Origin of the sequence: Streptomyces sp. BoleA5, assembly GCF_000373665.1 — a bacterium.
In the GTDB taxonomy this organism is placed as follows: Bacteria; Actinomycetota; Actinomycetes; order Streptomycetales; family Streptomycetaceae; genus Actinacidiphila.
The window spans coordinates 1-51,724 of the sequence record NZ_KB892108.1 but is presented as its reverse complement, the minus strand read 5'-3'; the positions used below and the strand labels follow the sequence as shown (position 1 = coordinate 51,724).

General features: G+C 72.1%; 70 protein-coding genes, 1 tRNA gene and 1 pseudogene (1 of these 72 cut by a window edge). 45 read left to right on the top strand and 27 right to left on the bottom strand.

The features are described from left to right. Positions 1–1,280, bottom strand: partial view of a serine/threonine-protein kinase gene (locus B085_RS0122025; protein WP_026251310.1) — the 5' portion only. It extends 346 nt beyond the left edge of the window; only the first 1,280 of its 1,626 coding nucleotides appear in the window; it begins with the start codon at positions 1,278–1,280; the stop codon falls past the left edge of the window. A 186-nt stretch (positions 1,281–1,466) separates the two neighbouring features. Between B085_RS0122025 and B085_RS0122020 the strand changes: the two genes are divergently transcribed. Both B085_RS0122020 and B085_RS0122015 read left to right on the top strand, forming a co-directional pair. After that, entirely contained in the window at positions 1,467–2,426 is a 960-nt protein-coding gene (locus tag B085_RS0122020) for a lytic polysaccharide monooxygenase (protein ID WP_051102135.1), read from the top strand. A 47-nt stretch (positions 2,427–2,473) separates the two neighbouring features. Continuing rightward, the gene (locus B085_RS0122015; RefSeq protein WP_026251309.1) at positions 2,474–3,145 is read left to right on the top strand and encodes an HAD family hydrolase; all 672 of its coding nucleotides are present in this window, start codon (positions 2,474–2,476) and stop codon (positions 3,143–3,145) included. A gap of 10 nt (positions 3,146–3,155) precedes the next feature. Here the strand turns inward: B085_RS0122015 and B085_RS0122010 are convergent, their stop codons facing one another. Both B085_RS0122010 and B085_RS0122005 read right to left on the bottom strand, forming a co-directional pair. Then, positions 3,156–4,166, bottom strand: a complete 1,011-nt coding sequence (locus tag B085_RS0122010; protein WP_018560753.1) for a questin oxidase family protein — start codon at positions 4,164–4,166, stop codon at positions 3,156–3,158. 103 nt (positions 4,167–4,269) lie between these two features. Further along, positions 4,270–4,692 (bottom strand): nuclear transport factor 2 family protein, encoded by a 423-nt coding sequence (locus B085_RS0122005; protein WP_018560752.1) that lies wholly within the window; start codon positions 4,690–4,692, stop codon positions 4,270–4,272. 131 nt (positions 4,693–4,823) lie between these two features. On the opposite strand from B085_RS0122005, the gene B085_RS0122000 reads away from it, so the two are divergent. Next, a complete protein-coding gene (locus B085_RS0122000; protein ID WP_018560751.1) occupies positions 4,824–5,393 on the top strand; it encodes a PadR family transcriptional regulator in 570 nt (189 codons plus the stop codon). An 18-nt stretch (positions 5,394–5,411) separates the two neighbouring features. Here the strand turns inward: B085_RS0122000 and B085_RS0121995 are convergent, their stop codons facing one another. After that, a complete protein-coding gene (locus tag B085_RS0121995) occupies positions 5,412–5,666 on the bottom strand; it encodes a hypothetical protein (RefSeq protein WP_018560750.1) in 255 nt (84 codons plus the stop codon). On the opposite strand from B085_RS0121995, the gene B085_RS45815 reads away from it, so the two are divergent. Further along, complete coding sequence (locus B085_RS45815; protein WP_018560749.1) at positions 5,655–5,927, top strand: hypothetical protein; 273 nt, start codon at positions 5,655–5,657, stop codon at positions 5,925–5,927. The two genes, B085_RS0121995 and B085_RS45815, sit on opposite strands and share 12 nt — an antisense overlap. Before the next feature lie 15 nt (positions 5,928–5,942). Here B085_RS45815 and B085_RS0121985 read toward each other — a convergent pair whose 3' ends face one another. Beyond that, positions 5,943–6,905: a LysR family transcriptional regulator gene (locus tag B085_RS0121985; protein ID WP_078620009.1), complete on the bottom strand. Its 963-nt coding sequence runs from the start codon at positions 6,903–6,905 to the stop codon at positions 5,943–5,945. A gap of 106 nt (positions 6,906–7,011) precedes the next feature. On the opposite strand from B085_RS0121985, the gene B085_RS0121980 reads away from it, so the two are divergent. After that, positions 7,012–7,707, top strand: a complete 696-nt coding sequence (locus tag B085_RS0121980; protein WP_018560747.1) for a type 1 glutamine amidotransferase domain-containing protein — start codon at positions 7,012–7,014, stop codon at positions 7,705–7,707. 39 nt (positions 7,708–7,746) lie between these two features. After that, positions 7,747–8,268, top strand: a complete 522-nt coding sequence (locus tag B085_RS0121975; RefSeq protein WP_018560746.1) for an HD domain-containing protein — start codon at positions 7,747–7,749, stop codon at positions 8,266–8,268. Here B085_RS0121975 and B085_RS43355 read toward each other — a convergent pair. The 3 genes from B085_RS43355 to B085_RS46255 form a co-directional block, all read right to left on the bottom strand. Then, a complete protein-coding gene (locus tag B085_RS43355) occupies positions 8,219–10,330 on the bottom strand; it encodes an FUSC family protein (protein WP_158689801.1) in 2,112 nt (703 codons plus the stop codon). The genes B085_RS0121975 and B085_RS43355 overlap by 50 nt on opposite strands. A gap of 190 nt (positions 10,331–10,520) precedes the next feature. Further along, positions 10,521–11,807, bottom strand: coding sequence for a PP2C family protein-serine/threonine phosphatase (locus tag B085_RS0121965; protein ID WP_018560744.1), 1,287 nt, complete (start codon positions 11,805–11,807; stop codon positions 10,521–10,523). 73 nt (positions 11,808–11,880) lie between these two features. Then, positions 11,881–12,543 (bottom strand): peptidoglycan-binding domain-containing protein, encoded by a 663-nt coding sequence (locus tag B085_RS46255; RefSeq protein ID WP_018560743.1) that lies wholly within the window; start codon positions 12,541–12,543, stop codon positions 11,881–11,883. A 272-nt stretch (positions 12,544–12,815) separates the two neighbouring features. On the opposite strand from B085_RS46255, the gene B085_RS0121955 reads away from it, so the two are divergent. The 3 genes from B085_RS0121955 to B085_RS0121945 all read left to right on the top strand — a co-directional run bounded on the left by B085_RS0121955 (position 12,816) and on the right by B085_RS0121945 (position 16,016). After that, positions 12,816–13,787 carry an aldo/keto reductase gene (locus B085_RS0121955; protein ID WP_018560742.1) on the top strand — a complete coding sequence of 324 codons (972 nt, stop codon included), beginning with the start codon at positions 12,816–12,818 and terminating at the stop codon, positions 13,785–13,787. Positions 13,788–13,870: 83 nt separating this feature from the next. After that, a complete protein-coding gene (locus B085_RS43350; RefSeq protein WP_037732201.1) occupies positions 13,871–15,370 on the top strand; it encodes an MFS transporter in 1,500 nt (499 codons plus the stop codon). Positions 15,371–15,464: 94 nt separating this feature from the next. After that, positions 15,465–16,016, top strand: a complete 552-nt coding sequence (locus B085_RS0121945; RefSeq protein ID WP_078620014.1) for a dihydrofolate reductase family protein — start codon at positions 15,465–15,467, stop codon at positions 16,014–16,016. An 18-nt stretch (positions 16,017–16,034) separates the two neighbouring features. Here the strand turns inward: B085_RS0121945 and B085_RS0121940 are convergent, their stop codons facing one another. The 3 genes from B085_RS0121940 to B085_RS43345 all read right to left on the bottom strand — a co-directional run bounded on the left by B085_RS0121940 (position 16,035) and on the right by B085_RS43345 (position 18,902). Continuing rightward, positions 16,035–16,550: a mycothiol transferase gene (locus tag B085_RS0121940; protein WP_018560739.1), complete on the bottom strand. Its 516-nt coding sequence runs from the start codon at positions 16,548–16,550 to the stop codon at positions 16,035–16,037. A gap of 94 nt (positions 16,551–16,644) precedes the next feature. Beyond that, entirely contained in the window at positions 16,645–17,376 is a 732-nt protein-coding gene (locus B085_RS0121935; protein ID WP_018560738.1) for a class I SAM-dependent methyltransferase, read from the bottom strand. 41 nt (positions 17,377–17,417) lie between these two features. Next, the gene (locus B085_RS43345; RefSeq protein WP_051102134.1) at positions 17,418–18,902 is read right to left on the bottom strand and encodes a S1 family peptidase; all 1,485 of its coding nucleotides are present in this window, start codon (positions 18,900–18,902) and stop codon (positions 17,418–17,420) included. 214 nt (positions 18,903–19,116) lie between these two features. Between B085_RS43345 and B085_RS0121925 the strand changes: the two genes are divergently transcribed. Further along, on the top strand, positions 19,117–19,560 hold the full coding sequence (locus B085_RS0121925; protein ID WP_018560736.1) for an SRPBCC family protein: 444 nt from the start codon (positions 19,117–19,119) through the stop codon (positions 19,558–19,560). Positions 19,561–19,692: 132 nt separating this feature from the next. On the opposite strand, the gene B085_RS0121920 is transcribed toward B085_RS0121925, so the two are convergent. From B085_RS0121920 to B085_RS0121890, 7 genes are all read right to left on the bottom strand, one after another. Beyond that, on the bottom strand, positions 19,693–20,814 hold the full coding sequence (locus B085_RS0121920; protein ID WP_018560735.1) for a hypothetical protein: 1,122 nt from the start codon (positions 20,812–20,814) through the stop codon (positions 19,693–19,695). Between the two features lie 117 nt (positions 20,815–20,931). Then, positions 20,932–21,162 (bottom strand): hypothetical protein, encoded by a 231-nt coding sequence (locus tag B085_RS0121915; protein WP_026251304.1) that lies wholly within the window; start codon positions 21,160–21,162, stop codon positions 20,932–20,934. Beyond that, positions 21,149–21,418, bottom strand: coding sequence for a DUF6400 family protein (locus tag B085_RS0121910; protein WP_018560733.1), 270 nt, complete (start codon positions 21,416–21,418; stop codon positions 21,149–21,151). Before B085_RS0121910 ends, B085_RS0121915 begins: the two co-directional genes overlap by 14 nt. Before the next feature lie 159 nt (positions 21,419–21,577). Next, positions 21,578–22,255 carry a VanZ family protein gene (locus tag B085_RS45805; RefSeq protein ID WP_018560732.1) on the bottom strand — a complete coding sequence of 226 codons (678 nt, stop codon included), beginning with the start codon at positions 22,253–22,255 and terminating at the stop codon, positions 21,578–21,580. A 195-nt stretch (positions 22,256–22,450) separates the two neighbouring features. Continuing rightward, positions 22,451–22,831: a nuclear transport factor 2 family protein gene (locus B085_RS50960; RefSeq protein ID WP_018560731.1), complete on the bottom strand. Its 381-nt coding sequence runs from the start codon at positions 22,829–22,831 to the stop codon at positions 22,451–22,453. Between the two features lie 60 nt (positions 22,832–22,891). Continuing rightward, on the bottom strand, positions 22,892–23,170 hold the full coding sequence (locus B085_RS0121895; protein ID WP_018560730.1) for a DUF6510 family protein: 279 nt from the start codon (positions 23,168–23,170) through the stop codon (positions 22,892–22,894). A gap of 225 nt (positions 23,171–23,395) precedes the next feature. Continuing rightward, positions 23,396–24,154 (bottom strand): class I SAM-dependent methyltransferase, encoded by a 759-nt coding sequence (locus tag B085_RS0121890; protein WP_018560729.1) that lies wholly within the window; start codon positions 24,152–24,154, stop codon positions 23,396–23,398. A 457-nt stretch (positions 24,155–24,611) separates the two neighbouring features. Here B085_RS0121890 and B085_RS0121885 point away from each other — a divergent pair, with 457 nt between their 5' ends. The 3 genes from B085_RS0121885 to B085_RS0121875 all read left to right on the top strand — a co-directional run bounded on the left by B085_RS0121885 (position 24,612) and on the right by B085_RS0121875 (position 26,113). Continuing rightward, complete coding sequence (locus B085_RS0121885) at positions 24,612–25,298, top strand: DUF1062 domain-containing protein (RefSeq protein WP_018560728.1); 687 nt, start codon at positions 24,612–24,614, stop codon at positions 25,296–25,298. Between the two features lie 9 nt (positions 25,299–25,307). Next, on the top strand, positions 25,308–25,775 hold the full coding sequence (locus B085_RS0121880; protein ID WP_018560727.1) for an SAM-dependent methyltransferase: 468 nt from the start codon (positions 25,308–25,310) through the stop codon (positions 25,773–25,775). Between the two features lie 263 nt (positions 25,776–26,038). Continuing rightward, positions 26,039–26,113, top strand: a tRNA-Trp gene (locus tag B085_RS0121875). Between the two features lie 569 nt (positions 26,114–26,682). Here B085_RS0121875 and B085_RS0121870 read toward each other — a convergent pair. Further along, positions 26,683–27,216, bottom strand: coding sequence for a hypothetical protein (locus B085_RS0121870; RefSeq protein WP_018560726.1), 534 nt, complete (start codon positions 27,214–27,216; stop codon positions 26,683–26,685). Between the two features lie 87 nt (positions 27,217–27,303). Further along, entirely contained in the window at positions 27,304–27,759 is a 456-nt protein-coding gene (locus B085_RS0121865) for a helix-turn-helix domain-containing protein (protein ID WP_234018636.1), read from the bottom strand. Positions 27,760–28,009: 250 nt separating this feature from the next. On the opposite strand from B085_RS0121865, the gene B085_RS49460 reads away from it, so the two are divergent. The 19 genes from B085_RS49460 (at position 28,010) to B085_RS0121770 (ending at position 36,848) form a co-directional block, all read left to right on the top strand. Then, positions 28,010–28,228: a helix-turn-helix domain-containing protein gene (locus tag B085_RS49460; RefSeq protein ID WP_018560724.1), complete on the top strand. Its 219-nt coding sequence runs from the start codon at positions 28,010–28,012 to the stop codon at positions 28,226–28,228. Beyond that, a complete protein-coding gene (locus tag B085_RS0121855) occupies positions 28,225–28,512 on the top strand; it encodes a hypothetical protein (RefSeq protein ID WP_018560723.1) in 288 nt (95 codons plus the stop codon). Before B085_RS49460 ends, B085_RS0121855 begins: the two co-directional genes overlap by 4 nt. A gap of 170 nt (positions 28,513–28,682) precedes the next feature. Beyond that, on the top strand, positions 28,683–28,913 hold the full coding sequence (locus tag B085_RS0121850; RefSeq protein ID WP_018560722.1) for a hypothetical protein: 231 nt from the start codon (positions 28,683–28,685) through the stop codon (positions 28,911–28,913). Then, entirely contained in the window at positions 28,910–29,659 is a 750-nt protein-coding gene (locus tag B085_RS0121845; protein ID WP_158689800.1) for a hypothetical protein, read from the top strand. The genes B085_RS0121850 and B085_RS0121845 overlap by 4 nt, the downstream gene beginning before the upstream one ends. Then, entirely contained in the window at positions 29,656–29,985 is a 330-nt protein-coding gene (locus B085_RS0121840; RefSeq protein WP_018560720.1) for a hypothetical protein, read from the top strand. Before B085_RS0121845 ends, B085_RS0121840 begins: the two co-directional genes overlap by 4 nt. Further along, positions 29,982–31,049, top strand: coding sequence for a YqaJ viral recombinase family protein (locus tag B085_RS0121835; protein WP_018560719.1), 1,068 nt, complete (start codon positions 29,982–29,984; stop codon positions 31,047–31,049). Before B085_RS0121840 ends, B085_RS0121835 begins: the two co-directional genes overlap by 4 nt. Before the next feature lie 3 nt (positions 31,050–31,052). Then, complete coding sequence (locus tag B085_RS0121830; protein WP_018560718.1) at positions 31,053–32,024, top strand: recombinase RecT; 972 nt, start codon at positions 31,053–31,055, stop codon at positions 32,022–32,024. Next, positions 32,024–32,758: an exonuclease domain-containing protein gene (locus B085_RS0121825; protein WP_018560717.1), complete on the top strand. Its 735-nt coding sequence runs from the start codon at positions 32,024–32,026 to the stop codon at positions 32,756–32,758. Before B085_RS0121830 ends, B085_RS0121825 begins: the two co-directional genes overlap by 1 nt. Continuing rightward, positions 32,755–33,012, top strand: a complete 258-nt coding sequence (locus tag B085_RS0121820; protein ID WP_018560716.1) for a hypothetical protein — start codon at positions 32,755–32,757, stop codon at positions 33,010–33,012. Before B085_RS0121825 ends, B085_RS0121820 begins: the two co-directional genes overlap by 4 nt. A gap of 14 nt (positions 33,013–33,026) precedes the next feature. After that, positions 33,027–33,704: a hypothetical protein gene (locus B085_RS0121815; RefSeq protein ID WP_158689799.1), complete on the top strand. Its 678-nt coding sequence runs from the start codon at positions 33,027–33,029 to the stop codon at positions 33,702–33,704. After that, entirely contained in the window at positions 33,701–34,258 is a 558-nt protein-coding gene (locus tag B085_RS43330; protein ID WP_018560714.1) for a RusA family crossover junction endodeoxyribonuclease, read from the top strand. The genes B085_RS0121815 and B085_RS43330 overlap by 4 nt, the downstream gene beginning before the upstream one ends. Next, positions 34,255–34,749, top strand: coding sequence for a hypothetical protein (locus tag B085_RS45795; protein ID WP_018560713.1), 495 nt, complete (start codon positions 34,255–34,257; stop codon positions 34,747–34,749). Before B085_RS43330 ends, B085_RS45795 begins: the two co-directional genes overlap by 4 nt. Before the next feature lie 5 nt (positions 34,750–34,754). Beyond that, positions 34,755–34,976: a helix-turn-helix domain-containing protein gene (locus B085_RS0121800; protein ID WP_018560712.1), complete on the top strand. Its 222-nt coding sequence runs from the start codon at positions 34,755–34,757 to the stop codon at positions 34,974–34,976. Then, a complete protein-coding gene (locus B085_RS0121795) occupies positions 34,963–35,271 on the top strand; it encodes a hypothetical protein (protein WP_018560711.1) in 309 nt (102 codons plus the stop codon). Before B085_RS0121800 ends, B085_RS0121795 begins: the two co-directional genes overlap by 14 nt. Continuing rightward, a complete protein-coding gene (locus B085_RS43315; protein WP_018560710.1) occupies positions 35,271–35,552 on the top strand; it encodes a WhiB family transcriptional regulator in 282 nt (93 codons plus the stop codon). Before B085_RS0121795 ends, B085_RS43315 begins: the two co-directional genes overlap by 1 nt. Positions 35,553–35,570: 18 nt before the next feature. Further along, positions 35,571–35,831 carry a hypothetical protein gene (locus tag B085_RS43310; RefSeq protein WP_018560709.1) on the top strand — a complete coding sequence of 87 codons (261 nt, stop codon included), beginning with the start codon at positions 35,571–35,573 and terminating at the stop codon, positions 35,829–35,831. A gap of 13 nt (positions 35,832–35,844) precedes the next feature. Beyond that, complete coding sequence (locus tag B085_RS49455) at positions 35,845–36,024, top strand: helix-turn-helix domain-containing protein (protein ID WP_158689798.1); 180 nt, start codon at positions 35,845–35,847, stop codon at positions 36,022–36,024. Positions 36,025–36,077: 53 nt separating this feature from the next. Beyond that, a complete protein-coding gene (locus tag B085_RS0121775; RefSeq protein ID WP_018560707.1) occupies positions 36,078–36,314 on the top strand; it encodes a hypothetical protein in 237 nt (78 codons plus the stop codon). A gap of 75 nt (positions 36,315–36,389) precedes the next feature. After that, a complete protein-coding gene (locus tag B085_RS0121770) occupies positions 36,390–36,848 on the top strand; it encodes a hypothetical protein (protein WP_018560706.1) in 459 nt (152 codons plus the stop codon). A 32-nt stretch (positions 36,849–36,880) separates the two neighbouring features. On the opposite strand, the gene B085_RS0121765 is transcribed toward B085_RS0121770, so the two are convergent. After that, complete coding sequence (locus B085_RS0121765) at positions 36,881–37,066, bottom strand: type II toxin-antitoxin system Phd/YefM family antitoxin (protein ID WP_018560705.1); 186 nt, start codon at positions 37,064–37,066, stop codon at positions 36,881–36,883. A gap of 57 nt (positions 37,067–37,123) precedes the next feature. On the opposite strand from B085_RS0121765, the gene B085_RS49450 reads away from it, so the two are divergent. From B085_RS49450 to B085_RS45790, 5 genes are all read left to right on the top strand, one after another. Then, positions 37,124–37,627, top strand: coding sequence for an endonuclease domain-containing protein (locus tag B085_RS49450; protein WP_158689797.1), 504 nt, complete (start codon positions 37,124–37,126; stop codon positions 37,625–37,627). 569 nt (positions 37,628–38,196) lie between these two features. Continuing rightward, the gene (locus B085_RS0121755; RefSeq protein WP_018560703.1) at positions 38,197–38,481 is read left to right on the top strand and encodes a hypothetical protein; all 285 of its coding nucleotides are present in this window, start codon (positions 38,197–38,199) and stop codon (positions 38,479–38,481) included. Between the two features lie 2 nt (positions 38,482–38,483). Further along, a complete protein-coding gene (locus tag B085_RS0121750) occupies positions 38,484–39,212 on the top strand; it encodes an ATP-binding protein (RefSeq protein ID WP_018560702.1) in 729 nt (242 codons plus the stop codon). Next, positions 39,209–39,439 carry a hypothetical protein gene (locus tag B085_RS43300; protein ID WP_051102133.1) on the top strand — a complete coding sequence of 77 codons (231 nt, stop codon included), beginning with the start codon at positions 39,209–39,211 and terminating at the stop codon, positions 39,437–39,439. Before B085_RS0121750 ends, B085_RS43300 begins: the two co-directional genes overlap by 4 nt. Then, the gene (locus B085_RS45790; RefSeq protein ID WP_018560701.1) at positions 39,409–39,651 is read left to right on the top strand and encodes a hypothetical protein; all 243 of its coding nucleotides are present in this window, start codon (positions 39,409–39,411) and stop codon (positions 39,649–39,651) included. The genes B085_RS43300 and B085_RS45790 overlap by 31 nt, the downstream gene beginning before the upstream one ends. A 277-nt stretch (positions 39,652–39,928) precedes the next feature. Here B085_RS45790 and B085_RS51495 read toward each other — a convergent pair whose 3' ends face one another. Then, a complete protein-coding gene (locus tag B085_RS51495) occupies positions 39,929–40,063 on the bottom strand; it encodes a hypothetical protein (protein WP_267881095.1) in 135 nt (44 codons plus the stop codon). 101 nt (positions 40,064–40,164) lie between these two features. On the opposite strand from B085_RS51495, the gene B085_RS0121730 reads away from it, so the two are divergent. From B085_RS0121730 to B085_RS0121710, 5 genes are all read left to right on the top strand, one after another. Continuing rightward, positions 40,165–40,422 carry a hypothetical protein gene (locus B085_RS0121730; RefSeq protein WP_018560698.1) on the top strand — a complete coding sequence of 86 codons (258 nt, stop codon included), beginning with the start codon at positions 40,165–40,167 and terminating at the stop codon, positions 40,420–40,422. Further along, positions 40,419–40,907 carry a hypothetical protein gene (locus B085_RS0121725; RefSeq protein WP_018560697.1) on the top strand — a complete coding sequence of 163 codons (489 nt, stop codon included), beginning with the start codon at positions 40,419–40,421 and terminating at the stop codon, positions 40,905–40,907. The genes B085_RS0121730 and B085_RS0121725 overlap by 4 nt, the downstream gene beginning before the upstream one ends. Beyond that, positions 40,904–41,263: a hypothetical protein gene (locus tag B085_RS0121720; protein WP_018560696.1), complete on the top strand. Its 360-nt coding sequence runs from the start codon at positions 40,904–40,906 to the stop codon at positions 41,261–41,263. The genes B085_RS0121725 and B085_RS0121720 overlap by 4 nt, the downstream gene beginning before the upstream one ends. Before the next feature lie 79 nt (positions 41,264–41,342). Next, positions 41,343–41,603 carry a hypothetical protein gene (locus B085_RS0121715; protein ID WP_018560695.1) on the top strand — a complete coding sequence of 87 codons (261 nt, stop codon included), beginning with the start codon at positions 41,343–41,345 and terminating at the stop codon, positions 41,601–41,603. A gap of 189 nt (positions 41,604–41,792) precedes the next feature. Then, entirely contained in the window at positions 41,793–42,746 is a 954-nt protein-coding gene (locus B085_RS0121710) for a hypothetical protein (protein WP_018560694.1), read from the top strand. An 88-nt stretch (positions 42,747–42,834) separates the two neighbouring features. Here B085_RS0121710 and B085_RS49445 read toward each other — a convergent pair whose 3' ends face one another. The 3 genes from B085_RS49445 to B085_RS43285 form a co-directional block, all read right to left on the bottom strand. After that, positions 42,835–43,779, bottom strand: coding sequence for a hypothetical protein (locus B085_RS49445; RefSeq protein ID WP_158689796.1), 945 nt, complete (start codon positions 43,777–43,779; stop codon positions 42,835–42,837). 101 nt (positions 43,780–43,880) lie between these two features. Continuing rightward, entirely contained in the window at positions 43,881–44,174 is a 294-nt protein-coding gene (locus tag B085_RS50955) for a hypothetical protein (protein WP_202470552.1), read from the bottom strand. Between the two features lie 146 nt (positions 44,175–44,320). Then, positions 44,321–45,070, bottom strand: a complete 750-nt coding sequence (locus B085_RS43285) for a Ku protein (protein WP_018560690.1) — start codon at positions 45,068–45,070, stop codon at positions 44,321–44,323. A 127-nt stretch (positions 45,071–45,197) separates the two neighbouring features. Between B085_RS43285 and B085_RS0121690 the strand changes: the two genes are divergently transcribed. After that, complete coding sequence (locus B085_RS0121690; protein WP_018560689.1) at positions 45,198–45,392, top strand: hypothetical protein; 195 nt, start codon at positions 45,198–45,200, stop codon at positions 45,390–45,392. Between the two features lie 12 nt (positions 45,393–45,404). On the opposite strand, the gene B085_RS48215 is transcribed toward B085_RS0121690, so the two are convergent. Beyond that, positions 45,405–45,872: a DUF6233 domain-containing protein gene (locus B085_RS48215; RefSeq protein WP_158689795.1), complete on the bottom strand. Its 468-nt coding sequence runs from the start codon at positions 45,870–45,872 to the stop codon at positions 45,405–45,407. 638 nt (positions 45,873–46,510) lie between these two features. Between B085_RS48215 and B085_RS0121680 the strand changes: the two genes are divergently transcribed. Then, on the top strand, positions 46,511–50,758 hold the full coding sequence (locus B085_RS0121680) for an AAA family ATPase (protein WP_018560687.1): 4,248 nt from the start codon (positions 46,511–46,513) through the stop codon (positions 50,756–50,758). A 108-nt stretch (positions 50,759–50,866) separates the two neighbouring features. After that, the gene (locus B085_RS0121675) at positions 50,867–51,229 is read left to right on the top strand and encodes a CU044_2847 family protein (protein ID WP_026251302.1); all 363 of its coding nucleotides are present in this window, start codon (positions 50,867–50,869) and stop codon (positions 51,227–51,229) included. A 217-nt stretch (positions 51,230–51,446) separates the two neighbouring features. Here B085_RS0121675 and B085_RS0121670 read toward each other — a convergent pair. Beyond that, a pseudogene (locus B085_RS0121670) lies at positions 51,447–51,724 on the bottom strand (ISAs1 family transposase); the annotation flags it as partial.

Here is a 51,724-nt window from a genome sequence, read left to right as displayed (position 1 = left end):
GAGGGCGACGCCGGCGGCGTGGTCGTCACGGACGCGGAAGCCGTGGCCGAGACCGTCGTGGTCGGTGTCGGCGCGGTCGGCGCTGTCGGCGTGGTGACGGCGGTGGGCCCGGTGGCTGCCGGGCCGCTCTCCGTCTGCGAGGGCGACGCACTCGTCGGACCGGGCGAGGGACTGCCCGGTGGAGCCGCCGTCCCCGGCGTGGCGGAGGTGCCGCGCGGAGTCGCTCTCGTCGTTTCCCCTGTCCAGTTGGCGGTCGTCTGCCGTGGGGCCTCGCCCGAGGCCACCGCGGCGAAGGTCAGCAGTCCGGCGACGATCAGTCCGCCCACCGCGGCGAGCATGCCCTGACGTGTCAGGCGCCGCGCGCCGCCGCGGACCAGGGTGGTGGCCAGGTCGGCCGTCCCCGGCGCCGGTCCCGCGGAAGGGAACAGCAGCGGCAACAGCGCCGCGAGCGCGGCGAGCCTGCGCTGCCCTCGCTCCTCCCAGTCGCTTCCGTAGGCCGCTCCCGCGATCACCTCCAGTTCCGCGACGAACGCCTCGGCGTCGGTGGGACGCTCCTGCGGGTCCTTCGCCATTCCGCGGAGGATCAGGCCGCGTACCGCCTCCGGAGCCCGCTCCACCGGCACCGGGGCCTCGATGTGCTGTACGGCCAGTTCGGCGAAGTTGTCGCCCCGGAAGGGCCTGCTGCCGGTGAGGCACTCGTAGAACGTCGCCGTCGCCGCGTACACGTCCGTCGCGGGCGACGTCGCACGCCCGTCCCACTGCTCGGGGGCCATGTAGGCGGGCGTTCCCGCCACGGACCCGTCGGACCCGCTGCGCAAGGCGATACCGAAGTCGACCAGCTTCGACGATCCGTCCGCCGCGACCAGCACGTTCTCCGGTTTGTAGTCGCGGTGCACCACACCGGTGCGGTGGGCGGCGCCGAGGCCGAGCAACGACCCCTTGAGCACCACCAGGGCTGCCTCGGGTCCGGTCGCTCCTTCCTGTCGGAGAAGCGTCCTCAGCGGTAAGCCGTCGACCAGCTCCATGACGATCGCGGCACCCTGGGGACCCTCCACGTACTCGTACAGACTGACGACATACGGTGTATCGAGACCTCCCAGCAACTGTGCCTCGGCGCGGAACTCCTGGAGGAACTCCGGATCGGCCCGGAGTTCGTCGCTCAGGTACTTGATCGCGACGGGCGCTGACGTGGCGTCATGGGACGCGAGCACCACACGCCCGCTGGCGCCCGAGCCCAGCTCTCTGGTCTCGGTGTACCCGGGAGCCCTCCAGCCGCTCATTGAGTTGTCCCCCCTGAACGTGGCGCGGTGCCGGCGACCGCGTCGACTTCTCCTCAACAGACACGATTCCTCCGCGACCGGTTCCCGGGGAACCCCCCACCCGGCTGAACACCCCCCGCCGACCGTCCGTACTACGGGGGGACGTGCGTTCCGATCAACCGAACGGCAACAGGGGAGGCGGCCTGTATGGCCCCATCGCGCCACGTGCTCAGCTCCGTCGTCGCAGGCACGGCCGTCGTGCTGCCGCTGGCCCTGGCGGGGCCGGCCGCGGCCCACGGCGCTCCGGTGTCCCCGGTCAGCCGTGCCGCGGCGTGCGCGTCCGGAAGCGGACAGTACGTGGGGACGGCCGCCTGCCGTGCCGCCGCCGCCGCCAACGGCGGGAGCCGGCCCTTCGCGGACTGGGACAACCTCCGGGTCGCCGGGGTCGCCGGCCGCGACCGCCGGGTGATCCCGGACGGCAGGCTCTGCAGCGGCGGGCTGGCCGCCTTCCGCGGTCTCGACCTACCGCGCACCGACTGGCCGGCCACCCGCCTGACGCCGGGCTCGGCCTTCACCATGGCGTACGGCACGACCATCCCGCACCAGGGCACGTTCCTGCTGTATCTCACCAAGGAGGGCTACGATCCGACCCGGCCGCTGACCTGGTCGGCGCTGGCGAGCGACCCCTTCGTGAAGGTCACCGACCCGCCCGTGTCCGGCGGCGCCTACCGCATCGGCGGGCGGCTGCCCTCGGACCGCACCGGGCGGCACGTCCTCTTCACGATCTGGCAGAACTCCTCGACGCCCGACACCTATTACTCCTGCTCGGACGTCGTCTTCCCGGCCGCGGCCAAGGCGCCGGCCAAGCCCGCCGAGCCGGCGAAGCCCGCCAGGCCCTCGGCGACGGCGGCCTCCGCGAGCCCCGCGGCCACGGCCTCCCGGGACGCGGCGTCCCCCTCCGCCGCCCGGACCTCCGAATCCGCCGCGGCCGCCCCGGCCTCCCCCCGGGACGCGGTCCACAGGCCGGCCACCCGGCCCGTGGCCGCCGAGAGCGAGGGACCGGGACGCACACTGCTGGCCCTCGGCAGCGCCACCCTGCTGGGCGGCATGGCCGCGATCGCCCTGCTGTTCCGGCTGCGCCGCTCGCCGGGCACCCGGCGCCGGTAGGCCGGGCCCCCCGGGGCCGCTCGGCCGGGGCGTGGGATCCTTGCCTGGTGTCCTCGCCCGATCATGCCGGTGCCGTGTTCTTCGACGTCGACGGCACCCTCGTCCCGGGTACGAGTTCGTCCCTCCATCTGGCCGGCTTCCTCGGCCACCGGGAGGAGCTGGCCCGGGCTGAAGAGGCCTACGCAGTTGGTGAACTGAACAACCGTCAGGTATCCGAGCTGGATGCCGCGGGCTGGGCGGGGGTTCCCGTCGAGCGGGTCTCCGGCTGGCTCGACGGGCTTCCCCTGGTGCCGGGCATCGCCGAGACCGTCGCCTGGTGCCGGCGGAACGGGCTGGTGCCCATCCTGGCGACCCTCGCCTGGTCACCCGTCGGCGGTCATCTGGCCGGGCGGTTCGGCTTCCACGCGTTCGGGGGGCCGCGCCTCGAGACGGCCGACGGCCGGTTCACGGGCCGGGTCGCCCGGCACTTCGACGAGTACGACAAACGGGATGTCGCCCTCGCGCAGGCAAGGCAGTTGGGGCTGGATCCCCGAGAGTGCGGGGCCGTCGGGGACAGCCGTTCCGACCTCCCGCTGTTCGCATCCGTCGGGTTGAGTGTGGCGTTCAACGCCTCGGCGGCAGCACGCGCCGCGGCAACCGTCACGGTGGACGGCGCCGACCTGCGAAGCGCGCTTCCCGCCCTGGCCCGCATGGTCTACGCCAGCGGTCGACGGCCCTGAGGGCGCCCGCCTACCGCAGAGGTTCGCTGAGCTCGACGGAGCGCAGAGCGGCCGCCAGGGCCTGTTCGTCCCCGACGTCCAGGGCTGTGTCGGTCAGTTTGAGGACGTGCTCGTCGCCGTGTGCCAGGGCCCGTTCGAAGACCTCCTCGGGGGTGAACGTGCCCGGCGGGGCGTACGCGACGGGCGCGTCCGGCGCGTACATCGCGGTCACCGCCGCGGAGGCCGTCCAGGCGGCCCGCAGGCTCGGCACCCACAGGGCGCGGGGGAGGGCGGGCAGGGTGCGCAGGACGGCATTGGGGGCCGTGGCGGCGTGGACCAGCATCGTCTCCTCACCGTGGCCGTGGGTGGCGTACCGGTGGGTGGCCGCCCGCACCAGTTCGGTCAGGCGGGTACGGGCCTCGTCCGGGTCCGTGACGGAGGCCGCCCACACCGGCAGACCCGTGACGCGGCCGAGGCGCGCCGGGAAGCCGCCGTCCCGTACGGCGATGGGCGCCACCGCGTCGAGAGCCGCGGCCGCGCCGCCCGCGCCGGGCAGCGGGGCGAGCTCCGTGACGGGGTGGTGGCGGGCGGCCCAGTACCCGAGGCCGTGGGCGAGTTCCGCCAGACGGGGCGCGGTGGTCTCACCGGCCAGCAGGGTGCGTACGGCGTGGCCCACCCGGATCACCGGGTGCGTCGAGCCGCCGTACATGCCGGGCAGCAGCCGCGGCCACCACTGCGTGAGCACCTCTCGCCAGGGGCGCTCGGCGATCTCGCGCCCGAAGTAGTCGATCCAGTCGGCGGCGCGCCGCGGATCGCCGAGTGCGGAGCGCCAGCCGGCGGCCGTGACCGGCTCGACGCCGGAGGGGAACTCCTCGAGCTTGCGCGCGTACAGGTCGAGCCAGCGGTGGACGGAAGCGGCCTGCCCGCGAGCGGTGAGGGCCTCGACGGCCATCGGCGCGTGGTTGGTGAGCCGCCCGAGTCGTTCGGGCCCCGATCCGTGCAGCCGCTGGAGCGCCTCGTCCAGGGTCCCTGTCGTATCCATGGCCAGGACAGTAGGCGTCTCGCCAGGGCGGCGTAACCGGCCGCAGACGTAGGACCCCGGCCCTGGTCCGCCGCCCGGCACGCTCCTGCCCGGTGCCGTGGCCCTACGGTGCCGGGACGAGGCCGTCGGCGACGAGGCCGGCCAGGACGGCCTCGCCGAGCGCCTGCACCGCTGACTGAGGGCGCACCATCACGGTGAACTCCTTGATCAGGCCCGCCTCGTCGACCTGCAGCAGGTCGATGCCGTGGATGCTCCTGCCGTCCACGGTGGCGCGGAACACCAGCACGGTCGACGGCGCACCGGTGCCGTCCGCGGCGGTCTCGACCGTGCCGTCCAGGCTCCCCACGTAGTGGAAGTCCTCGAAGGTGCGCAGCAGGACGCCGAAGAGCCCCATCACCATGGGCTTGCCCTCGAACGGGGTGAACTTCACGGGGCTGTAGAGGCGGACGTCGTCGTGGAACAGCTCCTCCAGCGCGCTGAGATCGCTGCGCTCGACGGCGGACCGGAAGCGTTCGGCGGCGGTCATGGCTCCTCCTGGTCGTCCGGCACCGGACACCGGCACTCAGAAAATTGATTAGTCAGTTTCTTGAGTACCATGAGGAGCGTCCACACGGAAGAGCACGCACGCCGGAACAGGCGGACGGAAGGGGAGCCGGGATGGCCCTGCGGCACGCGGTCCTGGCCGCACTCCTGGACGGGGAGCTCAGCGGCTACGAGCTGACGAAGGCGTTCGACATCGGTGTGGCCAACTTCTGGCACGCCCTGCCGCAGCAGCTCTACGCCGAACTGGCCAGGCTGGAGAAGGAGGGGCTGATCGCGGGCCGGGAGGTCGTCCAGGACGGCCGGCCCAACAAGCGCCTCTTCCGCGTCACCGAGGGCGGGTTCGGCGAGCTGGAGCGCTTCGCGGCGGCGGTCGGCAAACCCTCCTTCATCCGCGACGACCTTCTGGTGGCGGTGCAGGCCGCCGACGTCGTCGACGCCGGGCAGCTGATCGCCCGGCTCGGCGAGCGGGCCGCCTTCGCCGACGCCAAGATCGAGCTGTTCGAACGGCTTCTCGCGCGGATGCGCGGAGACCGCAGCGAGGAGGAGTTCCTCGGCCGCGGCCGCCGCGTCGGCCCGTACCTCACCTGTCTGCGGGGCCTCGCCTTCGAGGAGGGCAACCGGGACTGGTGCCGGCGGGCCGCCGAGGTCCTGCGGCGGCGGGCCCGCGTCGCGGAGGAGCGCTGACGGCCCGCCACGCCCGGCTCAGGCCGCCCGCAGCGCGGCCGTCAGCCAGGCGACCGCCGGGGACAGCGCGGGGGGTGCCTCCTGACCGCCGACCCGCGCCAGCAGGTGCCAGTAGCGCTCGTAGCGGGAGTCGTGGGAGATCTCCAGCCGTTCGGCCAGCCACGCCCGGAACTCCGGGCCGTCCGTACGGCCGGACAACTCGGCGTAGGCGGCGACGAGTTCCTCCACGACCGGCCGGGTCGGCGGCGAGCCCGGGTCGATGTGCGCCGTCATCGCGCCGCCCGCCCGCTCGCGCAGCAACTCTGGGAGCTGACCCACCGTCTCTGCCTCGACGGGCCGGCCTGGCCCGGGCCCGGCGCCCTCGACCTCACCGTGTACGGAACGGCCCTCTGCCTGCCGGCTCTCCACTTCGCCGGGACGGGCGCGGTCCTGCTGCGCCGCGGCTTCACGGGTGCCGCGGGAGTGCAGACGGTCTTCCTGACGGGGTGGCTGGTGTCGGCCTCGGTGCTCGCCCTGAGGCTGCTCCCGTCGTGACCACCGCGCCGCGCCTCACCAGGCCCTGGCCTCGCGCAGCAGCAGGTCGCGGACGAGGCCGAGGTGCGGGTGGTGGCCGGCGCCCGGGCGCTGGACGAGGTGGGCGGTGTTGAAGGGCGGGTCCTCGGGTTCCAGCAGCGCCACGAGCGTTCCCTCGGCGAGAGCGGCGGCGCACAGGTAGCGGGGGAGGACGGTGAAGCCCGCGCCCGCGGCGACGGCGGCCAGCACGCCCCGCAGGTCGGGGACGGTCACGGCGGCCTGACCGGTGAGCCGGCGGCCGAACACATGGCGCCAGTAGCGGCGGGCGATCGGCAGGTCCTCGGCGTACGAGACGAGCGGGACGCCGCTCAGCACGCCGGGGCCGCCGGACGCCACGTCCAGCCGGGCGGCCCGCGACGGGGCGGCCACCAGCACGAACTCCTCGTCCATCAGGGGGACGGCGGTGAGCAGCCGGCCGCGCGGGCGGTGCGTGGAGATCACCAGGTCGTGCTGTCCGGCCCGCAGCGACTCCAGCAGGTCGTCGGTGAGCCCGGTACCGATCCGCAGCCGTACGCCGCGCTCGACGAGCGGGGCCAGGGCCGGCAGCACACGCTCGCACAGCAGCTCCGCCGGGCCTCCGAGGCGGACCGGCTCGGCCGGGACGTCCGGGTCGCCGTGCCCGCGCTCGGCGACGGCGGCGAGCGCGTCGAGCGGTTCGGCCACCCGGCCCGCGAGCTCGTCGGCGAAGGGCGTGGCGGCGACCCCGCGGGGCAGCCGCTCGAAGAGCTCCCGGTCGAGCTGCGCCTCGAGCGCACGGATCTGGGTGGTCACCGTCGGCTGGGAGAGTCCCAGCAGGCGCGCGGCCGCGGTGAACGAGCCGGCGCGGTGCACCGCCAGGAACGTGCGCAACAGGGTCAGGTCCAGCGGCCCGCCTCCGGCGCCGCCGCCCCCGTGCCCCGGGCGCCTTCCCGCAGACCCATCGGAATCCGTATGGCTCATGATGGCGATCCTATTGGAAACCGATGGGTGACCCGTCCTACCGTCGTGCTGTCCGGCCCGCCCCGACGCGGGCCGGCGGCAACCGAGCACCCCAAGGAGACCTCACATGGCGAAGATCCTGTTCGTCCTGACCGGCGCCTCGTCCTGGACGCTGTCCGACGGCACCGAGCACCCGACCGGCTTCTGGGCGGAGGAGGCCGTGACCCCGCACCGCGTCCTCACCGCAGCGGGGCACGAGGTCGTCGTCGCCACCCCGGGCGGCGTCGTACCGGCCGTGGACCGCGGGAGCCTCGACCCCGCGTTCAACGGCGGTGAGGAGGGCGCCCGGGCGGTCGCCGAGGAACTGGAGGCGATGACGGCCCTGCGGCACCCGGTCAAGCTGGAGGAGGCGGATCTCGGCGACTACGCCGCGGTGTTCTACCCCGGGGGGCACGGCCCCATGGAGGACCTCGCCGTCGACCCGGTCTCCGGACGCCTGCTGACCGACGCCCTTGACTCGGGCAAGCCGCTCGGCGTCGTCTGCCACGGCCCCGCGGCCCTGCTCGCCGCCGAACGAGCCGACGGCGGCTGGCCGTTCGCCGGCTACCGGCTGACCGGCTTCACCAACGCCGAGGAGACCCAGGCCGGGCTGGCGGACCGCGCCCCCTGGCTCCTGCAGGACCGGCTGGTCGCCCTCGGGGCGGACTTCCAGGAGGGCGAGCCCTGGACGCCCCACGTGGTGGCCGACCGCAACCTGATTACCGGTCAGAACCCCGCGTCGTCCGGCCCGCTGGCCGAGCGCCTGCTCGCCGCGCTCGACTGAGGCTGGACCGGCCCGCCCGGTGCCCGGAGGATGGGGGCCATGACGGTGAACAGCGTGGCCGCCGCCGAGGCCCTGGCCCGCCTGGCGCACGAGGGGCAGACCGACCGCATCGGCGTGCCCTACATCGAGCACGTCCGGGCGGTCGCGGCGGGGCTCGCCGCCTTCGGCCCGGAACTGCAGATGGCCGGGCTCCTGCACGACGTCATCGAGGACACCCCGTGGACCGCCGGACGGCTGCGCGCCGCCGGCGTCCCGGAGCGTGTCGTCGGCATCGTCGAGCAGGTCACCAACCAGCCGGGCGTGCCCTACGAGGACAAGCTGCGGCGGATCGCCGCCTCCCGCGACGCGGCCCTGGTCAAGATCGCCGACAACGCCCACAACAGCCATCCGGACCGGGCCGCGCGCCTCGACGAGGCGCAGCGGCTGCGGCTGGCCGCCAAGTACCGCCGCGCACGGGCCGTTCTGTGGCCCGCGGTGCCCCGCGAGGACGTCGCGGTCATCCTCGCGGTCGTCAACTCCGCGCTGCTACCGGATCTTCCGCCGGCCGGCGGACCGCGGTGACCACCCGCTGCAGGCCGGCCAGCCAGATCGCGGCGTCGACGGCGTAGTACAGCAGCGGGTCCGGTGCCCGGCCGCCCGACGCCGCGCAGACGTCCGCGATGACGGTGCGGTCCGTGGGCACGCTGCGCCGCGGGGACTCGTCGGGCGGCGGACGCATGGTCCCCGAACGCAGGTCGTACGTCAGCGGCAGCGTCGTCAGCCGCAGATGGTGCGCCGCGTCCCGCAGGTGCGCGGCGCTCAGCGGCCAGGCCGCCAGCGCACCCGGAGGGCAGTGGTCCACCAGGGTCTGCCCCATGGTCAGGACCCGGTTCCCGGCCAGCATGATCGCCTGGAAGTCCGTCGGCAGGACGGGCCCGGCCCCGGGGGCGTCGCGTTCGGTCGCGAACTGCGCGTAGCTCGCCTCCGCGATCATCTGGGCGAGCCGGGCCCTCGGCAGCGCGTCGCCCATCGTCCCCGTGCCGGTGATGCAGTCGGTGATCTGGGTGACCGCCCGGGTGCCCTGGTCCAGCAGCCGCGAACAGGCCCGCCCCAGCTCGCCCGTGCCTCCCCGGGGCCAGGCCAGCAGCCCGACGAGGGTGCCGGTCAGCACGCCCGTCACCACGTCCGCGATCCGGAACGCGGCGAGTTCCGGACCCGCGGGGGCGATCTGGGTGAAGGCGGTGGCCACCGCGACCGTGAAGAAGGCCTGGCCCCAGCCGAGTCCGAGCAGCGGTCCCGCGGTGAAGGCCAGGAAGAACACCGGTGGCATCGCGACGGCGTACACCAGGGGGTGGTCGCCCACGAACGCCAGCAGCAGCGCCGCCACCCCGGCCCCGACCAGTGTGCCCCGCACCGCGGGGACCACGGTCGTACGGGTGCCGGCGGCACTGGTGCGCATCACGGTCAGCGTGGTCAGCAGCGCCCAGAAGCCGTGCGACAGTTCGAGCCCGCCCGCGATCAGCCGCGCCGCGGCCAGCGCCAGCGCCATGCGCACGGCGTTCTGGAAGTAGACCGAACGCGGGGTGAGATGGGCCCGCATCCGGTGCCCGTACAGCGTGATCGGCGACTGCCCCGCGTACCAGAACGGTCCCGGTCCCTCGGCGGGCCGCGTCGCCTCGGACCGCACCGGCGCGCCGAGCGCGATCCGCACGGACGTGACCAGGAAGGCCGCGGTGTACGCGATGTCGAGCGCGATCGCCCCGTTCCGCACCGTCGTCGCGGAGGCCGCCCCGGACACCGGCCAGCGGGCCCGGTGCTCCTCGAAGGCCTCGGCGGTGGCCGCGCACGGGGCGACCAGGGGCGCCGGCGCCTCGCCCCTCAGGGCCCGGGCGGCGCCGTGGCAGGCGGTGGCCGAGGCGAGCAGCATCCGCGACCGGGCGGCGTCCGGGGCCGGCGGGCGCTCCGCCGCGTCGTCCGCCAACTGCCCGGTCTGCGCCAGCAGGTGCCGCAGGTACGCGGCACTCTGGCACAGCGCCCGGTCGCGCGCCCCCGCGGACACCGGGCGCTCGTCCTTCGGTACATGGCTCATGCGCAGCTGCTGCGCCGTCTCCAGCAGGCCCTCCGACCGCTCCCGCACCACCGGAGGTTCCAGCGCCAGCGCCTGCAGTGTGTCCGCCGCGGCCTCGCACGCGTGGGCGAGCCGGTCCTGGTAGCGGCCCGGCGAAGGATCCGGCCACAACCACAGCTCGGCCGCCGCCATCAGCAGCACGCCGACCACCAGACCGCACAGGCGCAGCCCCAGGGTCTCCGGCTGGTACGGCGGGAAGCACGGCAGGATGTAGAACAACTGCAGGCCGTTCGCGAGCCCGACCAGTTTCGGCCCGCCCACCCCCGCGTACGTCACCGCGAAGCCGACCCCGAGCATCCCCAGCGCCGCCGTCCAGTCGCTCACGGCCAGCGCCGTGCCCAGGGCCACCAGCAGCGCGGCCACCGGCAGCGCGGCCAGCAGCGTCCGGGCACGCTCGCGCGGCGTACCCGGCACGTACGACAGGGCGCCGGAGGCGACCGTGCCGAAGAGGGCGTAGATCGCGACGACCGGGTCGCCGAAGCCGTAGCGCGCCACATGGAAACTCAGGCACGCCACAAGCGTCACCCGAGCGGAACGGCGCACCGCGCGAAGACCCGGATCACGGGCCCGCACCCACTCCAGCCCACCGCGACCGGGCACCCGCGGCCTCCTCGCTGCTCAGGTCCACGACACGCCGGACCCCTTCAGATCACCGTAGGCCGGGCGGCACCACCCGGCCACCGCGCCGCCCGGACCGGCCCGCGCCTCACAGGCGCACGGTGACGAGCGCGATGTCGTCCGCCGCGCCGCCGGTGACGCCGAGCCGGTTCAGCAGGGTGTCCGCGAGCGACTCCGCGCCGAGCCCGGGCTTCTCGGCGAGCGCCGAGGTCAACCGGGCCAGGCCCGTGTAGATGTCCTCCTGGCGGCGCTCGATCAGCCCGTCGGTGTAGAGCACCAGCGTGTCCCCCGGCCGGTACGACAGCGCCGCCTGCGGTCGGGGGGCGTGGGCGGGACGGGCCCCCAGGGGCGGGTCGGTCGCCCGGTTCAGCAGTTCGCAGCGGCCGTCGCCGTGCAGCAGCACAGGCGGCGGATGCCCGGCGCTGCTGTAGGTGATCGTGTGCCGCTCCTTGTCGATCAGCGCGCTGAAGGCGGTGGTGGCCATGGCGCCCTCCACGCAGCGGGCGTACTGGCCGACGACCTCCAGGGCCTTCGCGGGCCCGTCCACGGTGCGCATCGCCGCGCTCAGCGCGCTGCGCAGCATCCCCATGACGCTGGCGGCCTCCAGACCGTGGCCCACGACGTCGCCGACCGCGACCGCGTAGCAGCCCGCCGAGAGGTTGACCACGTCGTACCAGTCGCCGCACACGTTCAGTGAGCCCGCCGCCGGCAGGTAGCGCACCGCGATGTCCTCGTGCTGGACCAGGTCCGGGGAGTGCAGCATGGCCTCCTGCAGCGTCAGGGCGACCTTCCGTTCGCGGGCGTGGGCCTCGCGCAGCTGGTCGTTGAGGCGCTGCAGTTCCCGGGCCCGCGCGTACAGCTCGGCCTCCATCGCCCGCTCCCGTGCGCTCAGCTCGGAGCCCTGCAGCCCGTGCCGGTGCCGGCGGGCCTGGATGAAAGCCGTCACGTCCTCGACCCGGTGGATGATCCACGCCACCGTGCCGTCCGGCCCGAGGACGGGAGTGTTGATCGGGCTCCACCAGCGCTCCTCGAACCTCCCGGGCTCGGCCACCAGCGGGATGTCGTACCTCTGCGCCGCCATCGTGTCGGGCTCGCGGGAACTCAGCACCCGGCGCAGGGACGCGCTGAGGTTGAGCACCCCGTCGGCCAACGGGTCGGCGGGGTTGTCCGGGAACGCGTCGAAGATGTACTGCCCGATCAGGTCGTCCCGGGTGCGCCGGGTCGCCTCCAGGTACGCCCGGTTGACGCTCACGATGACGAGCGCCGCGTCCAGTACCAGGTACGGGCTGGGCGTCGCCGCGAAGAGCGCCGCGTAGTCGATCCGCGGTGCCGGCACGGCGCGCTGCTCGTCGTCCCCCCGCTCGGGCAGGGCCACCCCACCAATCTATAAGGCGTCCGGTCTCCTCACCTGTCGCGCGGCGCGCCGCCCCCGGCCGGGCCGCCGGCGCTCAGCCCGCGGCGAGCGAGGTGCGGGACTCCAGGTCGCGGCGCGTGGCGTCGCCGTACTCGCCGCTCTCGTCGCCGCGGACGCCGTACCAGACCTGGAAGCGGGCGACGGCCGCCGCGAGGCGCCCGTCGAAGCGGCCGTCGACCGCGCCGCCCGCGTACACGTCCGGGATGCGCAGGAGCCGGGCCTGCAGTTCGCTGACGGCCGGTCCGGTGTCGCCCCGGCGGAGCACCCCGCCGATCAGGCCCACGCCGGGTGAGCCGGGAGCCGTGGCCGTGGGCGCGCCGGGACCGGCGGGGGCGGCGGCTTGCGGCGGGCGGGGGTGGAGGACGCCGGGGGCGAACAGGGCGAGCGCGAGCGCGAATCCGGCGGCGCCGCCGGTACCGGTCAGCACGGCGACGCGCAGGGCGCGCGTGCTACGCGGGGAGCGCCGCGGCGGCTGTCCCTTCCGCGCCCCGGCCCGGGGCTTCGTACGCGCTGGTGCGGGCCGTGCGGCGGGCGGTGCGGTGCGTGGCAGCGGCTGGGTGTCGGGGCCGCCCTCCCGGGGCGGGGTGGAACCGGCGGAAGCGCGGGCCGGGCGGAAGAGGTCGAGGGAGTCCTCCCATGGCTCGTCCGGCCCCCCGGACGCCTCCCGCGCGGGGATGATGCGGGTCGGCTCGATCATGCGGCGCCGTGACGGTCCTCCGCCGGACGGGTTCGGCACAGCGGTCCCCCTGTTCTCCCCCCGTCATCCGTTACGGGCCGACCACGCTAGGACCCGCCGGTGGGCGAAGGCTCGGAATCGCCGAATTCGTCGCGGGCCGGGACGTGTTGGGGTATGCGCGCTCGCTGCCCGCCGTGACCGTGCGGGACCCTGACGTCCCTGCGCGGGCCGGTCGCCTATCGTCGTGGCTGCGGAGACGGCTCCGCGGACGACGGCACGAGTGGAGGACGACTGTGCGCTACCGGGACCTGGGACGCAGCGGGCTGCGGGTGTCGGAGATCGGCTACGGAGCCTGGGGGATCGGCGAGTCCGCGTGGGTGGGCGCGACGGAGGACGAGTCCCTGCGCGCCCTGAACCGGGCCGTCGACCTCGGGGTGAACCTCATCGACACCGCCCGCGGCTACGGCGAGAGCGAGCGCATCGTCGGACAGGTCGTCCGCGAACGCGCCCGCGCCGGCGAGGAGGTCCTCGTGGCCACCAAAGTGCCGCCGAGGAACCGGCTGTGGCCCGCGCCCGACGGTGTCGACCCCGCCGAGGCGTTCCCCGGCGACCACATCCGCGAGAGCCTCGACACCAGCCTGCGGGCAAGCAGCCTCGACCACTTCGACGTACTCCAGTTCCACGTCTGGAGCGACGAGTGGGTCGGCCGCGGGGACTGGGCTGAGACCGTCGCCGACCTCAAGAAGCAGGGCAAGATCAGGCTGTTCGGCGTGTCCGTCAACGACCACGAGCCGGACAACGCCCTCGCCCTGGTCCGCAGCGGGCTCGTGGACACGGTGCAGGTGATCTACAACGTCTTCGACCAGGCCCCCGCCGACGCGCTGCTGCCCGCCTGCCAGGAGCACGGCGTCGGCGTCATCGTCCGGGTCGCCCTCGACGAAGGCGGCCTCACCGGCCGGATCACCGCCGGGACCACCTTCCCCGAAGGCGACTTCCGCAACCGCTACTTCCGCGACGACCGTCCCGCGCAGGTGGAGCGGCACGTGGACGCCGTCGTCGCCGACCTCGGCATCGACCGGGACGACATGGCCGAGACCGCCCTGCGGTTCGTGCTGAGCGCCCCCGCGGTCTCCACCGTCATCCCCGGCATGCGGTCGGTGCGCAACGTCGAGCGGAACACCGCGCTCAGCGACGGACGCCCCCTGACGCCGGAACAACTCGCCGTTCTGGCCCGGCACCGCTGGGAGCGCAACTTCTACGGCTGACCGGCCTGACGGCCCGCAGCATGAACGCACCCCTCGGGGGAAGGCGCGCTTCCGGACAGAACGGATCGTTCACGGAGGTGACCATGTCAGCGTCGACGGCTCACGCCGACCCGCCGGGAGCATTGCGGACCGACGTCCCGGCCCGCCTGGACCGGTTGCCGTGGAGCCGCTGGCACTGGCGCATCGTGATCGGTCTCGGCACGGTGTGGATCCTCGACGGCCTCGAGGTGACCATCGTCGGCAACATGGCGGGCCGGCTCGCCGAGCAGGGCAGCGGTATCGACATCAGCACCGCCCAGGTCACCACGCTGGCGGCCGCCGTGTACGTCGCGGGGGCGTGCCTGGGCGCGCTGTTCTTCGGCAGGCTGACCGACCGGCTCGGCCGCAAGAAGCTGTTCATGGTGACCCTGGCCGTCTACCTCGCGGCCACGGCCGTCACCGCGGTGTCGTGGACCGCCTGGTTCTTCATCCTGTGCCGCTTCTTCACCGGGTTCGGCATCGGCGGCGAGTACGCGGCCATCAACTCGGCGATCGACGAACTGATCCCGGCCCGGGTGCGCGGCCGGATCGACCTGATCATCAACGGCAGCTTCTGGATCGGCGCCGCCGTGGGCGCGTTCGCGTCCATCGCCCTGCTGGACACCTCGCTGTTCGCCACCGGCGTCGGCTGGCGGCTCGCCTTCGGCATCGGCGTCGTCCTGGGGCTGGTCATCCTGCTGGTGCGCCGCCATGTGCCGGAGAGTCCACGCTGGTTGTTCACCCACGGCCGGGCCGAGGAGGCCGAACGCCTGGTCGCGGACGTGGAGCGCACGGTCGCCGAGGAGAGCGGCAAGCCTCTGCCGGAGCCGGGCGAGAGCATCCTCATCCGCCCCCGCGGCGAACTGGGCTTCCTGACCATCGCCCGCACCGTCACCCGCTCGTACCCGCGCCGCACCCTGCTCGGCCTCGCGCTCTTCTCCGGCCAGGCCTTCCTCTACAACTCCGTCACCTTCGGCTACGCCGTCATCCTCACCACCTTCTTCGACGTGCCGAACGGCGACACCGGCTACTACTTCGCCGTCATCGCGGTCGGCAACTTCCTCGGCCCGCTGCTGCTGGGCCACCTCTTCGACTCCGTGGGCCGCAAGCCGATGATCACCGGCAGTTACGTGGGCTCCGGCCTGCTCCTGTTCGGCACCGCCTACCTGTTCCAGCAGGGCGCCCTGAGCGCGGTGACGATGACGGCCTGCTGGACCGCGGTGCTGTTCTTCGCCTCCGCGGGCGCCAGCGCCGCCTATCTGACGGTCAGCGAGATCTTCCCGCTGGAGACCCGGGCGCTGTGCATCGCCTTCTTCTACGCCGTCGGCACCGCCATCGGCGGCATCACCGGCCCCTTGCTCTTCAACGGCCTGGTGAGCAGCGGCGAGCCCGGCGACACCACCCTCGCCTTCTGCCTCGGCGCGACCCTGATGACGCTGGCGGGGCTGGTCGAGGCGGCCATCGGTGTCCGCGCCGAGCGGCGCAGCCTGGAGTCCCTGGCAGCCCCGCTCAGCGCCGTCGAGGAACCGGCGGGGACCTCCGGCACCGCCGGCGCGCGCCCCTGACCGGCTTCGCCGGCGGGCCCGGGGTGGGCTTCGTCCGACGGGTCGTGGACAACCCGGGCGACCCCGGGTGAGGATCGCCGTGCGAAAGATCGTCATGCAGATGTCGGTGTCCCTCGACGGCTACTTCGAGGGACACCGACCGCGAGATCGACTGGCTCCTCGTGGACGAGGACCGCACCTCCACATGAACGAGCGGCTGAAGGTGATGGGCGGCTTCCTCACCGGCCGCGTCAGCCGTGAACTCATGGCCGCTTACTGGCCGACGGCCGACGCCGACCCGCAGAGCGGTCCCGCCGTCGCCGAGTTCGCCGGGATCTGGCGCGACATGCCGAAGTACGTGTACTCGCGGACGCTGGAGCGGGCCGACTGGAACACCGCGATCGTGCGCGACGTCGTCGCCGAGGAGGTCCGGGAGCTCAAGGCGCGGCCCGGCGGCGACCTGGCGCTCGGCGGGGCCGGCCTCGCCGCCTCCTTCCTGCGGCTGGGCCTGGTCGACGAGTTCCGGATCTACGTCCACCCCGTCCTGCTGGGCCGGGGCAGGACGCCCTTCCCGTACGCCGACACCCTCACCGCCCTCCGGCGCACCGGGACCCGCACCTTCGGCCACGGGGTCGTACTGCTCCAGTACGAGCGCGCCGAGGCCTGACCGGGCGCGTGACCGTCGTCAGAGCGCGCCGCGCTCGACGCAGCCGCGCAGGAACGCGGCCTGCCCGGCGTGCTGCAGATCGTCCGAGACGACGCTGACCAGCCGCACCGCCAGCGTCACCGGCGGATCCCAGCTGGTGTCGACGACGCGTGGGAAGTCCGTCTCGTGCAGCGTCGACAGATAGCCCAGGGTGCGCTCGCACACGGCGTCGTGATAGCCGGTCAGCAGTTCGACCGACTTGACGCGCAGCGCGGCGACGTCCTTGGGGCGGTGGCCGTACCCGGTGTCGTACGGCGCGAAGGGCAGGCCGAAGCGGTCGGCCCAGCCGTCGGCGGTCCACAGCTGCCCGGTGCCCGCGACGGCGGCCACGTGGTCGTCCTGAATGCGCGTCAGGTGCCAGATCAGCCAGGCGATCGAGTTGGCCCCCTCGTCGGGCCGCGCGTGCAGGCCTTCCGGGGCGATGCCCTCGACGGCCTCGTGCACGGCCTCCTGGATCCTGCCGAAGGCGTCGGCGAGGAGATCTGCGCTCTTCATGCGTGCTCCCTCGGTTCCTGTGCCACTCCGCCCACGCTAGGCGTGCCGCCCCGCCGCGGCCACCAGAGCACCCGGTGTGCGGCGCCGCCGCGCGTCAGCGGATCGCGAGGACCAGGTTCACGACGTGGTGCTCGTCCACCATGCCGTCGGGGAAGTGCCCTGCCAGGTGTTCCCGTTCGGCGGCGAGGAAGGCCCGGGAGCGCTCCTCGCCGATCACCAGGAACGCCGACTGGGTGCCGATGTTCGCGAGGTGCACCTCGACGGGCACCCGCCGCGACCACGGCACCCGGAGCTCGGTGAACCCCGGCCCGTCCGGCAGGCGCCCCGCGCGGGGGTGGGACAGCACGTCGAAGAAGCCGCGCAGGCGCTCCTGCTCCGCGGCGATCCACGGCACCGAGGTGTCGGGGTCGTTGCGCCACAGCGCGAACGCGCCGCCCGGCCGCAGCACCCGCAGGGCCTCCGGCACCGACCGCCGCGGATCGGTCCAGTGCCACGCCTGGGCGTACGTGACGAAGTCGAAGGCGCCCGAGGCCAGCGGCAGCCGGTCGCCGTCCCCGCGGACCAGGGGGACGTCCGGCTGGTTGCGGCGCAGCTCCGCGGCCATGCCGTCACCGGGCTCCACAGCCACGACCCGGGCGCCGCGGTCGTGCAGCAACGTGGTGGCGATGCCCGTCCCGGCGCCCACGTCGGCCACCAGGGCACCGTTCAGGGGGCGCCCCGCCAGCTCCTCGACGGCGTCGAGGAGGGCGGGCGGGTAGGAGGGGCGGTTCGCGGCGTACCGCCCGGCGGCACGGTCGAAGGAGCGGGCGCGAGGTGAACCGGTCATAGCTCCATGATCCTCCACCCCGCCCCGCCCGCGACGGCCGGTCAGTCCCAGCCTCCCGGGCGGTGGCCCCCGACGGCCGCCGCGGGGCGGATCCACCGCGTGGCCAGGAACGCGAGGCAGCTGACGGCGACGATCAGGAGACCGGGGCCGATGCCGCCGCCGCTGCCGATCGCGCCCAGCTGTGTGGCATCGCTCGCGGTCCCCGGGTAGACCGGCGCGCCACCCGGCGCCGTCGGGGCGCCGGGCACTCCCGGGGCCGCCTGCTGCCCGCTCTGGCCGGTCCCGGAACCGCCCGAACCGCCCCCCGCGCCGTCGCCCGCCTCACGGGTGGGGGCACCGGCGGCGGACGGCGCCGTACCCGGCGTCCCGCCTCCGGCGGCGGGCGCCTCGGCGTCACCGCTGTCCGGGGCGCGCGGCAGGCTCACACCGAGCGTCGCCATCGCCGTGGTCACCGGCTGGAAGAAGGTGATGCCCCCGGCCTTGCAGTCGCCGCTGCCGCCCGAGGTGATCCCGAGCGCGAGGCCCTGGGCGAACAGGGGGCCGCCGCTGTCACCGGGCTCCGCGCACACGGTGGTCTGTATGAGACCGCTGACCGCTCCCTCGGGGTAGTTGACCGTGGCGTTCAGCCCGGTGACCTGACCGGAGTGCAGCCCCGAGGTGCTGCCGCTGCGGAAGACCTCCTGACCCACGAACGGGTCGGACGCACCCGTGATGCGGACCACGCGGCCGGAGCCGACCCCGACGACGCTGCTGTGGTCCGAGCCGTCGTTCTGGTACTGCACGAGGGAGAAGTCGCCGCCGGGGAACGAGGTCGAGACGGTGGTGCCGACGGGCCTGGTCCCCTGGTTGTCGGCGAACCAGCCGGTGCCCGGAGGCCCGCAGTGGCCGGCCGTCAGGATGAAGTCGGTCGTGCCGTTGGTGACGTTGAAGCCGGCCGAACAGCGGCTGCCCCGGGTCAGGATCGGTGCCGCCCCCGCGGTCCTGGTCGTGAAGGCGGCCTCGGTGCGTTCCATGCGCACCTGCCCGCCGATGCCGTCCGCCACGGACTGCAGCCGTGCCCACTCCTGTGCGGAGACCGTGCTGTCGGCCAGCACGAGGACCTCGTTGGAGACCGGGTCCACCGACCAGGCCGTACCGGGCACGCGCTCGGCCTCGCGCAGCGCGCCGGCCGCGTCCTGCAGGTCACGCATGCTGTAGCGGACGACCTCCGCCCGGGCGCCCGCCCGGGCGACCTCGGCCGCGGTGTCCTCGTCGGTCACGGCGACCACCGGGCGGCCCTCGTCGTCCACCCAGCTGCCGCCCGTCCGGGCGTCGCCGAGACGCGCCGCCAGGTCTTCGGCGAGGCCCGCCGCGTCCGCCGGGCCCCGCGCGCCGTCCGGCGCGTCCAGCACCCGGCTGCCGCTCCTGGGCTGCGTGCCGTCGGGGGCCGCCCCGAAGGCCTGCGACATCATCACTCCGCCGCAGACGACTCCCGCGACGGCCACGAGCCGCAGCGCGCGCTGCACCTGACGCCGTTTGCGCCTCACCGTGCCCCCAATATCCGCTTACGTACCTGCAGGTCACCGGCATGAGCTGCCGCGGGTCCCGAAGGGGGCCCGGCCTTCCATACGTGCGGGGGAGCCGCAGCGCTCACCGCTCGCGGCGAAGATACGGAACGCGCCCGGGTGCCCGGGGCGGCGAAGCGCTCTATCGTGGCCGGGTCGCCGGACCCGGCGATCCATCGAGCCGTCAAGGAGCGACATGGGTGGTCAGTTCGAGGCGGTCGTCGAGGTCGGCCGTCCCGTGGCGGAGGTCTTCGCCTTTCTCGCGGACGGGCGCAACGACCCGAAGTTCAGCCCCAGAGTGCAGGAGATCCGGCGGACGCCGGACGCCCCGACCGCGGTCGGCACGGTGTTCACCAGCATCGTGAAGGACGCCGGGATGAAGTCCCACCGGGAGTTCCGGATCACCGAGTTCGACGCGCCCAACAGGATCCGCTGGACCGAGCAGTCGAAGAACCTGGTCACCGCCGAGGGCGGTTACGACCTGGAGCCGGTCTCCGAGACCACCACCCGGGTGCGGATCTTCAACCACCTGGAAGGGCACGGTCTCGGGAAGCTGCTGGTGGGACTCGCGCTGAGCGCCGCGCGCAAGGACGCCCCGGCGTTCGGGCGGCGGATCAAGGCAGCCGTCGAGGCCGCCTGACTCCGCCCGCCCGTGCCGCCGCCGCGGCGCAGGTCACCCGGGGCCGCCGCCGACAGCGGACCCGGGTGACGTACTCGCGGGCCGCGCTCGCAGCGACCGGAGGGCGGCCCGGCGGCGAGGCGGCGGGGTGGATCAGTAGCGGAGCACCGCCGCGATCCGGTCGTGCTCCACGAGGCTGTCCGGCGCCACGAAGCGGACCTCGGCGCCCTTGTCGAGTGCGGTCTCCACCAGCTCGTCCACGATGTCCTCGCGGATGCCCTCCTCGAAGCCGCCCGCCTCCGGCGCGTCACCGTCGACCGGCGTGAGGTGACCGTCGCTCAGGCGCACCGCGCGCTGGAAGTCCTCCTCGACCACGACGAGTTCGGCACGGCCCTCGCACACCGACTCCCACACCTCGTCCAGCCCGGCCGCGAAGATCCTGCGACTGCGGGCGTCCACCAGCCTGCGGCCGATCCGTTCCGCCTCCCGCTCGGCGAACTCCTTCTGCGCCGGTGCGAGTTCCTGGAGCAGCGCCGGCGCGGGACCGTTCGCCAGGCCGCCCTTGTGGACGACGGCCACCGCGGCGTCGGCGGCGGTGCCGACCTCCTTGAGCAGGGCGACCGCGTCCGGCAGGCCGACCAGGTACAGCGGCCGGTCGTCGGTGGCCAGGAGCGCGGTGAGCGCGCTGTCCACGGACCGCAGGAACCGCCGCGTCTCCTCGTCCCGGAACGTGCTCGGGTGGTCCCCGACCTGCTCCTGACGCTCGGGGTCCCACTGCACGGGATCGGGCTCCAGCGGGAAGCCCTGCGCGCCCTGCGGGTGCAGCGACTGGCCGCTGCCGCTCCACAGGGTGGCCCGGTCGGCCGCCACCGTGAGCACCCAGTACGGGCGCGCCCTCGCCTTCGCGGCGACCAGATTGCGGGTGAGGAAGCTGTCGCTGAGCACCACGCGCTCGGGGACGGCCCGGGGCAGGGTCCAGATCTGGTGGTCCCGTTCCGTGGCGTACATGACGAGCCCGTCCAGCGAGTAGCGCAGATCGACCTCGGCGGCGGCCGCCTTGAGCTGCGTCTTGATGGCCATCCGGGCCCGGCGGGACGCCTCGGGATCGTGCTCGATCCGGCGCTCGGCCTCGGCGAGAAGATTGCGCAGCCGTACGGCGTCCTGGGCGTTGTCCGGTTGGCGCCGGTGCGTCGGCATGGTCAGCGACACCGCCGGATACGGCCTGGTCGCGCGCAGTTCTCGCAGGGTGCCTACCGTCAGGGCATCGGTTTCCATGATCGCCTCCCTGAGGGGTCCGCGGTTGCTCCCCGCGGACGGGGGCAGCCCACACACCCGAGCCTCGCACACCAGCCGGGCCGTCGCCTGCCGGGGACGGCCCGGCCGGCGTGACGTTCAGGCGCGGTCGCGGTGCTGCGCCCCGAAGCCGGAGTCCCAGGCCCACATGTGGGTGCAGCCGGGGCACTGCAGATGCAGCACAGGCCCCTTGTTCGACAGCAAGTACCGCCAGTGGTCGGGGCAGTTGCGGCCCGCGGCGCAGGTGGCGCACTCCCGGTGGTCCGCACACCGCGGGCAGGGGACCCACGCCCGGCGGCCGGGGTCGGCGGAGGGATCAATCGGAAGCAGCACCGTCGTCCTCCCCGGTCGCCTCAAGGGGCGGCAGCACACCGGCGGCCACGAGCGCGCGGTACACCGCTTCCTGCTCCTCGTCGAGGCCGGAGTAGAGCAGCCGGTAGGCCGCGTCCTCCTCGCGGAGCACGGCCACCGGGTCCCATTCGTCGCCGAGGGCGGCGAGGACCTCGGCCCGGCGGCGGGTCTCGTGGTCGGTGAAGTCCAGCTCGAACGCGTGGAGGCGGTCCGGGGTGTCGTCGTCGTCGTTCATGTCGCCCACTCCCGGGGCAATCGGGGATGAATCCACTCTGTGTAACAAAGTGTCGTGCCCGGGGGAAAGCTTTTGCCGCCTCGATGTGACGAACTCCATGCGGCTCCGCCGCTGGTCAGGGACGTACCAGCGGCGGAGCGACAGGGGGCCGGGCGCCGCTCAGGAGCGCCGGGCGGCCTTGCGGCGGACCGTCCCGAAGGACGGGAACGGCCCGCGAGGGGCGGGCTCCGCGGCCTTGACCCCCTTCCCTGTGCCCTTCCCGGCCCCCTTCCCGCTTCCCGCGGTCCTCGGGGTCTTCCCCGCCGTGCCGGACTTCCCGGCCGCAGCGCTTCCGCGACGCCGGAAGGCCTTCGTGAACCTCGACGTCCTGGTGCCGTCGGCGGGCTTCGCCGCCGGGGCCGGGTCCTCGACGGGAGCCGCCGGGCGGACGTCGTGCACCGCCCGGCCGAGGCGGCGCCCGAAGAGCAGGTAGCCCAGCAGGGCACCGGCGGTGTTCATGATCACGTCATCGACGTCGAAGGCGCGGCCCTGCACCACCGCCCCCTGCGCCAGTTCCACCAGGACCATCACCAGGCCGGTCGTCACCACCACGCGCAGCGCCCCGCGCGCCTTGGGCGCCAGCACCGGGAGCAGCACGCCGAAGGGCATGCCCAGCAGCACGTTCCCGCCGACCTGGCGCACGGCGCCCGCCACCGTGTACCGCTCGTAGTACTGCCGCAGTGAGGCACCCGGCTGCAGATTCGCGTGCGCGAGCCCCTCCGAGGCGTACGACGGCGCCAGTGTCGCGCGGGCCAGCACCGCCCCGAACGCGACCATCGCCACGAACGCCAGCGCCATCGCCGCCCACCGGGCAAGTGCGGCCAGCGGCGACCGCCGACCCTCTCCCGATCCTTCCGACGTACGCCCGCGCACCGCCGATCGAGCCACGGACTACCCCCTCCTCCTGGTCTGTTCCGGTCATGGTCTCCCCGTGTCACAGACCGGATACCCCGAGCGCCCCCCGCGATGCCATCGAGTGCCGTGCCGTGCCGGTCAACTCGGCGGCGCCGCCTGCCCGGGAGGCAGCGGCGAGGCAGCCGCGGTGGCCGAGGGCGGACCACCGCCAGCGCGGCCGGCCGCCGGCACCGGGGTGGGCGGCCGGCCGATCGCCAGGACGGCCGCGTCGTCGCCGAGGCGGCCGCCCACCTGGGAGAGCAGGCCGGCGCACAGACGGTCCACCAGCGCCTCGGGATCGGCGACACCGCCCGCGGAGGTGTAGTGGGCTCGGCCGTCCGGGGTGAGGAGAGCGACGTACGACGTCCGGTCGCCGTCGTCGACGGCCGCCCCGTAGCCGCTGATCAGCTCGTCCACGGCCAGCCGGTCCAGCAGGGTCTCCCACTCCGCCCGCGTCGTGATCGGCACAGTGTCGGGCACACGGCGCGAGGGGCCAGGACACGTGCGGCGGCCGGCCGCTCCGGGAACCGGCCGAAGACGTCACTCCGGCAACGGGATGCGCATGCTCACCGAGCCCCGCAGATCGAGCCACGCGGCGGCCGGCCCACGGACCAGCCGCATGACCACGGCGTCGCAGCCGGGACAGCGCGCCACCAGACCGGGAGCGTGGTCGTACACGCGCAGCAAGGCGACCGGCCCCGTGAGCCCGCAGCCCACGCAGCGCCCCTCGGCGGCCGTCATGTCCACCGCGAAGATCTCCCGCAGCGGTCCGGCCAGCGCGTTGCCGTCGGTGTACGCGTCCGTGCCCTGTGCGCTCATCCCAGCCTCCCGTCGGCCCGGCCGTTCCCGGCGCCACCCACCCTACGCAGCCGACGCCCACCCCGCCCCCGCACGCGGCCTGCCTGCCCGAGGCACGGCCGGAGCACGGCCGGACGCGTCTCCCGAGCGCGGCCCGGAGCTTCGCCTGATCGTCCCGGGGCTGACCGGCCTGCCCCCTGACCTGCGCCAGAGGCTCGGCGTCCCCTGGCTCCCCGGAGTCCCTCGTCAGCGCAGTTCGAACGTGAGCAGCGGCTCGGCGAACACGGGCGCCGGCGCGTCGGGATCCGCGGCGACGACCTGCTCCAGGCGGTGGAAGCCGGCCTCCACCTCCTCGGGGCCGAGCTGCGCGAAGAAGGAGAGGGTGCGCAGGCGCAGCCGTTCCAGCATGTCGCCGAGGGTTCCCGGGGACGGCTCGGTGACCGTGCCGTAGTCCACGACCTTCCAGCCGGCCGACGTGAACATCGCGATGACCTCGTGCAGCGGCTGGAAGATCGAGGCGTCCACCTCGTATCCCCGGGGAAAGTGCTCCAGCCACCACGGACGGGGATGGTGGTCCCGGAAATTCGCGCGCAGCAGCAGCCGCCCGCCGGGCCTGAGCACCCTGGCCAGCTCCCGGGCCGCCCGGGGCTTGTCCCGGACGTGGTGCCAGGAGAGGAACAGCAGAGCGTAGTCGGCGCTGTCGGCGGGCACCGGCATCTCCTCGGCGCCGCCCGCCAGATACCGCACCCCCGGGTGCCCGGACCGCGCCAGCGCGACCTCACGCATCCGGACCGACGGCTCGACGCCGACGACCGGCCCGAACTCCCGTGCCAGCGCGGGGGTGAACCTGCCGGTCCCCGAGCCGACGTCCAGCCCTGCCAGCGGCCTCCGTTCGGGCAGTACCGATGCGAAGGCGTCGAGCCACACCCGCAGTTGGTGCTCGGAGAGCGCGCGGCCGCGCGCGTAGTCCCGGTACTGCTCCTTGTCGTAGTCGATCGTCCTCATGGCCTCTCCCGTGTCAGCCGGGCGACCGCAAGCGGCGTCCTGATGTGTCGAGTCGACAGGTCGGGACGGTAGGCGTCGCCGCGTCGCCCCGCAAGAGGGCCCGCCACAAAGGGGCTTGAGGTACCCGGCCCTCCGGACTGCCGGAAAACCTGTTGCCCGACCACCCTCCGGTTGCACATCATCTGCGGCATGGATCTGTGACCAGTGGCGCATGTGCGGAACGAGGACGGGTTCGAGTCGATCCCCGTCCCGCTCCGCCGTACCGCTCGAAGCCCGCACCGTGTGACCGGCGCGGGCCGCGAGCTTCCTTCACGCGACGTGCTCCGCCACGTCGCGCCGGCCGGTGTGCCCCGCTCAGCGGCGCCGGCCGTACGCCACTGATTCCGGGAAGGCATCCCACGGCGCCGTACGGCGATGCGTGCTGCCTCCCGCGCAAGCCCTGGAGCTCGCCGAAACCATGAACCGATCCCTTGGCACCCGTCTGCCCGCCGACGGCGGCGGAACCGACGTCGACCGCAAGGCACTGTGGGTGATCCGTGAGCTGGGTCTGCCCGCCATCGTCAGAGCCTGCGTCTCGTGCAGGTCCACACGTCACCGTCCCACCGGGAAGATCCGTGTGAACGCGAGCGGCAAACTCCTCGACGTCTGGCTGCTGATCGGCTGCGCACTGTGCGGCCGCACGTCGAAGATCCCCGTCCACGAGCGCGTCCATGTGCAGGCGCTGGAGAGCGAGCGGCTGCTGATGTTCGAGAACAACGATCCGGCCATGGTGCGGCGACTGGTCATGGACGGTGCGTCGGCGGGCAGGGCCTCGTACCGGCTCGACTGGAGCGGCACATGGGAGCTGGAGACCGACATGCCGTTCCACCGGCCGGACCCCGAGCGGCCGCTTCCGCTCGAGGTCATCGTCAGATTCGAACTTCCCGCGCCCGTGCGGGTCGAGAAGCTGCTGACGACCGGGTTCGGCCTGAGCCGGTCCGCCGTGCGGGGCATGGCCGCGTCCGGGCGGCTGCGCCTGCCCATGGCCGTCGACGCGAAGGCACGCGAGGACTTCACCTTCCACGTCCTCACCACGCCGCCACCGCCGCCGTCACCCGCTGCGCCGACGGTGTCGAGTGCCTCCGCGCGGGCGCGGCGGGGATAGCCTCCGGCCATGCCGAGTTTCGAGATCACAGCGATAGGTACGGTCCGGAACGACAGGACGGACGTGCAGCACACGGACAACTGGGGTGCCGTCCGCAGCACGATCACCGTCGACGAGCGCTTCGGCGACGCCTGCCTCCAGGGACTGGAGGGCTTCTCCCATGTGGAGGTCCTCTTCGTCTTCGACCGGTTCCCGGAGCACGACGACCACCGCGAACCCCGCCCCTACCGCGGCCGTTCCGACCTCCCTCCCGTCGGTGTCTTCGCCGGCCGCGGCCCCCGCAGGCCGAACCGCATCGGGGTGACGTCCTGCGCCATCGAATCCGTCCGCGGCCGCGAACTGACGGTGGTGGGCCTCGACGCGGTCTCGGGCACCCCGGTCATCGACCTGAAGCCGACGATGGAGGAGTTCCGCCCGCTGGACGTCAGGCAGCCGGAGTGGGTCAGCCGGCTGATGTCGGAGTACTTCCAGCCGTAGGACGCGGCGACGAGGTGATCGCTGCGTGGACGGTCCCCGGGGGGAGCGCGGCGGTTCGGCTCGAACCCGCCACACGATCAGGCGTGGGGTTCTGCGGCATCCTGGCGGGCGGCGCCCCGCGCCGGCGGGGCCGTCGCCTCGACCCGACGTCGAGGCTCGCACCGAGCCGCGCGCCGCGGGCAGTCACAGCCGCGCACTCGACGTCACTCCCAGGAAAACACGTGGCCCCACCACCGCCTCACGTGCCAAGGTGAAGCCACCGAAGGGGTGTAGCTCAGCCCGGCCAGAGCAGCGGACTCCAAACCCGCATGCCGCAGGTTCAAATCCTGTCGCCCCTGCAAGGCGTGGCGAGGTCGCAGCCCTCGGACCTGGGAGAACCTGGCACCTGCCGCTCCAGGAATCCGGGGGCACCCTCTTCGAAGATCGTCTGCTCGCTCGATGCTCGCTCGAAGTGCACGGCTCGCCAGGGAGTTGGTTGGGCGGCCGACAACGGGGCTTCTAGGCCTACGGGCTTGACACGTGGCCATACTTATTGCCCCAGGTCCAAGCCGGTGATCGGCTGTCGGCATGGAAGAGGTCGTAGTACCGCTTGGCGCAGCATCGCGCACACCACTTCTGTACTGTGCCCACGCAGCAGCCTTGATCTCCGCTTCGCACCCGCTGACCTACGCGCAGCGCCGCGCCTCGGGCACGAATCCAATACGACCACATCGGATACGTACGGACATCTGCTGCCGGAGGCCGATGACGACGCCATGTCTACCGAGGCAACGCTCAGCCCGCCACGTCCACCACACTGCCGCCTGCGCAGTGTCGGCTGAGAGGGGAACGTAGTCTCTCTTGCTACCGCCGTTGTGCTGCCTGGTCACGCTGAAGGGCCCCGGCCATCAACCGGGGACTGTCGCTGTCAGACGTGGTCGCGTGCGCTGTCCGCCGGCGTCCCTCTGCCGCCTCGCCGGGGGGCACTGCTGCCGAGGACGGGGGATCGGGCGTGGACCAGCCGGGGTACGCCGGGCCGGGCCTCGGGTGGCGCGATCTTGCTGAAGCGGGCGGCCCGCTCCTCCAGAGTTTCCTGCACGAGCTGGTTGTACTCGCCGGCCAGCTCGGCGTACTGCTCTTCCAGTTCTTCGCGGCGGGCGCGCTCCTTGGCGAGGATGCCGAGTGTGTCGCCGATGTGCTTGGCGAGGATGGCCACGCTTCCTGACCGGTAGGCAGTCGCCTGAGTCAACTTCACCTCACGCTCGGCGAGTTCGGCCGTGCGTCGGCTGCACTCCTCGTCGAAGCGGACGCGACGCTCGGCGAGTTCGCGGTATGCGTCTTGCGTCTGGGCGTCGCGGCGTCGGAACCAGCGCTGCATGGACCTGGTGGCGATGGCCCCGACGAAGGCGACGGGCAGCAGGACCACGCTGATGTCGTGAACGGTGGGGTTCTCCTCCGCCATGATGGCGCCTACGGCAACGCCGCCCGCTACGCCGCCGACAGTGGCAACTGCGACGGTGGACGGGGGGGAAGCGTCGTTGCATCCCCATCACCCCCTTGCTCTCGCACCTCCCGAGTTGTCCAACTCGTTTTGCAGGCGTCGCGCGTGCTCGATGTTGGCAATCAGCATGCTGCGGATGCTGGGGTCGTGAATGCCCCATGCGTCGGCGGCCAGTTCGGGGGTAAGCGGTTGAATCGGTTCGGATTGTGAGCCTACATCCTGATTTGGGTATTTCGGGCTTGTCGTGGCCGAGACGACACCCGCGGTGATCAAAAGAGTCCACACGTCGGTGTGTAGGGCTCGGGCGAGGCCTTCGAACTGGTTGGGGTGCGGCAGGGTGATGCCGTCGACCATGCGACTCACCGCGGATTGGCTCATGCCGGTCGCGGCCGCGAGCTGCTTCCGTCCGCCGGCCCCGCTGGTGAGGTCGTAGCCGGCGCGTTCGGCGAGTTCGACGATCAGTGCGCGGAAGCGCTCCACCGTCGTCTCGGATGTGTCGTCCATACTCCGCATGCCTCCAAGCTAGCGCGCATGCATGCACTACGGGAAGGCGTGCATGCACGCATTAACCCAGGTGATCAAGGCGTGTTGCAATATGCCCAGGTTGGGGCGGGGGTGCGCCGGAGGCATTCACCCTAAAAATCACACTCTAATCACCCCGTGTCTTACTTGCATGCGCGCGTGCACATGCATAGCGTGTATGCATGCACGCACCTCATGCGTGCATGCATGGCAAGTACGACTAGGAGTGAACGTGCCCGAGCTGGTACTTCGCACGTCCTACCTCCGCGAGAAAGCGGGGGAGGCAGGGGACACCACCGAAAGCAAGATCGCTCAGCGCGTGGGCGTCCGGCAGACAACGATCGCCCGCCTGCTCGCGGGTGAGACCTTCCCGAGCGTCCACACGCTGTTCGTCCTCGGGGCCGCCTACCGGCTCTCGATGGACGAGCTGATCGCCGAGGTTCCGCGATGACCCGGCGGCCGTGCGGCTGCGTGGTCGTCCAGAACTACGACTACGACGAGGCTGCCGAGAAGCTGCGGTGCAAGAAGCGGTTTCTGCAGGACAACATCAGCCGCCTCCCGCACCAGAAGATCGGCGAATCGGTTTCGTTCTGCGACTGCGAACTCCGCGAAATCCAGGAGCGCCACCGCGTGATGCCGCTCTCGACGGCCGACGCGCAGACCTCTCCCGCGCCGACAGCGCTCTCCGCCATCCGCCCCTCGGGGTCCGGAAGGAAGCGCGCGGCCGCCTCATGAACGCGGGGCCGTCGGACCTAGCCCGTCCGAACAGCCCCGCCGACCACGAGCCCTCAACCACCAGAAGAAGAGGAACCCGTGAAACCCAATGCTAGCCCGCAGTGCCCGGCGATGACCGTCCTCGCCGGCCTCGCCTCGCCTGACGACAACCCGGCTGGAGGCGACCACTGATGGAACTGATCAAGCTGTGCATCCTCGCCGCCATGGGCATCTGTGCCCTGGCCGTGCCCGTGACGATCGCGCTGTACCGCGCGCTGACCGACCGGAGTCCGGCGCCTCCGGTTGAGGAGCACGACCACGAGACGTGCAGGCCCTGCGCGGAGCTGAGGCACCCCGCGAACGGTGCCGCCCGTGCGGCCCTCGGCAGCCTGCCCCGCCCGCGCCTGGGAGGTATGGCATGAGGGGCGAACCGCGACAGGCAGACCACGTGAAGACGGCGCTGATCGCGCGCGCCGAACCTGGCACCTGGGCACGCGTATTCGTCTACCGGGCGTCCAAGACCGCGCAGCAGATCGCGCGCATGGCCAGGCTCGGCGAACTCGGCGCGTACAGCCCGGCGGGGGACTTCGAGGCGTACGCCTCGCTCGTCCCCGACGGCTCGGCCGTGTGGGTCCGCTACGTCGGCGACGGCCCCGTCCCGCCGCCCCTGCCGCAGCGCATGACAGTCCGCGTCCCGGACTACGGGACCGGCCCGGACTACCGCGGCGTGCGGATCGTCGAGGTGGAAGTCCTCCCGCTCTGCCCCGCCTGCGGTGGCCCGCGCGGCTTCGACCGCATCACGCCGGACCGCTTCCAGCGAGACGACGCCTGGCACACCCGTGACCGCTGGGACAACCCGTGCGGCCACAAGGACATGTACGAGGACGTCCTCGCGGAGGCCCGAAGCCTGGCGCTCAAGGTCAGCCGGAGCCCGTCGGCCGATGACGTCGACGGCGGTAGCCACGCGGCAGCCGTCCGCTTCCTCGTCGAGGGCGCCGCCGCGAAGCGCTTCTTCCACGCCAAGCAGGCCGCGCAGGCTCTCCATGAGGCAGGGCACACCGAGGCCGCCGGGATCATCCGCGAACAGCTCCAGGCCCGGCGGGGCGCGATGTCCGCCAAGCAGGCCGCGCACCACCTCCACACCGTGGGCGGGGGCGGGCCCCGATGACCTCCAAGACGGCCGAGACGGCCAAGACCGCGCGGCAGGTTCACCCGCTGATCACCGCGATCGAGGACGTTGCCCGGCGGCGCACTGCGGCTTCGGATGACCCGACGCGGTTCAAGCGGCTCACCCGGTACTACGCCGACGCCATCGTGCGCGGCGAAGAGCCCTGGCCGCCGTCCCTCGACAGCCACGACGCGGTCGGCATCGCCGCCCACATCGAAGCCCTGGCCGGCATGCGCCGTATCGAGGCCGCCCGCCACCCCGTCCGCCACCGCTGCGAGAGCTGCCGCGGCGCCATCTTCATCATGACCAGGAGGGCCCCCGTATGACCCTGACCACCGAGCTGGCCGGGGCCCTGGCCCTGGCCGCTGGTCGGCCCGAAGCGCCGACCGCCCACCTGCTGCTCCCCGCCGACGCGCCCGAGTCCGAGTGGCACGCCGTGCGCCGCGCCGGAATCGGCGGCTCGGACGTCGCCGCGATCCTCGGCCTGGCCGGGAAGTACTCCAGCCCCCGACACGTCTTCGAGGCCAAGCACGGCCGCTCGACCTTCGACGGCGACACCGAGTACGCCGAAGTGGGGCGGGAGATCGAAGACTTCATCGCCTACCTGTTCAGCAAGCGGTCCGGCGTCACCGTGGCCAAGCCCCCCGGCACGCTCGTCCACAACGAGCGCGCGTGGATGCGCGCGAACGTGGACCGCTACGCCCTCGACGAGGACGGCGGAGTCGTCGCGCCCGTCGAGTGCAAGAACCGCAGCGAGTACCAGATCGACGACTGGGAGGACGGCGTCCCGGACGCCCCGGCCCTCCAGGCCCACTGGTACATGGCGGTCGGCGGCTGGGATTACGCCTGGGTGACCGCGCTCGTCGGCGGCAACAAGCTGAGGTTCCACCGCCTGGAGCGCGACGAGGAGATGATCGGCTACCTCGTCGACTACTGCGGCAAGTGGTTCCAGAAGCACGTGGTGGAGGGCTTCCCGCCCCCGCCTGACGGCCTGGAGGCCACGACGAACCTCCTCGCCAAGCTGTGGTCGGTTAAGCCCGACGAGGTCGCCACCGTCGACCTCGCGAAGGCGAAGGAGCTGCTGGCCCGGCGGGCGGACCTCAAGGCGCAGGAGAAGGCGCTCGATGATGCCTTGCGCACGGTCGAGAACGAGATGCGCCTCCTGACCGGCAAGGCCGCGATCGCCAAGGCCGACGGCAAGCAGGCGTGGTCGTGGAAGGCCAACGGCACGTTCGCGTCGAAGAAGTTCCGCGAGGCCCACCCCGATCTGGCAGCCGAGTACACGACCGATGCGCCGGTGCTGGACACCGAGCGGCTGGCTGCCGACCACCCCGAGATCTATGCCGAGTTTCGAGCCCGCGTTCTGCGGCCGTCCAGGAAGGGCCTGTGAGCCATGACGACATCTCTCAAGGACCGGGTCCGCTCCGCGACCACGGCCAACCCCCAGCGCATCACCGCGCGGAGCCTGACGCCGGAGGGCATCATCCCCGCGCAGCAGGCCGACGACCCGCATGCCGCGCAGACGGCGATGGACTTCCTTCGCCGGTACGAGCAGCACTTCGCGGAGGCGCTGCCCGCGCACGTCGACCGTGACAACTTCTTCGCGGCCGTGCGGGCGGGCCTGCCCCCCCTGGGCCGCTGCTCGCCGGCGAGCGTCCTCCAGGCGCTGCTGGCCTGCGCCCGGTTCGGGCTCGTCCCGGACGGGCGCCGGGCGGCGATCGTCGCCGACGAGGGCCTGGCCGTGTTCGTGCCGATGTACCAGGGCTACATCGAGCTGATGCACCTGTCGGGGCAGATCGACTCGGTGCGGGTCGGCCTGATCTACGAGGGCGACGAGTGGCACTACGAGCCGTCGGCGCCGCCGCCCGACGACTTCACGCACAAGGCGCGCGTGGAGCTGCCCCGCGAGCAGCGCGGGGAGCCGATCCTCGCGTACGCGTTCTGCTGGATGAAGGGCGGCGCCCGCTCGCAGGTGATCGTCCTCAGCCGGGAGGACGCCGAGCAGATCCGTCACGAGCACAGCCGCGCCTATCAGCGGGCCCAGGAGTCGGGGCGGCTCGATTCGTTCTGGCACCTGCGGTTCGACGACATGTGGACGAAGTCGGCGATCCGTCGCCTGCCGAAATATGTGCCTATGTCGCCCGAGTTGGCTGCTCTGGCGGCTGCGGACGACGCCGGGGACACCGGTAGCCCGCAGATCCTCCACGCCCCGCCAGCGACCCGCGAGGCGGCGTGGATCGCGGCCCGGCAGGACGCCGAGGCCGAGGCGCCGCAGGTGCCCCTGCGCAGGGTGAGCGAGTCCCGCACGGTCCTGGTGAAGCGGAACACGCTCCGCCGCCGCGCCATCCGGAAGGGGCGCCGCTGATGTCCTGGCACGAAGGGATCCTTGTCGGCCTCGACTTCGAGACGAGCGGCACGGACCCGGAGACGGACCGCATCGTGACGGCCTCGGTCGTCTACTGGCAGAACGGGCAGACGCTCGACTCCCGGTCGTGGCTCTCGGACGCCGGTGGCGTCGAGATCCCGGCCGGGGCCACGGCAGTGCACGGCATTTCGACCCGGGTGGCCCGCTCTGCGGGCCGCCCGGCCGCCGAGGTCGTCGCCGAGGTGAAGATCCCGCTTGCGGAGGCCGTAGAGCGCGGCCTGCCGATCGTGGCGATGAACGCCTCCTTTGACCTGACGATGCTGGAGGCGGAGGCCGTCCGGTACGGGCAGCGCGGCCTGTTCTCGGTGTCCGTGCCGTACGTCCTGGACCCGCGGGTCCTGGACAAGCACACCGACCCGTGGCGGCCGGGCCGCCGGACCCTGACCGACCTGTGCGGGCACTACCGGGTGCCCCTCCTCGACGCGCACTCCGCGCACGCCGACGCCGAGGCCGCGTGCGCGGTGGTGTGGGAGATCGCCGCCCGGCACGACTGGCTGACGGACCTGAGCCTGGAGTCCCTGCACGAGGACCAGGCCCGCTGGGCGCGGGAGCAAGCCGTCGACCTGCGGGAGTACTTCGCCCGCACGCCCGGCCGGGAGCACCTGGCGGCCGGGGTCCGTGAGGACTGGCCGATCGTCCCGTTGTGGCCGGTGGGGCTGGGTGAGCGCGTATGAGCCCCCTCGCTGCGCTCCGCGCCCGGGCCGGCCGCCTGCGGGCGGCGATGTCCGATGCGACGACGACGTTCCTCGAGGACCTGGGCGCCCTCGACGACGACTGCGACGGCGACCCCGAGATGGGCGAGGTCGACGCCGACTCCAACGACTTCGAGCAGTGCCAGCGCGAAGGGCGCCGGACCCCCCACGCGATGCGTGGCGACGGGTCCCGCCGGTGCTGGAACTGCGGACACGAGACAGCGGGTGACCAATGACGACCGTAGAGACCATGGGGCCTGACTACATCCGGCTCCCGCAGCCGGACTGCCCCGACTGCCACTGCTGCTCCGCCGTCCTGTGCGCGCGAGGCCGTACGACGGTGTCGGCCTGCGCCGGTAAGACCTCCCGCGAGGCCCGCGAGATCGTCGACGGCTGCCCGTGCTCGGCGCAGTCGACGACGGGCACCGCGGCCTGGCACGCGGCGAAGATCTCGCTGACCCGGCTGGCCATGGGCAAGGGCCTGTCCGGGGAGGCGGAGGAGCTGCTGAGCGGCCTCGCCACCGGTGAGGTGCTGGACGGGCTGCTCGGGCCGCTGGAGGAGCTGACGCGGCGTTGGCTCGTCGAGTTCGTGGACCTGCGGCCGCAGCCGACCGACCTCGGGCACGTGTACCTGTCGGCTCGCCGGCTGGACGAGTGGAAGCGCGGCCCCGTCGTCGTCATGGACGTCGACGAGCGGGAGCGCACCGCGCAGGTTGTTGTGACCGCGTGGAAGACGGACGAGCTCGTGACCGTCCACGTTGACCAGCTGGTGGGCGCGAGCGGCCTCCAGCCGGGCGACCTGCCCGGCAAGTTCATGGAGGCGGCCGCGAACTGTGCGGTGGAGGACGCGGACCACCTCGTGCTCCTGGAGATCCGCATGGCTCCGGCGCTCGCGTCGTGGGCCGGTCCGGCCGGTGGTGCCGAGTGAACGCGCCGACGTTGTTCGAGGAGGTCCCCGCCCCTGCGGCGGGGGCCCTCCCCCCGCTGGCTCTGTCGCAGCCGCTGCTCGTCGTCACGGCCCGGGGCGTGCCGGGGCCGCAGGGATCCAAGACGCGCACTGCCAGCGGCGGGATGCGGGAGTCGTCGGCGAAGGTGAAGCCCTGGCGGGACACCGTGGCCTGGCGGGCGCTGGAGGCCCGCACGAAGAAGCGCGGATGGCGTCCCCTGCTCGGCCCTGTGGCGCTGTCCGTCGTGTTCACCTTCGACCGGCCCAAGAGCCATTACGGCAAGGGCCGGAACGCGTCGAGGCTGCTGCCGTCGGCCCCGGTCCGGCCGGACGTCAAGCCTGACCTCGACAAAATCCTGAGGGCCACGCTCGACGCCCTCACCACGGGCGGGGTGTACCGGGACGATGCGCAGGTCGTCGACTTCCGGGGACTCGGCAAGCACTACTCGACGGACCACGGCCGGGTGCCCGACGTCCTCGACGGCCCGGGCGCCGTAATCCGCGTCTGGTCCCTCGCGGCCGGAGGTGACGGGTGACCGGCGCGGGCGGCATCACGGTCGAGGAGATCGCGGCGGCCCTGGATTCGGTGCTGGTGGTGCGGCATGCGACGGACGAGGAGATCGCCGCGGCCCTGACCGGGCCAGACGTGTCGTGTGCCTCGGTGGCCCGGCTGCTGCGCTGCCGTAAGGACCGGGTGTCGCGGATCCGCCGGGAGATGGGCCTCGCGCCCTACCAGCGCGGTCGGCGGCGCACGGCCGACTCCTGGGAAGAGGCGTACCAGGCGCGGACGGTCGCAGTCGACGGCGGCCACATGCACTGGACCGGGTCGACCGGCGTGCGCGGAACACCCGTGGTCGGCCTCGGCGGGCGGTACCGCACCGCGTACCGGATCGGGTTCGAGATCCACCACGGGCGGGAGCCCGAGGGGCCGGTGCTGCACCTGCCGTCGTGCGACTACCCGCGCTGTGTGGCCGGCGCCCACCTGGCCGACACGTGGCTGCGCGCCTTGATGGCGGCGAAGCCCTGACGGCGATGGAGGGCGACACCTGGCGCCGCGACGTCGACTACGTGGCCGTGCGGCGGGTCGTGGACAACGACCTGCCGCTGCCGGTGCTGCAGCCCAAGGAGCAGCGGGTGGCCGCAGAGCTGATATTCCAGGCCGAGGTCGACGACAAGGACGCCGCCCGGCGGCTCGGCATCAGCGAGCGGACCGTCGCGCGGTGGCGGGAGGCGGCGGCCGATGTCGTTGCTTGACCTGGTCTTCGCGTACGGCGCCGCCGTCGACTCCGCCGCCCGCACGGCCCCCATGTGGGGGCCGCCCGTCGGCCTGGCCGCAGCCGGCGCCGTGTGGTGGCGGCTGCGCCCGACGGGCCGCCGCCGCGGTATCCGGACACCCGAGACGCCTGTCCCCGGACACGGGGACAGGGCTGAGGACACCGCCCCCGAGGTGCCCGGGGGCGGTGCTCTGACCTGCACGGACACGCGCCCGGACGTGTCCGTGGACACCGGCCCGGACGTGTCCGGGCGCACGGGAGGAGATCACGCCTGATGCCTCGCCCCAGCCGCTACGCACCCGACACCTCCGCCCGTCCTCCGCACTGGAGCGACGACGCCGAATGCAAGACGCACGAGGACCCCGACATGTGGTTCGCGGACCCGCAGAAGGACCGGCTGTCGGTGATGGAAGCCAAGCGGCTGTGCGGCCTCTGCTCGTGCCGCGTGCCCTGCCTCGACCGGGCCTTGAACAGCGGCGACCCCTGGGGGATCTGGGGCGGCCTGGACCCCGACGAACGACGTGCCCTCAGCTCCAGCAACCGGACCGCTGCGTGACGCAGGAAGGAACCACCCATGCCCCAGGGGCAGCGGCCCACGCCGCCTGTCACCGGGGTCGTCCTCAACTGGAAGTCCTGGGACCACTGGTCCGACCTCCAGAAACCGTGCCGCTACTGCGGTGGCCTCACCAACCTGCGCGACTCCAAGCGCAAGCCGGCGCACAAGGTGTGCGCCGAGGAGGCCATCGCCCAACAGATCGCCGAGCAAGCCGAGTCGTACGAGAACGAGAGAAAGGCGCAGCGTGAGCAGCAACTACCGGACCCGCTTGAAGGGTGAGGAACGGTCCGAGATGGCAGGGCGCATGGCCGAGCTGTACGTGGCCGGGTCGTCGGTCCGCGCCGTCGCCGAGTACTTCGACCGGTCGTACGGGGCGACGTGGGAAATGCTGCAGGAGATGGGCGTGAAGATGCGCCCACGCACCCGCCGCAAGGCCCCCAAGACCACGGCCGCCGAGGGAGGCGGCGCGTGAACGCTCGCCCGTACTGACCGGGCTGGGCCCTCCTCGCCGTCGCCGTCGCGTTCATGGCGGCCCTCGCCGCCGGGTGCATCCACGTCGACGGCGACCCGCCCCCCGCCGACTGCACCAGCCTCGGCCTCGCCGGCGCGGCCGTCGCCCCCGAGGCCACCCGCGGCCCCAGCTCGTGGAAGAAGGCCGACCCGCCCCGGCCGGCGGCCAGGCCGTCAGGCCTGACGTCCTCGAGCGCCCCCCGCCACCGCAAGGACATCGACATCGACATCGAAGTCGGACCCTGCGGCTGACCCCCAGACCGGCCCCCCGGGAACCTGCCTCCCCGGGGGGCCCTCTCCCTGCCCTCACAGCCTCGGAAAGCCCTCATGACCACCAGCGCCCCACCGCTGCCCGGAAGGTACTTCCACGGCGGCATCCCCGGCCTCAAGCCCGGCGACCTCCTCACCCCGCACGAACCGAACTACGTCGACGGCTGCGGCATCTGCGCAGCCAAGAAAGCCGGCCAGCAGCCCCACGTTCCCGGCCTCGGCATCGTCGACCCCCTCACCGAACGACCCGACCGCGTCTACCTCACCAGCGACCGCGAGTACGCCCGTTGGTACGCGTCCCTGTTCCCCCGAGGGGACCTGTACGTCGTCGAGCCCGTCGGCGACGTCGAACCGTCCACCGAGGACCTGTTCCCCTCATGGGCGGTCGAAGCCGCCCGCGTCCGCACCGTGTACGACCGGTACGTCCAGCTCACCGACCGGCAACGCCGATCCCTCAACCGCCGCTGGACCGCGCTGGACCTCGCCCGGCAGGCAGCACGGAGGGCCGACCGATGATCACCTATCGGCCGGCTCGCAGTTGCTCGTGGTCAGCTCTCGCCGAGAGCCGTACGGGCGCGCTCGTAGAACTCGTGGGACACGAGCACAGCCTGCGGCTTATCGCGTCGGGTCAGGATGACCTGCTCCCCGAGCAGACGCACCTTCGCGATCACCTCGGTCAGGTTGGCGCGGGCCTCGGACACTCCCATACGCACCACGGTGGGCGACTCACTCATGCGATCAGGGTACATGTCGGTCGAACTTGCAAGTGCGTCGGCTTGTACAATTCGGAGGTGGTCAAGCAACGGATTGCACCCCTATGCCCGCATGCCCAACTTCGGCTGAGCGGAGTACAGGGGGGCAGCGAGAAGACGGACGACGGGCCGAAAGCGACACAGTGTCTGGATTACGGGCACACCCGGCGCCCGAACCGCCGGTGCACCCACGATCTCTACCGGCTCAGCTGCGCCCAGTACGACGCGATGCGTGACCGTGCTCAAGATCGGTGCGAGATCTGCGGCGTCCTCGACCGTGAGACGCCGCGCGGCCAACTGGTCATCGACCACTTCGAGGCACGGGGCGTGTTCTTCGTTCGCGGCCTCCTCTGCGACCGGTGCAACTCGGTGATGCAGCGACACGACCGCAGCGCCCCGTGGGGGCCCCGGTCGCTGCCTTTTGCCGACAAGGCGAGGGCATACCACCTGAACGCCTTCGGGGAGCCCGGCCCGGACCGTCTGCGCCGCGCGGACGAGGCGATCCGCAATCGACGGAACTGGTCCGAGGGGAGGCATGCGTGAGCCTGGACGCGCAGGACTGGGTTTGGGAGCACTCCAAGGCCAAGAACACGAGCCGCCTGGTCATGCTCGCCATCGCGGACAAGGCGCCCCCCGGCGGGGACTGCGTGGCGTACGCCGGGACGACGATGCTCATGAAGCGGGCCAACGCCTCGAAGTCTGCGGTCGTTGAGGCCGTGGACCGCCTCGTCGACTCCGGTGAGCTGGAGATCGTCGAGGGCCGCAAGGGGCCCCGCGGTGAGACGGTCTACCGCCTGCCGGGAGCCTGCGGCTACCGGCGTAGCGGGTCCGAAGGGGGTCCGGATTCCGTACCGGAGGGGTCCGGGTTCGACACCGGTAGGGGTCCGGAATCCGTACCGGTCCGGAAACCAGACCCGTCCGGATTCCATACCCCGGGGGGTCCGGAATCCGTACCGGAGGGGTCCAGATTCGACACCGGTAGGGGTCCGGAATCCGGACCCCAGAACGCAAGTAACGCAAGTAACGCATCACGAACGCAAAGAGCGAGTTGCGCGGATGCACCTTTCCGCAGCGGCTCTGGCCAGTCCACCGATCAGCCTGACGGTCTCCACGTGATCCCGGACGACTTCGCGCTCAACGACACGATGCGCCGCTGGGTCCGAGCCACCTTCCCGGAACTCGATCCCGACTTCGAGACAACGCAGTTCGTCTCGTATTGGCGCGCAGAAGGCAGGCGCAAGCGGAACTGGCGGGAGGCCTGGCAGAAGTGGATCCGCGACTCAGCCAAGCGGACCCGCGACCAGCAGCAGCGCCCACATCTTCGCACCGTGAAACCCGGCGGCTACCAGCCCTTCCAGCCGCCGACCGACCCATCCGTGTACGCGAACGGATTCTGAACATGCCCGAGCCCTCAACCATCGCAGGCGGTGCCGTCCTCGAGCGCTTCCAGCGCATCCTGGACGCCCGCGGCCTCGGCCACATCACGGCCGGGCCCACCGACAACCAGCCCAACCCCGACGAGCCCGGCCACCCGGCCTTCCACCGCCGCCAGCGCACCGAGATCGCCCTCAGGCGGTGGGCCACTGCCACCCCGTACCGCTACCAGCAAGCCACCGCCACGCACCCGGCCATCCTCGGCTGGGTGGGCCGCGTGATCGACGACCCGCGCACCGCAGGGAGCCTGTTCCTGACCGGGCCGTTCGGTACCGGCAAGACCCACGAGGCGTACGGTGCGTTGCGCCGGGTCGCCGAGGCCGGACCGGACCGCTTCGAGGTCATGGCGGTCACCGCGCCCGACCTGTACGCCCTGCTTCGGCCGGGCGGCAGTGAGCGGGGCGCCGAGTACGAGCTGCGGCGACTGGCCACGGTCCCGCTCTTGCTCGTCGACGACCTCGGCACGGAGAAGATCAGCGAGTTCACCGAAGAGGCGACGTACCGGCTCCTCAACGAGCGGTACAACCACTGCCACCCGCTGATCATCACCAGCAACCTGCCCGCCTTCGACCCCAACGGCGTTGACCTCGTCGACAAGCTCGGCGAACGCATCGCCTCCCGCCTCGCCCAGATCACCACGGTCGTGGCGATGGAGGGTGCCGACCGCCGGCGCCAGGCCGGAGGCGCGGCATGAACCGCACCGTCATCCGTGACCTCGGCAGGGCCCTCCGCGTCCTCGGTGAGCACGGCGACCGGATCACGCCGACCGAGGCCACGACGGAGCTGCTGGACGAGATCGCCGAAGACCTCTTCCGTGCCCGCCGCCTCCTTGCCGAGGCCGACCGGCCCCGGCCGACCACCAACTGCCGCGAGCACCCGAACGGGGCCCGGTGGAGCCGGAGACCGACGGCGAATGCCTGATCTGCGGCATCCGTCGGGGTCGCGGCAAGGCCCCCGTAGTCCCGCCGCACATCGTCCTGGCCGCCGTCCAGCAGCACGGCAACGGCGAAGCCGCCCGCCGGTTCGGCCCTGCGGCCGTCGCCCAGGCCCTCGCGACAGCAGGACGCGGCAGCCACCAGCACGCGCCGCAGACGCGGCCCCAGCCCAACGACCGAGAGGACATGGCCGCATGAGCCAGCTCGAACCCCTGCCATACGTCCACCACCCGACCGGGATGCGTTGCAGCGCGATCCGGTTCCCGGACTGCTGCCCGCCGCAGCCGATGGGCTGCCGCTGGTGCGGCCTGCCTGCGACCGGCCACGGGCGGCAGACAACGCGGTCAGGGAAGGCCCACACGTGGGAGCACCCGACGGCCGACCAGATCTACCGGCGCATGAAGGCCCGGCGGCGGCTGGTTCGTGAGAGGACGGCGGGAGCCGTCGCGGTGTCCGCCCGGTGCAACGGGGTGGCTCACGACTCGATCGGGTCGTGCGTGATCGAGGCCCCGGAGGGCGGTGACGTCGCCACGTCGGCGGCCGCCGCGGTGCTCGTGCAGCCGCCCGCCGAGAAGGCCGCCCGGTGTGACGGGATGGGTCGGAGGTCCATAGCGTGATCGAGGACCCCGACCACCGGGACGACCACGACGACGGCGACGGCAACATGTGGCCGGTCCAGCCGGAGGAGCGGGAACCGGCGGAGGCGCAGCCGTGAAGCGCCTCGTGCTCGCCGAGGACCTGGTCCGGTACCCGCCGGCCCGCGACGACTTCGGGCACCGGCCCCGGCGCATCGACCACGGCAAGTGCGGGGCCTGCGACGCCTGCGGCACCGATGTGGAGCGCGATGTGTGCACCCGCTGCATGCACCTGGTCCCCGGCACCCCCGGCCGCTGGCGCCGCGACTACGTGGACTGGCCGTGCACGTCGGCGATCGTGCTCGGCCTCATCGACCCAAGGGAGTTCGAATGATCAGCACAGCTCGAACACTGCTCACCCCGACCGGCGATCAGCGCCCCGTGGAGAGGGCCGCCGTCGACAGCATCCTCGACGTCCACCCGCCCGAGATGTTCCTGTGGATCGTCTTCACCAAGCCGGACGGCGGCGCCCGCGTCTGGCACGCGTGGACCGACGGCGGTACCGGTCTGGGTGACCGCATCGACGGCCTCGCCACGGCGGCCGGCATGGACGCCGCCGACTGGCTCCACATCGGCGACCGCCACTGCCAGCAGTCCAGTCGGGGCCGCATCGAGATCCAGGCGTACCCGCTGCGCCCGGTCCTCGCCGACGTCCAGGCCGGAGTTCGAGGCCCCGACGACCGGCGCACCACGCTCCGCGAGTTCGTCGACCTCGCCGCAGAGCTGAACGGGCAGAGGAGGCGCCCCGGGGAGCCGCCGTGGCTCGGCTACGGCCCCGCCGTCGTCAACCGAGTGCGCCAGGCCGGGAGCCGCGCATGAGCCGCACCGGCGGATTCCTCGTCCTGTTCCACTGCCTCACGTGCCTCGTCCTGGTCGGGCTGAGCGTGATGTGCGCGGATCACGACGCCCCACTGTTCGGGATCGTGTTCGCCGCCCTGGCGCTGCTGCCGGTGCGGGCGATCCGCTGCCTGTTCGACGAGGAAGCCGCCGAGATGCAGCGCGCGCAGATCCGGCCCGTGCAGCCCCAGCTCGGCGACCTGGGCGGCCCGATGCCCCGCACCGCCGCGAAGGCCGCCGCGGTCGTCGCCCGCACTGAGTGCGACCGGTGGTGGTCGTCGCTCGGCGCCGAGCACGACCAGGACTGCCCCCACGCCCCCCGCCTCACCGAGACGTGACCAGCAGACGAGCCCCCCGCCCCGCTGTAACCGGGGCGGGAGGCCCGCACCCCGCAACCTACCCCGCAGGAGACCAGTCATGACCCCCCAGCCCAGCCCAAACGATGAGCTGCGCCGCATCGCCGCCATCGTCTGCGACACCGACCGCGGCGAGAGCCCGTTCGCATGGAGCGACCCCGAAACCGACCACCCCGCGCCCGATGCCCGCACCGTGGAGCAGATCCACGCCTGTGCCGACCAGCTCGACGAGGACGCCCGGGAGATTGCCGGGCCGGATGCGGTGCACCCGGTGGCCGCCAAGCTCCGCGCCATGCTCCGCCGCCGCGGCGGTGACCAGTGAGGGGCGTGCACCAGTTGGTGGCCGTCGCCCTCGCCGCCGGCGCCGCTGCGTACCTCGTCGGCCGCCGCCAGGCCCGCCCCCGGTGGGCGCCCGACTGGGCCGCCCCGCCCCGTGCCTGACGTCCACCCGCGAACCGCCCGGCCGGACGACTCCCCGGCCGGGCGCCCCATCCCCCTCAGGAGAAGCGCCATGAGCACCACCACGCGGCTGACCCAGGGCAGCCCCGCCACCACCACGACCCTCGTCGTCACCGACCGGCACCGCGACGTCGACGGCCAGCAGCTCCTCGTCGGCCGATTCTGGAGCGAGCCCGGCGAGACCGGTACGCAAGGCGTCGCGTCCGGACCCGGATTCGTCGCCCTCGCCGACGACTTCCCGCCCGGCGCCCGCCTCACCGTCACCGCGCGGGTCGACGCGCCCACCATTAGCGCGGACACCGCGCCCGGACACGCGGACACCGTGTCCCCGGACAGCGTCCGGACAGCGTCAGAAGAGCCCATGCGCCGCGCCGACGTGCGGGCCGCGATCGACGCCGCATTCGAGATCACCGGCACCGGCAGATGCGACCACCGGTGCACCTGCGGCCACCCGCACATCGCACACAGCCTCACGAAGTACTGCATGGGCTGCCGCGCCCGCTGCGCCCACACCGACGGCCACGGCACCGGCGACTGCCCCCAGCTACTGGACGAACTCCACGCCGAACTCCCGAAAGTTGTCAACCCCGAGATGAAGCCGCAGGCCACGACCGTGCCCGAGCTGGACCGGGTCGACGTGGAGGACCTGGTCGGCTGGCTCGGCACCGTTCTCCCCCAAGACGTCCAGCACTTGGCCATCGGTGCGTGGGGCAACGCGTGGGACGGTGCCGAGGCCGCCCGCGCCGGCCTGGCCGCCGTCCGCCAGGTCCTCGCCGACGACGACCACCCCCTCGACGAGGACGCCGACCTCGGCCGCGCCGTCGCCGACCGCATCGCCCGCCACCGCGGCCGCGCGGCCACCCTCGCCGCGACCCTGGACGAGGTCCTGGGCTACTTCACCCACGACACCCACCCCGGCGAGAAGTGCAAGCAGACCGGGCACGTCCGCGTCGCCACCATCGACCGGTGGCGGCACATTCTCGCGAGCAGCCAGGACGCACCCTGACCCCGGACATGACAGCGGCCTCCACCCGGGAGAGTTGGGGGCCGCCGACGTATATCGAGCAGGGCTGTTGAGCAGCGCGCCGAGGCGTCTACGGAGCCTGAGCTGGCTGCTGTTGACCGTTGGCCGCCGCCGGAGAACCCGGAGCCACCGAGGGGGCCACCATGGCCTGCACCAGCACCATCAGTACCTCCCGTCGCTGCTCTTCAGTCAAGCCTGCATCAACAATCAGGCGCTCCGCGGCCAGGTACCTGGAGAACTCCAAGGGCTGGTCGAAGTACGACCGCAGGTGCGTGGCCGCGGACTCCTGCGACTTGACGAAGGTCTTGCTCACATACCCGGCCAGAGCTGCGGAGACGGCCCCCAAACCGCCTGCCACGATGCTTCCAGTCGCGTTGCTCGCTTTCAGGGCCACAGCGATAAAACCAACGAGGAGCGCGAAGCCGAGCCCCATGGAGATCTGAGCGTTCCGGAAGGATTTTTTGGCCTGGTCCTGAGCGATGATGTGATACAGCTCCAGGCGTGCATGCGTAAGTTCCCATTGCTCGGCAAGTGCAATTCTGCGTCCTTCCTGAGGTGGAACTTCCGAGTTGCCGCCTTGGCGCGGAGTCGGAACGTCGGTGGCCGTTCCGTCCCCGGGCCGCCCGTACCAAACGTGAAGGTCTCCGTGGAGGTCTCCGCCGATGACAGGGTTGGCGTCTCCGCGTACGGCATTTTCCAAAGATCGCTCAGCTTGGCGGACGCGGTCGCGACTTTCGCGGATAAGTGAACTGTCTCTCCTGTAGTACCGGAGCAGCACATAGGTTGCGGGTACGCTCAGCGCAAAAACGATCGCCGCGTAATTTTGGCGAGTACCCGTATCGTCCGATCTCAGAGCAGCGATCATGAATACCGCCGCTGAACCGAGTAGCACAAATGCCGTGATGGCGGCCGCTAGCCGAACGCTGTGCGGGTCGCTGAGCGGACGGCGCCTCTGGGCCCCGTCGCCGGAGTTCGGTACCTCGGGTGTCTCACTACTCGGCATGCGGATCAGCATGCCGAGCTCCCTCTGCAACGTCCACCGGTTCCCTAGCACTGAGCAAACGAGACGGCCCCCACCCGGCACAGGTGGGGGCCGCAGCTCGTTCAGGCCTCAGCTCACAGGCCGCGGTCGCTGTTCCACTTGCTGACATACATCGCGTAGAAGACGTTGCCGATGCCCGCCGTGCAGAACAGGAGCACCAGGTGCACCATCGCCGACTGGCGCTTGCGTCGCCGGCCGAAGCCGCCCACGGCAGCCGCGGCCGACGCCGACGCCGACGACGCCGCACTGTTGTTGATGATGATGGGCGGCGGCGCGTACCCGTACCCGGGCGGCGGCGCCCCGTACGGCTGCGCGGGCGGCGCAGCCTGTGGCTGGGCAGGGGGTTGCTGATCTGGTGCAGCGGTCATGGTTGGGGCCCCTCGAAGTCTGGTGTGCAGGGTGCGGGACCGAACGATAGGGGGCGCACAGGGGAATCCCGTGGCAGAACGCCCAGGCGTCCCACGAACGAGGCGGCGCTCGATCGTGTGCCCGCAGAGCGCACAGCAGGCGCGCGTCAACGCCCCCCGGCCTCCCGGATGCTCGCCTCCAGCGCCGCCATCAGGTCCACGGCCGGCACCGGCTCCTCCAGCCCCGCCCCCGTCATCTTCGCCACCACCAGCTGCTCGAGCGCCGCCGCGTACTCGTCGTGCAGCTCGGCGATCTCCACCCCGGCGAGCTGGTCCATCAGCAGCTCCGCGAGCTCCAGCTCCCGCTCCGTCACCGGCGCCGACGAGGACAAGTCGCCGGGCTCGCGGATCTCCTCCGGCCACAGCAGCGTGTGGAGCACGAGCATCCCGTGACGGGGCCTCAGCACCGCCAGCCGCTCCCGCGTGCGCAGCGTCACCTTCGCCAAGGCCACCGTGCCGTGCCGCGCCAGAGCCTCCACCAGCAGCGCATACGGCCGGTGCCCCTGCTCGCCGGCCGCGCCGACCCAGTACGGCTTGGAGTAGAGGATCGGGTCGACGTCGCGCTCGTCGACGAACCCCAGCACGTCCACGGTGCGCTTCGTCGGAAGCGGGAGCGCGGCCAGGTCCTCATCGAGGAGCACGACGGTCCGGCCGTCCGGCCGCTCCCACCCCCGGGCGATCTCCGACTGCGGGACCTCGACGTCCTCGCTCTCACACACCCGCCGGTGCCTGATCCTGGAACCATCGCGCGCATGAACCTGATGGAACCCGGTGCCGTGCTCCTCGGTCGCCGAGTACAGGTGGACAGGCAGGCTGACCAGGCCGAACGTCACGTAGCCGGTCCAGATCGCGCGCATACCGACAGCGTGGAATGCGGGGCAGCCCGGTGCACGGTGGACTAGCCCGCCCGGCGCTGGCCCTGCCTCGCCCCTATTGCGGTAACGCCACTATCCTCGCGGCACAGGTCCGCGACCAGGGGGAACCATGGAGATTGCCGCGCTTGCGATCATGGTCATCGGCGGCGCATTGCTGGCGACCGACTACCGGGACACGGTCCGGCGCTTCCTGAGCGTCGTGAGCCCCAGCCACGTCCTCACGCGCGGCTTCGCCCGGGCCTTCGGAGCAGGGTGGGCCGTTTTCGGCGTTGCGTTGATCGCAATCCTGCTCACCGGTCACTGATCGGGCGTCGCGTCAGCCGCGAAGCACCGCCTCGGGGCGACACTCCTCGCACGGCGAGACGATGTCCACCTCCAGTGCCACCAGCGCCTCCTGCCGGTTGAGCGTGCCGCCAGCGGCCTGCCGGCAGCGCGCCCGGTGCAGGATGCCGCGCCCGCCGTCCACCGGCACGTGCGCGAGCTTCCACCCCGCCGCCGGCTCCCGCCCGGCCGGCTCCGCCGATGGCTGGCCCGGCATGCGGACCGCCTCCGGCGACCACCAGTAGCGCCGCCAGTAGTGCACCGGCCACCCGTCGCCCTCAAGGAAGCACACCCGTATCAGCAGCGTGACCCGCCCGTCGGCGTGCCGGAACTTCACGAACACCGTCGCCTGGTGCCACTGCCCGCCGACCCGCACCTCCACCCGCGGCCGCCGATCCGACGGGTACGCCTCCACGTCCGCCCCGGGAACACCCGTCGGCAGATCCCCGTGATGGACCCGCACCACGTCACCATCGAGGAACTGCTCCTAGACCGGGCTCACCGCCCGGGACTCCATGCGCATCCCAGCCTCGTCCCAGTAGAACCACGCGCGGCGACGGCCATCCGGCAGGGCCGGCCAGAGGGTCAGGTGGAGCGCGATCCGCCCGTCCGGGTGCTCGCGGCGCTCCGTCGCGATGGCCCGGTACGGGCGCCCGGCGATCTGCAGGCGGACCCTGGGCCGGTTGCGCTCCGGGTACGCCTCGGTGACAGCGACCGGCTCGGCGCCGTCCCCGGGACGCCGGGGCGGTACTCCACCGCATCACGCCAATCGATCACATGTTCGACTGTAGGGCGAGGGGAGGACGCAGCCAACCCCGGCCGCCGCCGGTCACCCCTTCGAGTGGCCGCCCGCATCGGCAGCCGCCCCGGCCAGGCCACCGCCCAAAGAGAGATCGCCCCAACGCGCGCGTGTATCGGCCATCCGGTACGTCGTGCCGAGGACCTCGTCGTCTGCGCGGACCACCCGGTCGCTTGTGCCGCGAGCGAGGCCATGACGCTAAGTCACATCGCTGCTGTGCAGCGCGAGTTGTGTGAGGGGGCTGCGCCGAGGATGCTGACTTGTGGCGTGTCACGCAACAAGTCAGAGAACCGGGGGAGTCCATGGCTGGGCAGGGGAGCGACGTTCTCGAGGCGTCGCAGGTGCGGATCTACTCGGCCTCCGGTGAGGTGATCGGTGCCGGGTTCCTCGTCGCTGCCGATGTGGTGTGCACCTGCGCTCACGTCGTCACCCGAGCACTAGGGGTGCCAAATGCCGCGGATCAGGCGCCCGGCAAGCCGGTGGACCTTGACTTTCCGCTGCTGAACGGCCGCCCCCGGGCCCAGGCCACCGTGGTGTCCTGGCGGCACGGCGGGGCGGACGTCGCGCTGTTGCGGCTCGACGCGATAGTCGAAGGCGCGCGTCCAGTGCCGCTCGTTGACGGGACCGGCGTATGGGGACATACCTTCCGGGTGCTCGGCTACCCGGCCAGCGCCGACCGTGGCATCTGGGCCTCAGGCACACTACGCGCCGGGCAGGGCTCGGGCTGGGTACAGATGGAGGCGCACGGGCCGGGGCCGCGCGTCGCAGAAGGGTTCAGCGGGGCCCCGGTCTGGGATAATGAGCAGGACGGTGTCGTCGGGATGACGGTTGCCGCGCATAGGGGCGAGCGCACCGCGTATCTGTTGCCGTCAGCCGACCTGGTCGACGAACGGATTCTGCGGCCGCGCTGCCCGTTTCAGGGACTCGCGGCGTTCACGGAGGACGACGCGGAGTTCTTCCACGGCCGCGACAGCGACACCGCCCGCGTGTACACGGCCGTGCGCAGGCGCCGGGTGACACTGGTGGCGGGGCCTTCCGGTTGCGGGAAGTCGTCCCTCGTACGGGCTGGAGTGTTGCCCCGGCTGCGGGCCGACGGCGTAAGGGTGTCTGAACTGCGGCCCGTTCCCGGGGTGCGGCCTGCAGCTGTGCTCGCCCGGGCGCTGACCGGCGTACTGGAAGCGGGGCTCGGCGAGATCGACAGGATCGCCAAGGCCGAGGCACTGACGGGCCTGCTGGAGACCAGCGCCGATCTGCCCGCAGAACTACGCGCCAGGGTCCTCGCCTCTGGCGATAGTGCCGGGCACGTCCTCTTCGTCGACCAGCTCGAGGAGTACGCAGGCGCCGAGCCGGATGCCGCGCGCGACCTCTTCGGGCTGCTCGCCGCCCTAGCAGGCGAGGATGGCGCGGCCACGCTGCGGGTCGTCGCTACCGCGCGCCCCGACTCCCTTGATGTGCTGGTGACGGCCGACACGTCCGACCTCGTCAGTGACGCAGTGCAGTTCCTCGCGCCGCTAACAGTCGACGACCTGGAGCGAGCGGTGACCGCGCCCGTTGACGCCGTGCCCGGGCTCTGGTTCGAGCCAGGACTGCCGAAGCGGATCGTCGCCGACGCGGGCAACCAGCCCGGGCGGATGCCGCTGGTCCAATTCACCCTGACCGAGCTGTGGAAGCGCCGCACTCGCTCGATGCTCACCCACGCCGCCTACGACGATCTGGGTGGCGTCGCGGGTGCCCTCGTCACATACGCGGACGATGCCCTCGCCGGACTGACTAAGGCGCAACAGGAATGTGCTCGGCGGCTGTTCGTGCAGCTGGCCCGGCCCGGCGAGGGTGACGTCTTCTCCCGTAAGCCCACCCGCACCGCCGACCTCGCTCCCGAACTTCTTGCCCTGGCACGGGAGCTGGCCCCCGGCAAGCTTGTCGTCCTCTCCAGCGCACCAGGTGGGACCGAGCAAGAGGAGATCGTGGATCTGGCGCACGAGGCACTCACCAATCTCTGGCCGCGCTTAAGGCAATGGCTGATCGACTCCCGGGACTTCCGACTCTGGCAGGAACAGCTGCGGGCCGACCTGCACCGCTGGCAGGAACAACACCACGAGCCCGCTCGCCTGCAGAGCGGATCCGACTTGGCCGAGGCCGACCGCAGGCTGTCCGAACACCCCGAGGACATCTCCGCCGACGAGCGCAGCTATATCCAGCTCAGCCGCCGCCACGCCAGGCGCGGCGCCCGCCTCCGGCAGGCCGCCGTTGGGGCGCTGGCGGTTCTCACGGTGCTCGCAATCGTACTGGCGCTGTCCACATACCAGAACCTCAAGCGGGCCGAGGAGCAGCTACGCACGCAGGCCGCGGGCCTGCTCGCCCAGGCCGCCGAAGACCGTCCGGGCGGCGATCCCGCCACCGCGTTGCAGCTCGCGCTGGCCGCGTGGAAAACCAAGCAGACTGCCAAGACCCGCCAGGCCTTGCTGCACCAATACTCGCGAGGACAGTATCTAGTCGCTAGCTACCCGTCGGTATGGCGGGGCCGGGTCACCGGAATGAACGCCACCCCCGACGCCCGCACCCTCGTCGTGCAGTCGAAGCCTGGTGGCGGCGACCGGAGGACGGTCACTGTGGTCACCGGCGCTCTCCGAGGTACGCCCCGGGCGCGGGAGCTTAGCGGTGTCCCGGAAGGGGAGATCCCAGCCGCCGCCATCAGTCCGGACGGCCGGTTCTTTGCCGCGACCGCAGGCGGACGGGTGCAGCTGTGGCGGCTGAGCGACCCGAAACACCCTGCCATCCTTAACCTCGGCGGCCACAAGGTTCCATCGAGATTCGAGGCGACCCTAGACTTCAGCAGCGACGGAAAGCGGCTGCTGCTGACGATGAGCGATCGCTCTGCGGAGTGTTACAAGGACACCCAGCAGTGCGCTCCCACCTTCGCTGACGCGTGGCGGGTGCCAACCGGTACCCCCCTTCACCTCCCTGACGGGCTTGTCCCTGAGACGGGGTTGAGGGAGGCTGCGTTCACCTCCGACTCGAACACCGTCGCGACAATCAGCACCGGCAAGGAGCTGCGCAAGCGTATCGAGATCAGAGATTTCACCACGGGCCAGTTGCGTTACACCTCCACCACCGGAGGAGACGATTTCGCGGCGCTTCGAGCGGGTGGTGAGATCCTCGTCAGGACGGACACCACGTACGCACAGGCACTCGATCGCACCCCTGGCCGCAGGAGCGAGCTGCACACTGGCGGCGAGCCGGACGCGACCTCCATGTATGGAGTCGACGGGGCAGCAGGCGCATACGCCCCAGGGCTCTCGGATGCGGAGTACGCTGAGCCGGCCATTACGGACCTCCGCACCGGGCGCACGTACCGCACCCGCATCCCGACCTCTGGCAGCACTCCCACCGATTACACGGGTGTCGCCGCGGCGCCGCGCGCCGACGGCGGGCTCACTCTCCTCGTGCCCGTTGGCACGGCGCTGATGGCGGTCCGGGCCGAGCCGGCGGGCAGCGAACGGTTCTCGGAGAACAGCGCTGGCGACGAGAGGTACAAGGTGTCGCCCAACGGGCGCTTCATCGCCCGGGCCACCCACCGGAACCTTGAGGTCCTAGACGCCTCCCGCACCCGCCGCCAGTCGGTGCCGCTCCCGCCACCGGCCGGAGCAGTCGACTGGCTGCCTGTTTGGACCGCCGACTCGAAGCGGATCGTGGTGTGGGGTGAGAACGACAACCTCTACCGGTCGTACTCCGTTCAGGACCTGAGTGACAGCGTGTCGTTGACTGGCGTCGTCCCGAGAGCGAGGAAAGTCGACGGTGTCGCCCCGCTACAGGGCAGCGAGATCGGCCTGCTGGCCAAGGACGGGACACTCACGCGCGTCGACGTCACCGACGCGGCCGTGCTCGCCCGGCCGTTCTTCGTCCACCCCACACCGACTTCCGCCGGCTCCACCAATGAGCTCTCTATCAGTGGCAACCTGATCGCCCGTCCCGGGCACCCCGGACAGGTCGTCGCGGTCACCAGGAGGGGAGCCGTGCGCGGAGAAATCCTATTGTGGGATGTGCGTGTTCCTCGGCGCATTACGACGCTGTCGGGGCCGTCCATCAGCACATCGTTCGCCTCCTTTACATCCGTCACCAGCCCGCTCGCCTTCGACGCGGACGGCTCACGCCTAGCCGTGAAGAACGCCGACGGGCAGGTACGAGTTTGGGACGTGGACGGCAAGAAGCAGCTGAGTGATGGAGCGCTCGTCTCGGCTGGTGACGCCCTGGTCGGATTCGGACCTGGTGGCAGCGTTGTCACGTACGTCACGGCGAAGCATCAGGTCCTGGTCTACGACCTGAAAGGCGACGGTCTCTCCGGCACGCTGGCAGTTTCGGGGGATGACTGGACAGCGGGTGTCGTGGACGGCCGCCGTCTGACCATCGACACCGGCGACCTGCACCAGACCTTCGACCTGCGCCCCGACGCTCAGTTCCGTGCCTTGTGCGCTGCCGCAGGGCGCGACTACACCTCAGCCGAACGCAAGCGTCTGCCGGAGGGAACCCCGTCAAGGCCGCCCTGCGCCTGACAGGTCCCGCGGGCGATATGTGCCCTACGGAAGCCCCAACTGCCACGATCCTGTAACCGAGCTACTTACTGCCCGTCCCTCGTGTGCGGCTTCTGCACAATTCTGCTCATGACCGACTCACAAGAATTCTCTCTCGATGACAGCACAACGGTTCGGTTCGTTGTCGCGGGGGAAGCTCAACCAGGCCTGGAGGAAGCGGACTCCTCGGGCGATATCGGACCGCTTGTCCCCGTGGCCCGGCGCGGGCCGGCCATCGCTGCCGTTGCCGCCGATGTGCTGCGCAACACGCTCAAGCCCCTCGGCCCTCTGGTCCAAGAGGTGCACGATGCGGTGATGGCCGGACCCACGCCGCCTACCGAGGTTGCCGTCACCTTTGGCGTGCAGCTCGGACAGGACTTGAAGTTGGGCATTGTCAACGGCAGCGGGCAGGCACATCTGACGGTCACCGCCACCTGGAAGCCTGGGGCGTGACGGATGCAAGATTCGTAGCCTCGACGCGTTCCATTCCTTGCGTGGCCGGTCCGAGGCAGGGAACGTGCGTCGCGTCTGGCACACAGGCCCCTCTTTGTGATTCTCGGAGGGGTAGCAGTGGCCATGTCGCGCACCCTAACCCCGGGCACTGGCACCGGGCTCGTGACGCATCAGGGCAGGTGGAGAAGTGGGCGCCTCGGCGTGGGACAGGGCTTGATCAAGTTCCGTAGGTGTCTGGATCGTTGGTGATGCCCAGGATGCGGAGTGCTCGCTCGGGTTCGTTGCGAATTGCGCGGGTGGTCTTGGCGATGTTGTCGGCTCCGAGGATTTTCAGCACGCCGATGGCGAGGTTGCGAAAGGTCGCCATGGCACGCGGTGCGGTCCCGGTGTGGACGGTGGAGGCGTCCTCGGCGAAGGTGACGTCCCTGATGTGGTGCGAGGAGTTCTCGATTCCCCAGTGCCCGCGAATCGCAGCGGCCAGGTCGGCAGGGCCGG

Coding starts and splice junctions, on each gene's coding strand:
- B085_RS0121890 (WP_018560729.1), bottom strand. CDS start 24,154: ATGAGGACGATCGACTACGACAAGGAGCAGTACCGGGACTACGCGCGC.
- B085_RS0121980 (WP_018560747.1), top strand. CDS start 7,012: ATGGCGAAGATCCTGTTCGTCCTGACCGGCGCCTCGTCCTGGACGCTG.
- B085_RS0121910 (WP_018560733.1), bottom strand. CDS start 21,418: ATGAACGACGACGACGACACCCCGGACCGCCTCCACGCGTTCGAGCTG.
- B085_RS0122000 (WP_018560751.1), top strand. CDS start 4,824: ATGGCCCTGCGGCACGCGGTCCTGGCCGCACTCCTGGACGGGGAGCTC.
- B085_RS0121855 (WP_018560723.1), top strand. CDS start 28,225: ATGACCCGGCGGCCGTGCGGCTGCGTGGTCGTCCAGAACTACGACTAC.
- B085_RS49455 (WP_158689798.1), top strand. CDS start 35,845: ATGGCAGGGCGCATGGCCGAGCTGTACGTGGCCGGGTCGTCGGTCCGC.
- B085_RS0121715 (WP_018560695.1), top strand. CDS start 41,343: ATGACCCCCCAGCCCAGCCCAAACGATGAGCTGCGCCGCATCGCCGCC.
- B085_RS0121880 (WP_018560727.1), top strand. CDS start 25,308: ATGCCGAGTTTCGAGATCACAGCGATAGGTACGGTCCGGAACGACAGG.
- B085_RS43315 (WP_018560710.1), top strand. CDS start 35,271: ATGCCTCGCCCCAGCCGCTACGCACCCGACACCTCCGCCCGTCCTCCG.
- B085_RS46255 (WP_018560743.1), bottom strand. CDS start 12,543: ATGATCGAGCCGACCCGCATCATCCCCGCGCGGGAGGCGTCCGGGGGG.
- B085_RS0121850 (WP_018560722.1), top strand. CDS start 28,683: ATGGAACTGATCAAGCTGTGCATCCTCGCCGCCATGGGCATCTGTGCC.
- B085_RS43310 (WP_018560709.1), top strand. CDS start 35,571: ATGCCCCAGGGGCAGCGGCCCACGCCGCCTGTCACCGGGGTCGTCCTC.
- B085_RS43350 (WP_037732201.1), top strand. CDS start 13,871: ATGTCAGCGTCGACGGCTCACGCCGACCCGCCGGGAGCATTGCGGACC.
- B085_RS0121865 (WP_234018636.1), bottom strand. CDS start 27,759: ATGGACGACACATCCGAGACGACGGTGGAGCGCTTCCGCGCACTGATC.
- B085_RS0121765 (WP_018560705.1), bottom strand. CDS start 37,066: ATGAGTGAGTCGCCCACCGTGGTGCGTATGGGAGTGTCCGAGGCCCGC.
- B085_RS0121710 (WP_018560694.1), top strand. CDS start 41,793: ATGAGCACCACCACGCGGCTGACCCAGGGCAGCCCCGCCACCACCACG.
- B085_RS0121935 (WP_018560738.1), bottom strand. CDS start 17,376: ATGACCGGTTCACCTCGCGCCCGCTCCTTCGACCGTGCCGCCGGGCGG.
- B085_RS0121985 (WP_078620009.1), bottom strand. CDS start 6,905: ATGAGCCATACGGATTCCGATGGGTCTGCGGGAAGGCGCCCGGGGCAC.
- B085_RS50955 (WP_202470552.1), bottom strand. CDS start 44,174: ATGACCGCTGCACCAGATCAGCAACCCCCTGCCCAGCCACAGGCTGCG.
- B085_RS0121870 (WP_018560726.1), bottom strand. CDS start 27,216: ATGGCGGAGGAGAACCCCACCGTTCACGACATCAGCGTGGTCCTGCTG.
- B085_RS49445 (WP_158689796.1), bottom strand. CDS start 43,779: ATGCTGATCCGCATGCCGAGTAGTGAGACACCCGAGGTACCGAACTCC.
- B085_RS0121830 (WP_018560718.1), top strand. CDS start 31,053: ATGACGACATCTCTCAAGGACCGGGTCCGCTCCGCGACCACGGCCAAC.
- B085_RS0121720 (WP_018560696.1), top strand. CDS start 40,904: ATGAGCCGCACCGGCGGATTCCTCGTCCTGTTCCACTGCCTCACGTGC.
- B085_RS0121895 (WP_018560730.1), bottom strand. CDS start 23,170: ATGAGCGCACAGGGCACGGACGCGTACACCGACGGCAACGCGCTGGCC.
- B085_RS0121845 (WP_158689800.1), top strand. CDS start 28,910: ATGAGGGGCGAACCGCGACAGGCAGACCACGTGAAGACGGCGCTGATC.
- B085_RS0121725 (WP_018560697.1), top strand. CDS start 40,419: ATGATCAGCACAGCTCGAACACTGCTCACCCCGACCGGCGATCAGCGC.
- B085_RS0121690 (WP_018560689.1), top strand. CDS start 45,198: ATGGAGATTGCCGCGCTTGCGATCATGGTCATCGGCGGCGCATTGCTG.
- B085_RS0121795 (WP_018560711.1), top strand. CDS start 34,963: ATGTCGTTGCTTGACCTGGTCTTCGCGTACGGCGCCGCCGTCGACTCC.
- B085_RS0121840 (WP_018560720.1), top strand. CDS start 29,656: ATGACCTCCAAGACGGCCGAGACGGCCAAGACCGCGCGGCAGGTTCAC.
- B085_RS0122010 (WP_018560753.1), bottom strand. CDS start 4,166: ATGGATACGACAGGGACCCTGGACGAGGCGCTCCAGCGGCTGCACGGA.
- B085_RS0121750 (WP_018560702.1), top strand. CDS start 38,484: ATGCCCGAGCCCTCAACCATCGCAGGCGGTGCCGTCCTCGAGCGCTTC.
- B085_RS0121885 (WP_018560728.1), top strand. CDS start 24,612: ATGAACCGATCCCTTGGCACCCGTCTGCCCGCCGACGGCGGCGGAACC.
- B085_RS45805 (WP_018560732.1), bottom strand. CDS start 22,255: ATGGCGCTGGCGTTCGTGGCGATGGTCGCGTTCGGGGCGGTGCTGGCC.
- B085_RS0121940 (WP_018560739.1), bottom strand. CDS start 16,550: ATGAAGAGCGCAGATCTCCTCGCCGACGCCTTCGGCAGGATCCAGGAG.
- B085_RS0121920 (WP_018560735.1), bottom strand. CDS start 20,814: ATGGAAACCGATGCCCTGACGGTAGGCACCCTGCGAGAACTGCGCGCG.
- B085_RS0121775 (WP_018560707.1), top strand. CDS start 36,078: ATGGCGGCCCTCGCCGCCGGGTGCATCCACGTCGACGGCGACCCGCCC.
- B085_RS0121945 (WP_078620014.1), top strand. CDS start 15,465: ATGCAGATGTCGGTGTCCCTCGACGGCTACTTCGAGGGACACCGACCG.
- B085_RS0121835 (WP_018560719.1), top strand. CDS start 29,982: ATGACCCTGACCACCGAGCTGGCCGGGGCCCTGGCCCTGGCCGCTGGT.
- B085_RS0121770 (WP_018560706.1), top strand. CDS start 36,390: ATGACCACCAGCGCCCCACCGCTGCCCGGAAGGTACTTCCACGGCGGC.
- B085_RS0122005 (WP_018560752.1), bottom strand. CDS start 4,692: ATGACCGCCGCCGAACGCTTCCGGTCCGCCGTCGAGCGCAGCGATCTC.
- B085_RS0121815 (WP_158689799.1), top strand. CDS start 33,027: ATGGGGCCTGACTACATCCGGCTCCCGCAGCCGGACTGCCCCGACTGC.
- B085_RS0121820 (WP_018560716.1), top strand. CDS start 32,755: ATGAGCCCCCTCGCTGCGCTCCGCGCCCGGGCCGGCCGCCTGCGGGCG.
- B085_RS0121800 (WP_018560712.1), top strand. CDS start 34,755: ATGGAGGGCGACACCTGGCGCCGCGACGTCGACTACGTGGCCGTGCGG.
- B085_RS0121825 (WP_018560717.1), top strand. CDS start 32,024: ATGTCCTGGCACGAAGGGATCCTTGTCGGCCTCGACTTCGAGACGAGC.
- B085_RS0121680 (WP_018560687.1), top strand. CDS start 46,511: ATGGCTGGGCAGGGGAGCGACGTTCTCGAGGCGTCGCAGGTGCGGATC.
- B085_RS0121975 (WP_018560746.1), top strand. CDS start 7,747: ATGACGGTGAACAGCGTGGCCGCCGCCGAGGCCCTGGCCCGCCTGGCG.
- B085_RS0121925 (WP_018560736.1), top strand. CDS start 19,117: ATGGGTGGTCAGTTCGAGGCGGTCGTCGAGGTCGGCCGTCCCGTGGCG.
- B085_RS0121675 (WP_026251302.1), top strand. CDS start 50,867: ATGACCGACTCACAAGAATTCTCTCTCGATGACAGCACAACGGTTCGG.
- B085_RS0122020 (WP_051102135.1), top strand. CDS start 1,467: ATGGCCCCATCGCGCCACGTGCTCAGCTCCGTCGTCGCAGGCACGGCC.
- B085_RS43285 (WP_018560690.1), bottom strand. CDS start 45,070: ATGCGCGCGATCTGGACCGGCTACGTGACGTTCGGCCTGGTCAGCCTG.
- B085_RS51495 (WP_267881095.1), bottom strand. CDS start 40,063: ATGGACCTCCGACCCATCCCGTCACACCGGGCGGCCTTCTCGGCGGGC.
- B085_RS0121995 (WP_018560750.1), bottom strand. CDS start 5,666: ATGACGGCGCACATCGACCCGGGCTCGCCGCCGACCCGGCCGGTCGTG.
- B085_RS43300 (WP_051102133.1), top strand. CDS start 39,209: ATGAACCGCACCGTCATCCGTGACCTCGGCAGGGCCCTCCGCGTCCTC.